This is a genomic window from Gemmatimonadota bacterium (assembly GCA_026702745.1).
Classification (GTDB): Bacteria; JAAXHH01; JAAXHH01; order JAAXHH01; family JAAXHH01; genus JAAXHH01.
On the sequence record JAPPBT010000083.1, the window covers coordinates 114,797 to 172,467 of the forward strand.

Sequence of the window (57,671 nt, forward strand, 5' to 3'; positions counted from 1 at the left end):
GGTATAGTCCGAACCGTTCGATATGCTAATACCGAACCGGTTCTGGTGAGTTCTGGAGACGTGACCGTCCGTGAAGAAACGGTTTTCTATGCCGACCCAGGGTTTTTTGATTTATTTACCTTTCAGGCCGTTTCCGGCTTTCTCGAGGGTGCCCTTGAAAGCAGATCCCGTGTAATACTAAACGAACAAATTGCAGAGAAGTACTTTGGAGACGCCGACCCCGTCGGAGAATGGTTGACTATGGACGACCGGAAACACCAGGTGGCCGGCGTAGTCCGGGTACCCGCCAATACCATCTTTCAGTTCGACTTTCTGATTTCAATGAAGATCCTGACAGAGGCTGGCAACAGCAGGAATAAGAGCTGGGCGTGGGATGTTGCTGCGACCTTTGTGGAACTGACCGGTCCTGAAGTCGCCGGAACCCTGGAGTCCCAGTTTCCAGAATTCGTTGAAAAGCACTTCATTAGGTTTCGGGGGACAGATGCCAGCGTAATGCGACTTCAGCCGCTAGCCGACATCTATCTGGATTCTTCGATATTGTTCGACCTTTTCCCAAAGAGCGACATTGTCGTTTCATATGTGCTGGGAACACTCGGCTTCCTCCTTCTATTCATCGCGTGTATCAACTTCATCAACGTGACACTAGGCAGATCGGTTCTACGCGGAAAGGAAGTCGGCGTACGCAAAACGCTGGGCGGAACCCGTCCTCAGATAATGAAACAGTTCTGGGGGGAGGCGTTGCTGGTGGGCGTTGCAGCGCTTATACTGGGTTTGTCGTTAGCACATCTGCTGCTTCCCGGATTCAACAGCCTGTTCGCCAAAGACCTCCGGATCGATTACTTCGAAAGTGGATCGACACTCCTCGCGCTGATCGGCCTTACGGGTCTAGTCGTCCTTATATCCGGAAGCTATCCCGCGCTCTACATGTCCCGCCTCGATCCCACCTCCATCCTTACGCATCATGTAAAGGCCGGAGCATTGACGATCTTAAGCAAAGTGCTAATCACCATGCAGTTCACGCTTTCGATCTTCCTGATGATCTGCCTGTTTACCATACTTCGTCAGCTTCAGTATTTTGCCTCCCAGGATCTTGGCTTCGATACGTCGAATGTGCTTGTTGTAAGCATGCCCGAATCCGGAATGCTCGAGCCCTTAAAAGAGGCGTTAGACGATTACCCTCAGATCACCTATATCTCCGCGGCGTCGAGCTCATTCGGTCCGATGAGGGGTTTGGGGCAGATAGGTCACACCGACGAGTCGGGCAAGCAGTTTTCAGCCTACGAATACCACGTGGATTATGACTATCTGCCCGCGCTGGGCATCGCGTTGGTGGAAGGACGCGACTTTTCGAGAACATACGCCACGGATGAGACCGAAGGTTTGATCGTAAATGAAGCGCTGGTTAGGGAAATGGGATGGGAAAATCCGATCGGAGAGGCTATACCTGGTGGCAATGCCCGTGTGATCGGCGTGACGGAAGATTACCATTACCGATCATTACAATACGACCTGGAACCGGTGGTACTGCGTCTTGCTCCTGACAGGATCCGGTTTCTTCTGATCAGAACGCGGCCGGAAGGAATTCCGCAGACCCTATCAACTGTCAAATCGGTCTGGGAGCGTATCTCAGCAGGTTTGCCGTTTGAATACTACTACCTTGAGGATGATATCGGCCGGTTCTATCAAAGAGAACGGTTGCTGGGAGATATAGCGCTATACATCGCTATAATCACGCTTTTGATTGCCCTGCTGGGCGTATACAGCCTGAGCTTGTTAAACATCAACAGGAGAACGAAGGAAATCGGTATCCGAAGAGTGCTAGGCGCATCAACGTTTAACACGACGGCTTTGATCGGAAGGCAGTTTGCGCTGCCACTGGCCATCGCAATCATGCTGGCTTGCCCGCCTGGCTATCTATTGCTGAACTTCTGGCTTAGTATGTACGAGTTCAACGCCGCATTGGGTATCGGCGAGTTCGTATTGGCTGGTATGGCGGCTCTGGTACTCGTGCTGGCCACGGTGGCCTTTCAGGTTTGGAGAAAAAACGCGAATCCCCTGGTCGAGTCGTTGGTGTACGAATGACGTCAAGATTTGTTGCATCAGCCTTTGTATCCGGGTTCGGGAGAAAACTTGTCACACACCAGTGATCGCTGCAACTAAGTAGCCGACTTTCTCTTGACACCCTAACTCTCCTTACTCAAGCATGGCCTGCCCTGGCCTGATTCTCATTCTCAAGTCGCTGGTAACTCTGACCTTCAAGACAGTTGCTTGAATTGTACAATCTGTGGCCCAAACTATAGGACAAGTTTACGGCGTCATGAGATGCCTGCTAAATTAGAAAATGCATACGTTAAAACCTGAAGACAATGCGCTCCTACTTCTGGCTAGACCCAGTTTAGACGATGATCACGTTGATCTTATCGAAAGGTACATTGGAAGTACTTTTAACTGGGGTAACTTTTTGAAACAGGCAATGCACCAGAAAACGATTCCATTTTGTCGTTATCATCTGTTGAATCCGAATTTTCCATTTAAGCAGGCAGTACCATTATCAATTAAACAGCAGTTGGTGATTGGGCATGAGTCCATAATACAAATTAACACGCTGATGTTAAAAGAGTTACGGCGTATCTTGGAAGTAATGGATAAGAATAAAATCAATATACTCTCATTAAAAGGACCCGTACTTGGCCATCAGTTATACCAGGACATTAGTTTAAAAACAGCGAGTGATATAGATTTACTGGCCCACCCGGAACAGGTGAATGAGACTATTGCTGCCCTGTATGATGCAGACTACTCTCAGTCTCTTTACGACTTAGTAAGAAAAGATCAGTTCCAACCTCCCCAAACCTACACATTTCACTGGCATTACAGAGACCCTAACAATCATCTCTTCCCCTTTACACGGACACCCGAAAGGTTCGGACCTGTACATGAGGTAGTCCCTCAATTGTTGTCAGAGTACGAATCTTACTTAATGTCCAATCCTCTCGCCAAAGAGTATGAACTAACTCATTCTCAAAGATCTCTTATATGGAATATGTGTCTGAGAAGACTCTATAAAACCCCTTACCTGACTGTTTTGGATCTACATTATCATATCTGTTATCCCTCAGAACCTTTAGTCGTAGACTTGAAAGATTGGTTCGATACAGCGACTACATGCCAGGTTTCTGGGGACTGCGCGATTCCAGTTTTCAATATCGTGAATCAGCTTATATACCTTTCAAGGCATCTGTTTTTTGAAGCAACGTTCTACAGACGTATACTCAAGAACGAGGAAGTTAAGTTAGACAAGTTTCAAGATGTGTTCCAGATAATCAAACTGCACGATTCTCCTGCCTTTCGTCGTGCATTAGTTAAAAGGGCTAATGAACTTAGAGCTATAGAACCTGTTTACTATACCCTGTTTTATCTGGACAGATTATATGATTCTTCGTCGATTAACGATATATTGGGCAGGTTTGAGCGACCGCGTCGTAGTTTACCAGATGAGTTCTACGGAGAGCACAATGGTACAACAACTTTCTTCTGGGATACACCTTTCCTAGATAGGCTTTTTAACAAAAATTCTGCAAAGGCAGCCACCGAAGTTGTTAAAAAGGCAACCTCCTCGGAACCAGGCATCCGTTGTTACAAAATACAATCGTCAATGCTCGATGATTTGGGTTTTCTTGACCCTGATGTTTCCGATCCGCAGATACGAATACCAGAAAGTTTCAACAAATCGGGGCATAGATCGGAAACCCACCTTCAGGTTGGAGAAATTCCAAAATCAAATTCTGATCTTAGTGCAAAGTGCTGGATAGGATGGAACGAGTCTTACTTTTACTTGGCGGTGCATGTAATTGATGACTTTGTGATTCCTGGCCAGTCTTGCATGCGTGGGTTTCTGTACGATCAAGATGCAGTACGTATCTACTTCCAAGGACAAAGTGGTATCCAATCTCTGTTCATAGTACTAAAGCCTGACCATCAGGACGGTGCAGTATGTTTAACCCAAGAGATAATACACGAAGTACTGTTTGCCTCCAAAGTCACAGAGAGTTCTAGAGTGTTAGCTAGCAAGTCGAGTAACGGATATCAATTTAGTGCTCGTATTCCCTGGGCAGCTGTTGATTTAGATCCGAGAGTTGGAGATACCATCTATTTCGACATCGAATTGTATGACTGTGATAACCGACTTGATGGAGTTAAAACTGTCCTGGCTTGGTCTGGTCGTGAGCGGCGAAATGAATATGACACTTCGGTACTTGGCTCGATCATTCTTTCTGAATAGTATTATATGGTATTGGCTTTATGTATTGGGTATCTCCGGCGAGATCGCTATGTGTCGTGCGATACGGCTCGGATGGTAGAACAGCTAGTGCCTTGAGGTCCTCAAGGATCTAAGGTAGGGCAAGACGGGTCATCGTGCCGATGTAAAACAACTTCGGTGATAGGGAAGGGCTGGTGTTGCTGTAGAAGGCACGAACTTTACTATGATCAATGCCGGGACGCGGCAAAGAATTTGGAAATACATCGAGCCCGTCCGGTGAATCAGCATAAGACGGGAGCCCAACATGATTCAGACGCAAAACTTAAAAAAACTCTACACAACCGAAGAGGTGGAGACCACCGCGCTCAACGACGTGACCATGACCGTGGACGAAGGCGAGTTCGTGGCGGTCATGGGACCCTCTGGCTGCGGCAAGTCCACCCTCCTCAACATCCTCGGCCTCCTCGACAACCCCACGGGTGGAGAATACCACTTCGTCGGCGAGGAAGTGTCCTCTCACTCCGAGCGACAGCGCGCCAACCTGCGCAAGGCCAACATCGGTTTCGTCTTCCAGAGCTTCAACCTGATCGACGAACTCACAGTCTACGAGAACATCGAGCTGCCGCTGATCTACCTGGGCACGTCCAAGGCGGAGCGCAAGCAGCGGGTGGAAGCGGCCATGGAGCACATGCAGATCCCGCACCGGCGGAACCACTTCCCGCAGCAGCTCTCGGGAGGCCAGCAACAGCGTGTGGCCGTGGCGCGGGCGGTCATCGGCAACCCCAAGCTGATCCTAGCGGACGAGCCGACCGGAAACCTGGACTCGGCCAACGGCGCCGAGGTGATGGAACTGCTGACCGGCCTGAACGAAGCGGGGACGACCATCATCATGGTGACCCACGACCAAGCGCTGGCCGACCACGCCCACCGGACCATCCGGCTCTTCGACGGACGCATCCTGCAGGAAGCCGCGGCGTAGACTGCGAATAGAATCAGCCTTGATTGGCCTCTAAAACCAATTTGTTAAACAGCGCACTAAATGGACTGGGAACCTTATACTTGAGAAATATCTGCCATCAGAATGTGGCAAACGGAGGGAGTGAGATACGTACATAAGAACAAATGTCCTGCCTTGCCACTTCTGGGTTTGATTCAGGGGTTCCCGACCTGAGCAACCCGTATGCCGCTAACGATCTTTACGCCCGCCTAGCCTGCCAACTGTTTATCGACTCTGTGTAATCTATCCGCCTTGCTTTTCAGCGCAATCAGTCAATCCGTACGGAGTAGATTTGAGTGATCAACATAGCAAGAAGAGGTCGATGAACAATGAGAAGATAGACAGGGAGCAACTTACAATTTGGCAATTTTTCGAGATGTTTCCAGAGGATGCACCGGCAGAGAAAAGGTTCATCAAAACGCGATGGCCGGTTGGAATACGTTGTCCACACTGTGAAAGCGACGGTATACTCGGTATTCGAAAAAAAGTGTGACGGACCACACATCAGCATGAAGGCGCTATCGAGACATGTGAAATTTAGAAGGGCGTGTCATACACGCTGACACTGTCGAACGCATCCCGGTCAAGGTTGCGGTACGGCGGTACCCTAATGCATCTCAATGGAAAGCACGTAGCTCAGAATCGTCACAAAGAGCCACGCGGAGACCAGCACGACCCCCAGGGGACGTTTCAAAAATCCGACAGACAGGTGGATACCGAATCGGAAAACGATGAGTACGAACAGCATCGCGGGGAACAGAAACTGGAAGAACTGTCCATCTGCCTGCAGACCGCCTGGCGTTACGGAAGCGGAGACCCCCGCAACGAAAAGCACGTTCAGGATATCCGCACCGATGACATTTCCGACGACCAGCTCACCGTGATTGCGTCGCACCGCCGCGATGGCCGTCACCAGTTCCGGGACCGACGTGCCGAAGGCGACAAGGGTCGCCGAGATGATGTGTTTCGGTACGCCGATGCGTTCTGCCATGATACTCACGGCCGGGATCAGGATCTGCGCGGAGATTACGATGATCGCGATCGCTCCGATGAGTTTGAGGAGCGTTCCGAATGTGCCTGTTCCCGCTTTAAATGTTTCTACGGTGTTTTCTGCATCTGGCGGTGTCGAGCCCGCCCATCGGATGGACTGCCAGATATACAACGCGAGTAGCACAACGAAGACGACACCGGCCAGTTGAGGCAGGACGCCGCCAGCGCTGAAAGCGCTCGCCGGAGAGGACCACGGCAGACAAACAGCTACCAGGAGAATCCCGGCCCCCAGCTGCACGTTGCATAACCGCGAAGCCAGCATACGGTCGAATGGGAGCGGGGCAATCAGGGCCGCCAATCCGAGTATCAGGCCGGTATCGCAGATAATCGATCCGACCGCGTTGCCGAGCGCAAGTCCCGGCTCCCCCTGTTGCGCCGAGAGTACAGAGACCGCGGCCTCGGGGGTCGTCGTGCCGATGCTGACGATCGTTGCACCGATAACCGCTTTGCTCAAGCCCCATTGGCTCGATAGAATGACCGCTTCATGAACCAGCCAGTCCGCGCCTTTGCCGAGTGTACCGAGCATTACGGCAATGACCAGCAGAAGCCCTAAACTCGGCAATCCGACCAGAAGATGTTCAATCCATTGTTCCATGAAGACTCAGGAAACCAGGTAGTGTACCTAAAGTCGTATCCCAACAAAAAACCCACATGAATCATGCGGGTCCACCGACCAGAATGCCGAAGGAGAGATTCGAACTCTCACGGGCGAAAGCCCACTGCGCCCTGAACACAGCGTGTCTACCAGTTCCACCACTTCGGCATCACATACCATTTGTCATAAAACCGCACACATAATATATTCCGGTAGCCGCCGATTGTCAAGCAGGGCGGGCAGTGAAAGCCGGATAATCTATGCCGATTCGAGGCAGATATGGCCAGCGCATCAGATCGTCACATCGCCGAGTCCAACGGGGCCGATGACATCAAGATCATCGTAACCAATCGGAAGGCGCGTCACGACTACCATTTCCTGGAGACCTGGGAGGCGGGGATCGTCCTGACCGGCACGGAAGTGAAGTCGCTGCGGGCGGGAAAGATCAACCTGACCGACAGCTACGCCGCGGTCGATAACGGCGAGATCTACCTGTACAACGTACACGTCTCGCGTTATGAGCAGGGTAGCACCTACAACCACGAACCGAACCGCCGGCGCAAGCTGCTCCTGCATCGTTCGGAAATCCGCAAGCTGATCGGCCGGGTCGTGGAGAAAGGGCTCACCCTGATCCCCACTAGAGTCTATTTCAAACGGGGACGCGCCAAGGTGGAGATCGCCCTGGCCAAAGGGAAGAGAGACTACGATCGGAGACGGACCATCATGGAACGGGACGCCCAGCGGGACATGGAACGTACGTTGAAGGGGCGTCCATGAAGGAGCGAACGCGGAAGACACCAGGCAGACTGCTCTCCATCATCGGTCTGGCCTGGGGCTTTTCCTTCATCTGTGCGGTCCTGCTTTACGCCATCGTCCGGCTGTTCTCAGTCTCGGTCGACGCGTACAGCAATTTCCCGTTCTACTGGTACCACTGGGTGGCGTTGGCCGCCGTGGTGGTGTTCATGGCCCATTCGGAGGGGTACCAGGGTTTTCAACGAAACTTTTCTCCGCGTGTCGTCGCCCGGGCCTGGTACCTCTATCATCATCCGCGTCCCGTGCTGATTGGGCTGGCGCCGCTGTTCCTCGCCGGCTACATACATATCAACCCGGGCCGCCGGAAAAATATCCTGGCGCTGACCATCGGGATCGTGATCCTGATCTTCCTGATCCGGTACCTGCCCCAGCCCTGGCGCGGCATCGTCGACGCGGGCGTGGTCGTCGGACTCACCTGGGGGCTGGTCTCCATGGCTGTCTACGGCATCCGGATGCTGGGATCGCGCCCCTTCGCCTACTCTCCCGAAATCCCAGGGGAAAGCGAGGTGATACAATGAAACGGAACCTGTTGAGACTGCTGGTTGGCGTGATGGCCGCGCTGTGCGTATACATCGGGCTGACCGGTGGATGCGGACTTGTCGGGGACGGCACGGACGCCGACCGGGACGCGCCCGTCACGTTCGGCGACTACTGGTACCAGGGCAAGGCGGAGATTACGAGCTATACGCTCAAGCAGGCCCGGTACGGCGAACTCCACGACGGCGACGCGGTGCTCATATTCGTAACGGAGGATTTCTCGGCGCAGAAGCAGGTCAAGCTGGACCGGCCCGAGGAGGCCGGGGACGACGCCGTCAAGGTCCTCAAGCTGAACGCCCTGCGCGAGTTCAATACGGGGGTGTATCCCTACACGGTCATGACGTCGGCTTTCACCCCGGTGTACCGGGACCTCCATCCGAAGACGCTGAAGATCACGACGTCCGTGCAGGAATGGTGCGGCCACGCCTTCGTCCAGCTGAACCTGCAGGACGACCGGTACCGCGTGCGCCAGTACTCCTATTTCGAAAGCGAAGGCGACCGGGTCGCCGAACTCGAAAACGCCATCCCCGAGGACGAGATCTGGACGACCATCCGCCTGAATCCGGACGCCCTTCCTTCCGGAGAGGTGTCCATGATCCCGGGTACCCTGTACCAGCGATTCGACCATACGGCCTGGCGGACCGTCAACGCCACCGCCATCCTGATGCCCGACGCCCGGGAGCCCGAGATCATGGTCTACAACCTGGTCTATTACCCGGAACTCAACCGGACCCTGACCATACGGTTCAAGCGGGACTTCCCCCACGAGATCGAATCCTGGGAGGAGGTCGAGATCGCGGCGGACGGAACGACGAAGGAACTCGTCACGACGGCGGTGCGCAATAAGCGGATCATGCTGGACTACTGGACGAAGAACAGCGTAATGGACGTGGGACTGCGCGCGGAGCTTGGACTGGATGAATGACGATTCGAAATGGCGTGATGACGGGGTGATGGTCATCCCCGGCGACCGCCTTGATTCGAACACGCCACAGACACCGGGCATGTCACGGGCGGCGGCGATAAACCACGCCCGGACCGGGGCGAGCAAGATCTGGGCGGGCACGGTGACGATCCACCCGAACGCGAAAACCGGCGCGCACCATCACGGCGAACTGGAAAGCGTGATCTACGTGGTGAAGGGAAGGGCAAGGATGCGCTGGGGCGAGCGCCTGGAATTCGTGGCGGAAGCGGGACCGGGCGACTTCATCTACGTGCCGCCCTTCGTGCCCCACCAGGAGATCAACGCCCGGACCGACGAACCCCTGGAATGCGTGCTGTGCAGAAGCGGCATGGACCCGGTCGTGGTCAACCTGGACATCGAACCGGTGGAGAAGCCGGAGAACGTGTACTGGGTCGATTCGATCCACCCGGAGCCTGACCCCGAAAGCTGACGGACTCCGCTTTCATGCTGGCCGGCCACCGCAAAAACGTTCCTGGCTGCCGCCGCTAACTATTAAGGCGCTACCCTCCCTCCCGGTAGACCGCCTCTCTCAACCCCCTGATATAACCGACTGCGTAGAGCCGGCAAAGGGCCGAGTACCCCGGGTGGTCGTTGTCTTCGCCGGAGAGGGTCGGCACGTGGTCCGGGCGCAGCACGCCTTCAAACCCGATATCGCGGTACGCGCGCAGGCATTCCATCATGTCCGTCGGACCGTCGTCGTGAAAGGTCTCCACGTAGTTCTCCACGTCCCCCCGCACATCCCGGAAATGGACGAAGAAGATCTTGCGCTGCGCGCCGAAGTGGCGGATGGCCGCGGGCTGGTCGTTGGTCATGAGGGCGAAGTTTCCCTGGCAGAAGGTGACCCCGTTCATGGGACTCGGCACCAGGTCCAGGAGCTTCTGGTAATTGTCCAGAGACCTCATGATGCGTCCGATTCCCCGTAGCGGCGAGAGGGGGGGATCATCGGGGTGCATGGCCATCTCCACGCCGTACTGTTCCGCGACGGGCGTCACCCGCTCGAGGAAGTCGTGCAGCGTCTCCCAGAGCTGGTTTTCGGAGACCTCGCCCGCCTCGGTCAACGGCGCGTTTTTCATCATGGCGTGGTCGTAGCCGGTGACGACGGCGCCGCCCCGGGACGGGACCGTGGAAGACGTGCGAGTCCAGTTCAGGATGGCCATCCAGTTGTAGCACCAGGTCTTGATGCCGACGCGGCCCATGCTCTCGATGAAGGTGCAGACGTTGTCCAGCTCCTCCTCCCGGCCTTCCACCCCCAGCTTGATGCGGTGCATGGGCGGTGCGCTTTCGATGACGGCCACGTCGAAGCCGGCGTCGTTGAAGTTGTTCTTCATCCGCAGCAAGGGCATGTACTCCCAGCCCTTCTCATTGCCCACCGCCGGCGGCATGCTGGTGACCACGTGATCCACACCGATCTGTTTTACCTGGTCCCAGAGCGTGTTGCGGCCCGTGCTGAGAATCTCCGCGATCTTGATCATGAATTGCCGTCTCCTGTAGTTACACCCCGGCTGCGCACCGGATGTTCGATATCAGATCTCGCCCCGGCTGCGCACCGGATGTTCGGTATCAGATCTCGCCCCGACTGCGCACCGGATGTTCGAGAACCCTTTCGTAGAGATCCTGCCATTCCTTCGAACCGTCGTCCCGCAGGATCTCGAGACATACCCCGTCCGCGTGGGCCGGACCGTTGCCCTGGATGTAATAGCCGTATCCCCGGCCCATAGGCGCGATATGAATGCGGGTACCGTCGGGATAGACCACCGAATTGACGATCCGAGGTTCGGGCTTGGCGTACCGTTCGCCCTTTTCTTTCAACGCTTGCACGGTATCTTCCGGAACTTTCCACCTCTCCACGGCTTCCTCGTCCACGGTCACGCCCAGACCCGGATCCTCGGGAACCCGGTGAAAGCCGCCCACGACCTCTATGGGTTGCGTCAGCAGGTGGTGGCTGTAGAGGTTGATGCACGTGATAGCCGGCCAGGTGGCGTGGGTCAGCACCGCACCGAGATGGGCGGCCCAGGTCGTGGTGAGCCCGTTGCCTACGAGCTGCAGCCAGAAGGGCATGTTGGCCTCGGCGCTCAGCTGGCCCTGCCGCATCACCTCGGACTTCCCGGCGCAGATGACGAAACCGTCGCAGACTTCCTCTCGGACGGCCGTCATGTACGGCGGCGAACCGAAGTGCATGGCGATGGGCCGGGGGATGACCTGCCGGAGCTGGCGGTTGCCCAGGATGTCGGTCTGCGGGATGGGGGATTCAAACATGGCCACGTTGTCGTGCTGGGCCAGTTTCTGCATGACGGGCATGGCCGCGGCCGCGTTCTGCATGGTGGCATTGGCGTCGAGGTCCAGCTTGAAGGAACCGGGGATGCCCGTGGCGACGGCGTCCACCTGGGCGAAGATGTCCCACCAGGGCCTTTGCTTGATCTTGAAGCTGGTATACCCCAGGGCCACCGCGTCGCGGGCCTCGGCCAGCCAGTCTGCGGGCGAGGCGTCGATGGACCACCAGGAGATGGGCGACCAGTCCCGCACCTTGTTCCCGAGCAGCTTGTAGCAGGGCACCCCCAGCGCCTTGCCCACCACGTCGAAGAGGGCCATCTGCAATCCGGCACCGAGCGAGTCGTCGTTCATCACGTCGGCCGGACTCTTCCCGATGACCCGGTTCACGGCCTCGTCGGTGACCCGCGCCCAGGTGTAGTGAATGACCGTTTCCCCCCAGCCTGCCAGCCCTGTATCCGTCGTCACCCGGCAAAGTTCCAGGATCGACCAGTTATAGACCTCGCGCTCGGTAATGCGGGCCTGGCGTTCGGTGAACGGCACATCCACCACGATGCGTTCTACGTCGACGACCTTCATGCGTAGTTGTCCTCCCGTTGCGGCAAGTTCGAACCCATCGGTGGCGCCCCGCCTCGATCCCGGTGGCCGACGTGGATCAGATCAGCAAACAGGCGATCACGAGCAGGACCATCAGGGGCAGCAGCCCCATGCCGACGCTGGCGCCCGCCGGCATGAGCAGGCTTTCCGGCGCAGTGATTTCCAGGCCGAACAGCAGGGGGATCGTCCGGGACGCTTCCTCATTCAAGCCCAGCGAGATAGAGACCCCGACGTACAGGCTGCCGAAAAGGGCCAGGACCATGACCACGTGGGCCAAATGGGGCAGCCGGCCCCTGGAGAGATCGGCGGCGTCCATGACGTCGTGATAGAGCAGGCCCCACTGTTTCACCCGCTTGTAGAGCACCGGCAGCAGCAGCGGACCAAGAATGGCCGCGGTGACGAAGTTGTTGAGGGAAATCAGGGGCGCCAGCACGTGGAAGGGCACGAGCCCCAGGGTGTCCAGCCCCCAGCCGACCATTACGCCGCAGGCGATGCTGGCCAGCAACGTTACGTAGAGGTACCGGACCAGCATGGCCGGGGACCAGGCACCGGGCTCTTTGCTGGTAAGCATGCGCCATAACCGGTAAGGGATGTAACCGAGCAGGAAGTTGCCGATCATTCCGAAGTAGCTGCCCAGCCCGTAGGTGCCGCCCATCAGGTCGCCGATCAGGTTGCCGAAGGCGGCGCCCCACGCACCGGCGGGACCGAACATGAGGGAACAGATGACCGGGAATACGTTGGCCGGCCTGAGTTCGGTAATGCCGGGTATAATGGGAAGGAGTTTGAAGGGAATGAGGACGGCGGCATACATGGCTGCCGTCAGGGCTACCAGGACGACCATCCTGGTATACTTCCACATCGTGATGGCTTCTCGCACGCTACCCCTTCAGGCGCTCTCTTCCAGGCGGTTGATCTCGTCGCGCAGACGGGCGGCATCCTCGTACCGTTCCTCATCGATGGCTGCCTGTAGTTTCTGCCGCGCCGTTTCCAGGGGGGTGCGTGGCTGACGCTTGAACTCCACGGATTCCATCAACTCCTCGGCGGCCACCTGCGCCGCGGGCACCTTGCCTTCCTCGCCCGCTTCGGCTTCCAGTTCCTCGATGGACGCGGCGAGCGCGTCCTCGCCGTTCTCGTCCTTGCTCTTGGGCATGCGCTTGCCGGCCGCCTGCATGACTTCCTCTTCCACGTAGATCGGGGCGTCGGCACGAAGGGCGAGGGCAATGGCGTCCGTGGGTCTCGAGTCGATGGTCATGGATTGTCCGTTGGCCTTCACGTGTATTTCCGCGATGTAAAACTGCTGCTCGCGCAGTTCGGAAATGAGCACGAACTCGATCTCGGCGTCGAAATGTTCGAAGACTGAATTCAGCAGATCGTGGGTCATGGGCCGCGGCGGTGCTTCTTCGCCGGAGTCGATCTGGCTCTTGATGGCGAAGGCTTCCGCGATGCCGATCAGCAGAATCAGCACCTGCTCTTCCTGCTCGTCGGCCAGCCAGAGTACGGGCGTGGCGTGCAGGGGATAGGGAGGCCCCACATCATATACCTTGAGACGAATCATGTGTGCAGTCTTTCTACCGGACCGGGATAAGCCTGGTTCTTTGTCGCGGGCGACCACATGCGAGATGACGGGATTACGCGGACTGAAAGGGGTCAGTCCGCCTGTAGATACAATCGTCATCGTAGTGGAAGTTTGGTATACGGGTATAATAAACCGGGCGCTCAAAACAGGTCAAGACAAAATGAGCCGGCGGTCGTGATTTTCGGCTGCCGGGTGTTTCCGGTCATCCGGATGGACGCTTCCGGTCATCCGGTGCTCGAACTTCCCCGCTGGGCGAGAAAGGCGCGGCGCACGCGGGTGAAGAAGGCGAGTGCCGCTTCCGTGCGGTAGTCCCGGTAGGTCCAGGGCAGCGGAGTAAACTCGCCCCGGGTGTACAGCAGCGTCACCTCGCCAAATATCCCCTTCCCGATGTATATACGATGGCTGTAGTTCTTGGTGGTCGCCAGGACGAGCTGGCCGCCGTTGACGTAGCCCGGATCGATGTTCAGTCCCCGTCCGGGCAGGCCGTCGGGTCGGGCCAGGCCGGCTTCCAGGTCGTTGCACGCGCGCTTTATCTCCACGAGGTCCTCCGGGTTCACGAGCGGCCCGAATCCGAGGAACTGCTTGACCAGTCCGGCCCCCATTTCCCGCTCGTAGTAGGATGAGAAGGAAAAGTCGAATACCGGACCGGTCAGTTCCAATGCGCCGAACCGACCGGCCAGGAGCTCTCGGCCCTCCGCCAGCTTCGTTTCGTCCTGTCCCATGATCGCGCATACCAGCTTCACGGATTCGGGTTCTGCGGGCGTACCCAAGGTCTAGTCGCTCTCCATGTTACGCGTTTGTCTCATTGCCACGGGGAGTGCCGGCCTGTATATTTACTCGCCATTCGGCCCATCGCCCGACAGGAAACAGATACCGGTTCGGGGTGGTCGCTGTCAACGCTAAACAGGCACGGACCGGCAGTACGACAGGAGCACAAATGAATCTCGAACGGTTTTCACTCAAGGACAGGGTCGCCATTGTAACCGGCGCGGGAACGGGCATCGGCCAGGGGATCGCGACGGCCATGGCCGAATCGGGTGGCCGGGTCGTCCTGGCGGGCCGGACCCGCTCCAGGCTCGAGGAGACCGCTGAGAACATCAGGACGATCGGCGGCGAAGCGCTGGTCGTGGATACGGACGTATCGGACCGGGACGGCCGTGCATACCTGGTGGCAACGACGCTGGAAACCTGGAACCAGATCGATATCCTGGTCAACAACGCGGGGGTGAACGTGCGCACCCCGCCGGAGGACTACCGCGAGGAGGACTGGGACCGGATCGTGGACACCAACCTGAAGGGCACCTTCTTCCTCACCCAACTCGCGGCCCGTCACATGATCAAGCGGAAGTACGGCAAGATCATCCAGATCGCATCATTGGCCGCCATTACGGGCATTCCCCATATCCCCGCCTACACCGCCGCCAAGGGCGGTATCGCTTCCATGACCTACCAACTGGCCATCGACTGGGCCCCGTACAACATCAACATCAATTCCATCTGTCCGGGATACATCCGGACGCCACTGACCCGGCCCGTCGAAGAAAGCGAGCGGGGTGCCTACATCCTGAACCGCGTGCCGGCCGGGCGCTGGGGCGAACCGGAGGACATCGCCGGCACCGCCGTGTTCCTGGCCGCTCCGGCCTCGGATTTCCTCACGGGACAACTGATCGTGGTAGACGGCGGATGGATGGCCGGCGGCTAGCCGGCGGCCAGCAGGCAGATCGTCGCGGAGGCACTCGCCTGGATCGGTCGCCCGCCTCGATCGGGGCGCCGGCCCGTCCGCGGACCGCTGCCGTCACCCGGCGGCCTCCGCCTGGCTCACCCGGCCCGTACCCGGGCGGGGCACCGTGATGAAACCGGTGGCCACCAGGGTCAGGACGGCGACGACCGCCGCACCGATAAAGACGTACTGGTAGCCGTAGATGACCCAGACCAGACCGCCCAGGGTGGGAATGGACATGGACACCGCGTGGTCGATGGTGACGCCCAGGGACAGGGTCGCGGTGAGATCGTCCCTCTTGACGACGATTTTGCTGGCATAGGTGGTCCGCGCGATACTGACGTTGAACAGGACCAGGTCGAGCACGAAGCTGGCATAGATGAGATCCACCGCCCACGCCCCCAGCCCCATTTCAGCGGCGAAACCGTAGCCCACGCAGACGCCGATGAGCAGCACCGCGTCGATCATCAGCACCAGGCGCTCCCCGAACCGGTCGATCAGCTTGCCCAGCTGCGGCGCGAAGAACACGCCGATGACGGATGCGACCAGGTGGAGCGAGGCGATGGTGGATACCGGTTTGTCGAAAATACTGATCAGTACCCACGGACCAAAGGTGATGAAGATCTGCTTCCGCGCGCCGAAGAGGATGTTCAGCAGGTAGAACAGGGTGTACCGCTTCCGCATGATGAAGGTGGGGCGGTTGCCCGTGTGTCCCTCGATAGGACGCATCGCCAGGTAGCAGTAGACGCCTCCCAGGGCTACCAGCGCGGCAAGGGCGAAAACGGGCAGGTAGCCGAATGAGGTGCCGCCCAGTCCCATCCAGAGCAGGATGCTGCCCAGGATGGCGGCGCCGGTCTGGATGCCGCTCAGGCGCCCGAGCATGGTGGCACCCCGTCCTTCACGGGCCAGCCGAAGGGCGATCGTCCGGGTCACGGGCATCTGCAGGTGCATACCGATGCTCCAGATGATCATGGAAACGAGCATCAACCCGTACAGATCGCCGTAGATGCCGAGTCCCAGGAACCCCACGGCCATCAGCGCCATGGAGAGGGCGGCCATCTTCAGTTCCGACCAGAAGAAGAGGATGCCGGCGAAGGCGGCGACGAGGAAACCGGGCAGTTCGCGGGGAAACTCGAGCTCGCCGCGGCTCATCGCGTCCATCTTGTAGGTGTCGCTGAGGAAGTTGTTGAAGCTTATTTCACCCAGCCCCATCGAAAGACCCATGCTGACCGCGCCAAGTACGAAGAGGATGAGTTGACGGTCGGCGGATCTGATCCAGGAAAGCAAGTGGGGCTCCCGTCTAGGGCAGATCGAACTTCTTCAGTTCGTCCCGTATTTCGGCGGCTCGTTCGAACTCTTCGTTCTCGACGGCCTCCGTCAATTCCGCCCTCAACTGGTCTTCCTCGGATCGGGGCTGTTGTTTTCGGATCTCCTCGGCCATGTCCCTCAGCACCTTCAGTTCCTGGCTTTCCTTGACCAGGTCGTCCCGGTCGTAGGAACGAAAGAAAGTCTCTATTTCCTCAATGCCTTCTTCGATATGGCAAAGGGCCTTGTCGATATCGCCCGTATCCGTTGCAATGAGGCTTCGCGCCCGGGTGCGGTGCATGATGACGAAGGGCCTGTACTGCTCGAGGGACAGGCGGTCGTCGTCGTTTTCGGCATGGGTCCGCACGATTTCCATGATTTGCAGGTTGTGCTCGGCGTCCCGGCAGGCTTCGTGGTAGGATTCCAGTTCGAACATGCAGATGCGCCGGTAGTAATACTGAAGCGATTCCGTCTGCAGGCTCACGCAGTCCTCGTGGGAGAGATTGAGTTGCGCGTCCGGTCCCTTGTCCGCCTTCTGCTGCTCCAGTTTATCCATAAAGTGGTCCAGCAGGGAGTTCTTCCCGTGGGGCCTTTGGCCGTCCGGCCGGTTCGACCACTCCATCTGCAGGATGCCCAGGTCAACGCGCATCTGGATCCTCGTCCGGCCGTCTTCTCCCTTGATCTTGCGCACGATGAGCTTGTCGGGCCCCGTATAGACCCATTCATCGAGTAATTTGCTGATGTCTGGATTCATGTGCCTGGCTCCCGTGTGTAGAATGTGAGGTGCCGAGGGAGGTGGATGCAGACCGAATCAGAATGTGCCGGACAACCTGGTCAGCCCGGACAACGCGCCGACCAGGGTCAGCAGTCCGATTCCCCAGCAATAATACGAAAACCTGGACAGATTGCCAGCAACAACGATGCGAAGGAGCAGCTTGAGCGCGATGTAACCGCTCACGGCCGCTGTGAGCGTTCCCACCGCTACCGGGGTCCATTGATCCGAAGGAATGGCGCCCGAATCTCCTGCCTGGACTGCAACCGCTCCCAGAATGGCGGGAACCGCTAATAGAAAAGAGTAACGCGCCGCCAGCCGCCGGTCAAGTCCCAACAGCAAGGCGATGGAAATGGTCGTTCCGGACCGCGAGATCCCGGGAATCAGCGCCAGCGCCTGGCCCAGACCGATCAGCAGCGCATCGATCCAGGTCGTCCTTCGAAGGTCCCGGTCAGCTTGCCCGGTCCAACCCGGCCGGCCCGCGTGATCCGTGTGGCCGACTCGAGTAGACCCGCCGGGCCGGTCCAGCGGATTCGCCCGGCCCGACGGACCAGGTCGTCCCCGCTGGCTGGAGAACCGTGACAGCCACAGTATGGTCCCGGTGACCAGGAACGCGCAGCCGACATATGCCGGCGCGGAAAACAGGTGCTCGAGCTCGTCCTTCCATCCCAGGCCGAAGACCGCGGCCGGAATCGTACCCACGGCGAGCAGGAGCAGGAGGCGAAGCGCTCCCCGGTCTTCATCGGCATGGCCGGTTACCGCGCGCCAGGCTCCCGATACCAGCAGGGCGATATCGGTTCGGAACACGACCAGCACGGCGATCAGCGTCCCGAGGTGAACCATGACTTCGAAGAGCAACTGGGGCTCACCCGGTCCGCCCGGTCCGCCCGGTCCGCCCGGTCCGAACAGCCATTGGTACACCACGAGATGGCCGGAACTGCTGATCGGCAGGAATTCCGTGACGCCCTGCAGGAATCCAAGAATCAACGCGTGGTGAATTGGAATGGGTCACGCTCCCGGGGCTGGCCTGCTCAGGAAGACCGACACGGGGCCATTCCCGCTCAGGAAGGCTGGCGCCTGGGTCTTCTCGAATACCGCCTGCGCGGCTTGCGGCCCTGTGAGCGTCCGCTTCCCGTTTCGGGCTGGACCTTGGCCTCGGTCGTGGCCGGCGGAGGCTTCGGACTGGCGGTGAAACAGGATCTTGCGGCCTGCCAGAACAGCATCAGGGGCAGTGACGGCAGCGCCGCGTAGGCCAGGGCCGGGGCGCGCATGAACCACAGTCTGAGAACCACGAAGATCGCAAGTCCGGCGATCAGCGCGATCCAGCCCAGGGCGATGGTCGAAGCGACGCCGTGCAGGTACGCGGCGAGACCAAAGAACAGCAGCGCCGTGAACAACGTCGAGTTAAACGAGGGCATGAAGAGATTGAAACCGCCGATCACCTGTGCCGCGCTGCGCCATTTCAGTCCATCCATGATCAGGGGGAGTCCGTCGGTCCGGGCAAGCCGCCACCTCGATCTCAGGCGGTCGAACGTGGAGCGAACGGGTTTTATGGCCCGGGTACGGTCGTATACCCATGCCTGGTCACTATACTGGATGACCACGTCGTGGCGTAGCAACCTGGTCATGAATCCCAGTACATTGTCCAGCCGGGGACTTTGCGCGCCGTGTTTTTCCACCAGCCGCCTGGAGACGCACAGACCGGTTCGATGGATTCCACCGGCCAGACGGAGATTCAGCGGCCAGCTTGTAAGCCAGCAGGGTTTCAAGGTGCTCAGCAGGGCCCTGCTCGCCGTGTTCCAGGTCCACTTTCTGCCCGTTACGCTGTATCCGGACTGGACGGCCAGGGCGCCCCGGGAGAGCTTGTCACTCATCACGGCCAGGTAGTTGGCGGAAATCCTGGACCGGACGTCCAGGATGACGTAGGCATCGTAGCGGTCTTTCGTGGTAAGCCGTTCCAGCACGCCGTGGACCGCCTCGTCCGCATCGGACCAGCGCTGCTTCCCGGCTCCGTAGACGACCGCTCCCTTGCGCCGCGCGGTGGTCGGCGTCTGGTCCGTGCAGTTCACCGGAGCGATGATCACGTCGAACATGCTCCGCGGATACTTGTTCCGGCGCAGATGATCCACGGTCCTGCCGATCGTTCCTTCGTCGTTCCCCACGGGCACCACCAGGGCGAAGACGTGCCGGGGAAAGATCAGCGGTACCTTGCCGCTTCCGCGGATCCGGCCGATGAAGCTCAACAGGAATCCATAGGCCACGAGAACGATCAATCCGGCCAGGACAACCGACTCGAGCAGCGACAGGTACGTCAAATCTTACACTCCATATGCGTGCGTGACCTTTTCAGGTTTGATAACGTTTTCAAGTTTGATATCGTTCATCGTACTGCTGTTTGTAATACGACCTGAAACCGCTTTCGTTCCGGATCTCCTGCCACCACTGCGGGTGGTCCACGTACCACCGGACCGTCCGGTCCAGCAGCGTGTCGAAGTCGAGGGACGGGCGCCATCCCAGGGCCTGGATGCGGCCGCAGTCCATGGCGTACCGCAGATCATGCCCGCTCCGGTCCGGGACGAACTCGCGCAGTCCCGCCGGCCGGTCGAGGATTTCCAGGACGCGGGCGGCCAGGTCCCGGCCATTGACTTCGCGGTTCGTGCCCACGTTGTACGCGTTCCCCGGCTTGCCGGACTCAAGCACCCGGTCGATGGCGGAACAGTGGTCTTCCACGTACAGGTAGTTGCGCACCGCGCTTCCGTCGCCGTACACCGGCAGCGGCTTGTACTCCAGTGCGTTCGTGATGAACAGGGGCAGGACCTTCTCCGGGTACTGATAGGGGCCGACGGTGTTCCCGCCCCGCGTGATCAGCACGGGCATGCCGTAGGTGGTGAAATAGGACTGGACCAGCAGCTCCGCCGCGGCCTTGCTGGCGGCGTAGGGATTGCGAGGCGCCAGGGCATCGCTTTCCACCGAGCAGCCTTCCGGTACGTGGCCGTACACTTCGTCGGTGGACACCTGCAGGAACCGCTTCACTTCCTGGTGCCGCGCCGCTTCGAGGAGGACGTACACCCCGTTGAAATTGGTTTCGATGAAGGAGGACGGGTCGAGGATGGACCGGTCCACATGGGATTCGGCCGCGAAATTGACGACCGTGTCGACCCCGCTCATCGCGTCGTCGACCGTGGCCCTGTCCCGGATATCCCCGTGAACGAACCGGAACCGGTCCGAACCCACGCTATCGTCGATATTGGCCAGACTGCCGGCGTAGGTCAGCGCATCAAGCACCACGACCCGCGTTTCGGGACGGTGTTTCAGTGCGTATCGAACGAAGTTACTGCCGATGAACCCGGCTCCACCGGTAACCAGCATGGCATCCATAGAAAGCCTGGCTCCTCAGGATTTGATCCGTCCATCGTCCGAATAACCGCGTTGCTCCCAGTATCCCTTGTGGTTCTTGCGGGTGACTTCGATCCGGGTAATCCACTTGACCTGCTTGTATCCATACATGCCGGGCATGACCAGGCGCACGGGCGATCCATGTTTAGCCCACAGCGGCTCGTCGTTCATCTCGAGGGCCAGCATGCTGCTCTTCTTCAATGCCTCGCCCACGGGTACACTGCTTTCATACTCGTCCGCCCCGTAGAAAATGACGTCACGGGCTTCCGGGTCCATGCCCGCTTTTTCAAGCAGGTCGCGCAGCCGAACACCGACCCACCGCGCCCTGCCCTGGGCGCCGCCGACGCAACGGAGGATACTCTCCTGCGTGACCTGCGGCCACTCGTGCAATTCATCGTACCTCAGTGCGTATGGAGTCGAAACGGCGCCTTCAATCTCGAGCCGTTCCTTTTCGACGTCGATTTTCGGTGGAAAGGAGACAATAGCTACGGCGAAAAACCTGCGCAGGGGAGTCAGGCCCTCGTCGTCCTTTTCAACGGGTACAAACAGGGGGCCGGCCAGGGACTGAAGCGTGGGAAGCGTAGCCCCGCCGGCAACGAGTCCGGCCGCGAGGGTCTCCAGGAAATGTCGCCGGTCCATGCAAAGATCCTGTCGGGATCGGGATGGGTCTGATCCGAATGGGTCTGATCCGGATGGGTTTTGCGTAGTCTGACCGTTGATTCGGATACCAGACTCGCCGCGGGTCCTATCTCCACGCCTGCCATAAGGTTACACACGTGTAGTACGCCTGTCAAGGCATTTGGGGGCATACCCGGGGGAATGAAACGGTGTGGAAGGGGCGGGTCGCATCGGAGGAATGAAACGGTCTGGGAGGCGCCAGGGCGCATCGGGGTTTGATAATTGGACGGCCAGGGATTAGAATACCAGAGCGCATTGGAACGGAATTGGCATGAATCGGTGAATGCGGGCGAATTCAGCCAAACCATATCCCGCGAAACCATATCCCACGAAACCAAACGAGGAAGGACAGCTACATGTCGCTCGAGAACAAGACGGTCGTTATTACCGGCGCGGCGATGGGCATTGGACGGGCCGCGGCCCTGTGCTGCGCGGAAGCCGGGGGGCGGACCGTCCTGGCCGATATCGAAGAAACCCGGCTGAAAGAGACCTTCGGCGATATACACGCTGCGGGCGGCGAGGCTTCATACCAGGTGGTGGACGTTTCGGACGCCCGGCAGGTCGAGGCGCTGATGGCGGGCGCGGTCGAAGACTTCGGACGGATCGACGCGCTCATCAACAGCGCGGGCATCCTTGAGGGCGCCTTCGTGCCCGTGGACGAGCTGGACGAGGAAGTGTGGCAACGCGTGATGGACGTTAACCTGAAAGGGTCCTTTCTTACCTGCAAGTACGCCGCGGCCGTGATGAAGGAACAGCAAAAGGGCGTCATCGTCCTGCTGTCCTCCGGAGCCGGCGTCCGGGGAGGCAGTTCATCGGTGGCCTACGGGACCAGCAAGGGGGCCGTGCACGGGCAGGCGGTCGTCCTCGAGAGCCAGCTTTCGCCCTTCGGAATACGCGTGCACGCGGTCTGTCCGGGGGGGATCGCAACGCCCATGAAGCTCCGGAATATCGCCCAGGGGGCCGAATCCCAGGGGGGATCGGTGGAAGAAGCGCTCAAGCAGGCGGAAACATATCTGGGCGACCCCGATGGCGTGGGCAGGATCCTGGCCTTCCTCGTATCCGATCAGGCCGACCATCTCCGCCAGACCGTCTTTACGCGGTGATCGTGGACGCGAAGGCGTAGCACACCTCGTGACGGTATTCGTCATCCGGTTGCAGGATGACCGTAGGCCATCCCGGCGTCCCCTGTCGGTTGACCGCGTCCGGAAAAGCCTGCGTCTCCAGGCAGAAACCGTGGTGACTGCCGTACACGGCGCCTCGCTTGCCGGTGAGTGCATCGGTCAAGTTATTCCCCGTGTAGAACTGTACGCCCGGTTGATCGGTCCGGACCGCCATGGCCAGACCCGAGCGGCGTGAAGCGACCTGAGCAGCCGGCCTCACCCGCCCACCCGCTTCGCGCAGGACGAAGTTGTGGTCGTATCCACCTGGACCTCCCGTACCGTCGGGCTTCCGCGTACCAGCGGGCTCCCGCGGACCCGCGGACTCCGGCGGACCAGATTGGGAAACCGCGTCCATCTCCGCGGCGATGGTTTTCGGTTCCGTGAAGTCGAAGGGCGTCCCGGCGACCGGCCTGATTTCGCCCGTGGGAATGAGATAGCCGTCGACGGGCGTGTAGGCGTCGGCGAACAACGTAACCTCGTGGTCCAGCACCGGGCCGGCCTGGTGCCCGTTCAGGTTCCAGTAGGAATGATTGGTCAGGTTCACCACCGTGGACCGGTCGGTCCGCGCCGTCATCGAAATTCGTAGTTCGTCGTCTCCGGTAAGCGTGTAGATAACCGTCGTTTCCACCGTGCCGGGATATCCTTCCTCCCCGTCCACGCTCGTATAGGTCATCTCGACGTAGGGTCCGTCTTCGCGCTGGCCGAAGTCCTGCGGTTCCCAGAACTGCTTGTCGAATCCGCCCGGTCCCCCGTGGATGTGATTTGGGCCGGCCCCGTCGTTGATCGCCAGCTGGTAATCCCGCCCTTCCAGCTTGAACCTGCCGCCGGCGATTCGGTTGGCGCAGCGGCCGACCGTGGTCCCGAAGAACGGATGCCCCCCCAGGTATTCATCAAGCGTATCGAAACCAAGTACTACGTCCACGAGATGCCCTGCCGTGTCCGGGATCTCCAGGGACTGTAGAATCCCGCCGTAATTCGTCACGCGCGCGGCCGCGCCGCTCGCTCCGTTCAACGTGTAGAGATAAACGGGCCGGGACCTGAAAGTCCCCCAGATGGTCTCTTCTACGGCACCCATCGCTCTTACCTCCTCAAACCGAAAATAATCGACAGGTCAGGCTCGATCAATGAAATGTCGGGACGGTTCCGGTCCATGGATTCGAGAGCTGGTTCGCCGAATCGACTGATTGGAGATAGGATCGCGGGTCGCCTGCGAAACGGATACTGACGATGCACTTTCGGTAGGAGAAGCCTATCCCATGGTCGAAACACATTCGGCGGACGCCGTGCAATCGGCAGTCGCCATGCAGTCGAAAGAACGACTTTCCGCGGCTTGTCCGGTCCCGTTCTCACCAGACGAGGTATCCCAATGGGAACGAAAGGGCCGTGGACTGGCCGTTTTCCGGTGTCCCGACACGTTTTCACTGCCTGAGGTCGAGTCCCGTCCCGGTACGGCCATCCTGGTCGATCCGGATGAAGGGCGGGAGATCCCGGGCGAACCCGACCGTCTTGTGCTGAAGTTGACGTCTCGGTGCACGCCACATCTGAACAGCGTGGTGAATCGCATCGTGCTACCGGCGTACAGGCGGTACATCCCCCTGTATCTGTTTGCCTCATGGAAAGAGGAGGACCTGGACACCGGGGCGGTTCGAATGCCGGACAAAGAAGAGATTGAAGCGGCGATTTTGCCGCTCTTGAAAGAACAGCTTCGGTATCTGCTGGCTTTCACTTGCGTCGTGTTTCCCAATACCGAAGCGCTGTATGCGTCGAGGAAGCCCTGGCTGACCCCCTTGGAAGTCATGATGCGCGAAGGACTTACCCGGGCAGGCCTGCCTCACCGGCTTCACGTTCGGCTGGGACCGGCCTGCGTCGACGCACTGGTCGGCGACCCGCACGATGTCGACCCGCCCGATGGCGACCCGCACGATGTCGACCCGCATGATGGCGACCCGCATGATGGCGACCTGCACGACGGCGACCCGTACAGTGGCGCCGTTGCTGTGGAGATCGACGGCAGGGCGTTTGACCGTGACGACCGGCTCCGGACGGACACGGTGCTGATCGAAAAACTCGGTATTCGTGAAGTCATCCGGTTCAGCGGGAGTGAAGTCGTGCACGATCTCGATGCGTGTGTCGAGAAAGTACGTTCGACGCTGACGGCACGGGGAAGTGGAACCGGCCAGGGTCATGGAACCGGCCCTGCAAACGAGCCGCCGATCCGGATACCCGATCCGAAACCTGGCCTGGCCGGGGAGCAGGCCAGGTGCCTGGACCCCCGGGCCGGTGTGGTGCTCACCCTCGCCCCGGCGGGTTCCGGCAAGACGCGGGTGTTGACGCGTAGGGTGGTGGAAGCCGTTCGAGGCGGCATTAAACCCGATCGAATTCTTTGCGTGGTCTTCAACAAGGCGGCGAGTGAGGTGATGTCCGAGCGTATACACGGCGACGCCGGACTGCATGGCGTCCATATCCGCACGTTGCACAGTCTGGGATTTGAGATCTGCAGGCAGGCGCCGGGCAGCCCCTACACGGGTTACGGCGTCGTTACCGAGCAGACGCTGCCGGGCGGACTGACCGATCTGTTCAGGAAGGTACTGAAAGCAGATTTCGAGCAGCACGCCGCCGCCTTGCCCTATCCATTCCCCGAACATCTCGTCGTCGCGTACGAGGAAGCGGCATCTCGGTACAGGAGAACGTTGATGCCCATCGGTGGAGACGACTCCGGCGTCGAGATCGAAGGGTTCGATGGCGACCAGGCGCGCAGAATCAGCGAGGATGTGGATAGCCGGATGAAAGAAAAAGCCCTGATGACCTTCGACGAACAGTTGTTTCGGGCCGTGGAAATCCTCCTGGAGCATCCCGCAACGCGTTCGGTCTACCTGCACCGCTTCGATTCGGTCCTCGTGGACGAGGTTCAGGACCTCACCCCCGTACAGTTCCTGATGCTCCGGCTGCTCTCCCTGCCCCTGAACAATCTGTTCGCGGTGGGCGATGACGACCAGATGATCAACACCTTCACAGGGGCGGACCCCGAGAACATCCGCTCGTTTCAACGGTGGTATCCGGGCGCGGCGATCCACACCCTGGGCGCGAATTACCGGTGCAGGCCGGACATCGTAACCCGTTCCGCCAGCGTCATTTCCCACAACGTCAACCGCTTCGACAAGCCCATCCGCCCCGTACAGACCAAGGCCGGACCGGCCAGAGACACCATCCGGGTCATCGCATGTCCTTCGCTGGAATCGGAAACAGATGCCGTGGTACGCACGATCCGCCGGTGGAGAAAAGGGGGTTACGGATACGGGGACATGGCCGTTCTGGTCCGGGTCCAGTCGATCGCAGCGCCCCTGCAGTCCGCGTTCAAGGAGGCGGACCTGCCCTTTGACCCGATGGACGCCGGCGCGTTGTTCCAATCCCATGCGGGAAGGACTCTGGGTGCGTATCTCGACGTCATCGCCTGCAATCAGCGGGCCGATCCCCGGTCCTATGCCCTCAGTCTTTCATTTCCTTCCAGGCGACTCTCCAATGAGCAGTTGCGCGAAGCGGCGGCACTCGGCCACCGTTTCTTCGAGCGAACGGACCGTCTGCACCGTGATGTGTCCGCCAGTCTGGAGGAATACCGAGGAGCCATCGAAATCCTGCGCGGCGTCTACACGTCTCCAGACGGGTCTCCTGTTGCATTTCTCGAAGACTTGCTGGATCGAACGGGCCTTGGCGCATACTACAAGAGGCAGGAGGAGAACAGCCGGCAGCGCATGGGCGCATCTGACGTGGAATCCATCGATTCGATTCGTCAGATAGCGGCCCGGTATGCATGCAAGACAGCCTTCGTGGAATCGTACCTGGGGACCATGGCCGCCGAAACCACCGAGAACCAGATGGACCGCCTTTATGCCGGTGCGTCCCTGGCGGAATCGGGAAATGATGCGAAATCGGCGGAAATGCCTGTAGACACATCGTCAGGCAGCGATCGCGTTACCATAACCACGATTCACCGGAGCAAGGGGGACGAATACAAGGGTGTCATCCTCTTCAACGTGGTGGAGGACATCCTGCCCCACAGACGGATGACCGGATCAGAAGCGGATATCGAGGAGGAACGGCGCGTATTCTACGTTGCCCTGACGCGGGCCGAGGAGAGGCTGTGCATCACGACGCAGCGGAAGCATCCTTCCCGGTTCCTGGCCGAGATGAAGTCTGCCGCTGGAGGTAGCCTGCTGTCGCATATTCGTGGCCGGCTGCCGGGCCTCTGCTGCCGACTGATGCGCCTCCGCACCCGGCTAGCGCGCCTTCGCGGCTGGCTGTCGCCGCGGTCAATCAGACGTATTTTGCGCCGTCTGCTACCTTGATCCGCCTGCCGCGTCCACTGGCCAGGTCTCGAGCCCGTCCGGGGTCAGGACGGCGTACGAACGGGCCAGGTTCGCCACAGGACAGCTGTGTACCGGCACTATGCGGATCTTCGACCCGATGGCCAGGTCGAACCCGTTGCGCGCGACCATACCGTGCTCCTCCGAGACTTTTTCGACGATCATTTCGCAATCGGACTCGAGGTATCCAGAAGCCGGATAGGCCGTGCCAAAGCCCTGGTTACCCGTCATGCCGTGGACACCCGTATCCGAAGTCAGCGTCTTCGACCCGGCGTCCGTCACGAAGTAGTGTTCGTTCCTGCTGATCACCGTAGACAGCACTGTCAGGGAGACGTCGACAACCCGGGCTACGCCCACGCGTATGGGGAGCAGATCGAGAAAAACATAGTTCCCGGGCCTGATTTCCGTGATTCCGTCGAAACGCTCCGCGGCCAGGACGGCCGGCGTAGCGCCCACGGAAACCTCCCGGACTGGAACGCCGTCCGCCTGCAAGGCATCGCGCACGGCGACCATGGTTTGCCGCTCCGATTCGGCGACCCCGGCGGCCTCTTCCCTGGATTTCGAACCGTACACGTGGCCTGCGTGGGAGAGGATGCCGCGGAATTCCAGGTTGTCATGGTCGTGGATCAGCCCGGCCAGCTCCCCGATACGTGGGTCGTCGGGCAGTAGGCCGCACCGATGCAGTCCCACGTCGATTTTAAGAAACAGTCCGACGGTCCGCCCATGGGCCGCCGCGCACTCGCCCGCCACCTGGATGCCTTCCTTCGAGTCGGTCACCACGCGCAAGTCGGTGCCATGAGCCTTTACGGCGGACAGCAGCCGGTCCCACTTCGGCGGCGATACCACCGGCCGGGCGACGGTGATGAACTCGAACCCGCCCTCGATGAAGACCTGCGCCTCGACCACCGTTGCGACAGTGACGCCCGATGCACCCAGACCGATCTGCCTTCGTCCGATTTCCAGGGACTTGTGGGTCTTGATGTGGGGACGCAGCGCGACGCCGTGCCGGTCCGCCAGGTCCTGCATGGCGCGCAGATTGCCCATCATTCGGGTCTCATCGAGCAATACGACGGGCGTTTCCACCTTGTTGAGCATCTCGTCTGTGTGCATGGCTGGATCCATAACCGTGTCACCGATGGGTAATGCGCCGCGTTGGATGTTCCTAGATTATACGAAGCGCGTCAACCCCGCGGTGCGTGTCCGCCCGGCCATCCTACCACCCAGGCCATCCACCCAGGCTATCCTACTACCCAGGCCATCCTACCTCCCCGGCCATCAACCCCGGTCGTCCTTCCCGTCCGCCTTTCGTGCAGTTTTCCAACTTGACACGGCATACAAATGAAAGGCACATTTTGCCGTGGAATAACTGGAAAAAGTCCACAAATCACCTTGGGGAGCCTAGCATGGATCGACCGAAAGCGGCGGACCTGGCAAGGCTGTACGTTGAGCGATCGAATCGTCACGTGCTGGACGATGTGTTTCCCCTGTTCGACCCTGAAGCCACCTACCGGTCGTCGCAGTTCGGTCTGTTCGAGGGTCTGGACCAGATCCGGGACATGATGACCGGTTTCTTTGCCACCTTTCCCGACGTGCACTGGACAGTGGAAGACTATCGCGCGGAATCTGACGACACGGCTTCCTTCGAGTTCACGATGCGGGCTAGCCATGCCGAAACAGGGCAGGCCGTGGAGCGCCGGGGGCTCGAAACGATCACCTTCACGGAGGAAGGACTGATCCGCCACGTCGAGGTCGAAGTCCTGCAGTCAGGTTGATTGGTGGCCGGCCGGACTGACACGCAACCAGATTGACGGGCCGGCCGAAATCTTCCAAACGCGCTGTTTGCAGATCGTCTCCAGATAATGCATCCCCTACTCCCCGAAATACTTGGCGCGGAAGAACGCATCAAATCCCGTGTCCTGCAAACGCCCCTGATCCACTCCATGCCGCTTTCAACCCAAACCGGGGCGGATGTCTACTTGAAGATGGAAAGCGAGCAGCACACCAATTCCTTCAAGGCACGCGGGGCCATGAACAAGGTGCTGTCGTTGACCGGGGAGGAGATGTCACGGGGCGTGGTGACGTCCTCGACGGGCAACCACGCGCAGGGCGTCGCCCGGGCCTGCATGATCACCGATTGTCCGGGGACGATCTTTTTGCCCAAAGGCGTCGATCCTTCCAAGATAGAAGCGATCAAACAGTATCCTGTTGACCTGGTCTTCCACAACGGCAACCCGCTCGAAACGGAATTGCATGCCAAGCAGCAGGCTGCCGTCCTGGGCAGGACCTGGATTTCGCCCTATAACGATCCGCAGATCATCGGCGGCCAGGGAACGATCGGCATCGAGCTGTCGCAGCAACTGCCCGCCATCGACGATGTGTTCGTTACCGTCGGCGGCGGCGGGCTGATCGGCGGGATCGCCGTTTATCTGAAGTCGCATAGACCCGGCACGCGGATCATCGGCTGCCAGCCCGAACGGTCGGCGGCCATGTATCACTGCGTTCGCGCGGGACGCATCGTCAGCACCGAGCACGGCGAAACGCTTTCCGACGGTTCGGCAGGCGATGTGGAGCCGGGATCGATCACCTTCCCGGTCTGCCGCGACCTGGTCGACGATTACATCCTGGTCCCGGAGCAGGAAATCGGCGACGCCATCCGGTTCATGGTCCACGAGCACCACAAAATCGTCGAAGGCGCCGCCGGCGTTGCCGTGGCCAGCCTGCTTCAACAGAAAGATCAATTCCGTGGGCATACCGTGGTCCTTGTCATCTGCGGCGCAAACATTGCCGCCTCCACGCTCAGGACCGTACTGGCATCTTGAGTTTTAAGGTTCAGCCTACGACTTCATATCATTTCCCTATCGTCTCCTTGACACCTCTCAATATACGGAAAAGTCCTATGCCCCAGTCACTTCCGAACATCCTTTTCATCATGTCCGACGACCACGCGTCGCACGCCATCAGCGCCTATGGCAGCCGGATCAACACAACGCCCCATATCGACCGCATCGCCGCGGAAGGCATGCGTTTCGACAACTGCTTCTGCACCAATTCCATCTGCACCCCCAGCCGGGCGGCCATTCTGACGGGCACGTACAACCACGTAAACGGCGTCACCACCCTGTCTACCCACCTGGACGGCCGGCTGCTGAACTATCCCAAGGTGCTGCAGGAACACGGGTACCAGACGGCGGTGGTGGGCAAGTGGCACCTGGGGCACGGCGGCATCCACGATCCTACGGGTTTCGACTACTGGAACGTCCTGCCCGGCCAGGGCCTGTACCACGATCCCGAGATGATCGAGATGGGCGAGCGGTCGACGCGAAGCGGGTACACCACCGACCTGATCACCGATTATTCGCTGGAATGGCTTCGCGGACGCGACCGGGATCGCCCCTTTTGCCTCATGGTGCATCACAAAGCACCGCACCGGCCCTGGGAGCCCGATGACAAACACGCCGCGATGTACGAAGACGAGGATATCCCGGAGCCGGAGACCTTCGACGACGACTATGCCAACCGGGCCCAGGCTGCCGCGGCCGCCCGGATGCGCGTCGAACGCGATCTCAACGCCGAGGACCTGAAGGTGCCCGTGCCGGAGGGCCTGTCTCCAGCCGAAGAGAAAAGCTGGAAGTACCAGCGGTATATCAAGGACTACCTGCGGTGCGTGGCCTCGATCGACGACAACGTAGGCAGGCTGCTGGACTTCATCGACGAAGAGGACATCGGCGAGGAAACCATCGTGATCTACACGTCGGACCAGGGATTTTTCCTCGGCGACCACGGCTGGTACGACAAGCGCTTCATGTACGAGGAATCCCTGCGCATGCCCTTCCTGATCCGCTACCCGCGGGAGGTGGCGCCGGGCAGCGTGAACGGCGACATGATCCTGAATGTCGACTTCCCGGTGACCTTCCTGGACTGTGCCGGCGTGGATATACCGTCCTCATTCCAGGGACGCACGTTCCGGCCCCTGCTGAGCGCCGAGACCCCGGCCGATTGGCAGACGTCCATGTACTACCGGTACTGGATGCACGGCGCCCACCACAACGTCTGCGCCCACTACGGCGTCCGGACCCTGCGGTACAAGCTGATCTACTACTACGGCGATCCGCTCGGTCAGGAAGGCGCGATCGGCCCGAAGACGCAGCCGGAATGGGAACTCTTCGACCTGGAAAAAGACCCCTGCGAGATGAACAGCGTGTACGCGGATCCCGAATACGCGGAGGTGGTCGCGGAGTTGAAGGCGGAGCTGGCGCGGCTGCAGGAGAAAGTAGGGGATGAGGCGTACGAAGCTCAGTTAGTTGACTGATTCAGTGGACACCTTTTTCGTTTTCCCAGCTTAGAATGGGCAGACATTACACATGGCAAAGTATATCAAATGAACAAACCCATCACACCAGGCGAGATTCTGCTTGAGGAATATCTCAAGCCAATGGGCATTTCGCAGAACGCCATGGCGCGTGCTGTCGGGGTTGCGCCTCGTGCAATCAACGAGATTGTACATGGACGCCGGTCGATTACGCCATCCATGTCGATTCGCTTTGGGGCCTTTTTCAATCAGTCAGACCAGTTCTGGCATGGGATACAGGTGGAATGTGACTTTAGAAAGCTTGCCAGGGACAGACTTCGTATCATCGACGGGATCCAACCTGCTGCGACACTGAATCGGAATCCCTGACTCGTGCGCGAAGGGTGGATCAACTCCTTAGCAATGGAAATGAGATGCGTACCGATGATCAAATCGACCTTAAACGAGAAATGGCAGACTACCATCCCGGCCGATGTACGTAAAGCACTTCGACTCAAGCCACGGCAACGGCTTATCTATGAGTTGATTCCAGGCGGGGTCGTGGTGAAAGTCGAGTCTGAAACGCTTAAGGATCTGTATGGCTTACTCGCAGATGGCAAACCATCCACATCGAAGACCGAGGAACGAAGCGCTGTGCGAGCAGCCAGAGCGGCAAGATATAAATAACAAGTTCCTGCTGGACACCAATGCGCTTCTGCGAATCCTTCGAGGCGACCACGTAGCGACATTCGACAGGGACTTTGACCGGTTCCACGACGTTATACGCTGGCAGTTCAGCAGTTAGGCCACTTCTTTCGGCAAGCCAATCCACCAACAAACAAAAAGGCATCCGGGACCAAATGTCCTGGATGCCTTTTTAATAGCAACAGCTTTATCAGTGTTTTACGTCTGATCGATCAGCCGCCGCCGGCCAGCAATCAGCCAACGGCCCGGTCGTAGATCAGGTGCCACTGGCCGCCGATCAGGCGTCGCCCGCTGCCACCTTGCCCTGGGTGGGCTGGAAGTGTACCGCGGCGATGGCCTCGCGTACCTTGTCCACGTTCTCGGTGAACAGAATACCGAGCTGGGTCAGCGTCCGGTCCATCCGCGTGTTCTTGTCGTGCACGGGGAAGATGTGCAGGTTCTGGACCCGTGCTCTCACATCGTCCACCATCTCGCCGGCCATGACGACCAGGTCGGAGTCCTTTAGCGCGGAGATCCTCTCCTCGCTGAACTCTTCCACGCGGATGTTCATCTCGGCCAGGAACGTGCGGAGCACCCGGCTCACGTCCACGTTGGATACGGCCAGGAGTACGCGCTTGTAGCGGTCCGGCGACAGCGACACGTTCTCGGCGCGGAGATCGGACAGGTACTCTTTGTGCTCCTTGAACCACCGCTGAAGGATAGAGTAGCCGTTCAGGCGCAGCAGGCCATTGCGCAGTTGCCGCGCGGCTTCCCGCTTGTTGAGCCTGATCGCGTTGAATGCGGCGCTGGCGAGCTTGTAAGCGATGCGGTGCGGCGCGTACATGCCCTTCATGCCTTCCATCACCGTGTTGACCAGTTCGTAGCGGGTCATGTTCGGGATGGGGTGGTTGGCATGATGCCCGTCGTAATGGCTCCAGTCGCTGCTCAGGTACTCCCCGCCCTGCAGATCGTAGCGGATCGTGTCTTCGGAACCGGGCAGGTAGGTCAGGATCATGCACTGCGATGTCGCCAGGTCTTTCTTCCTGGCGAACTCGAACTGGGTCTTGATGGTCTCCGGATGATCCGAATCGGCGCCGGCGATGAACATGGCGTGGAGATCGATCCCGTGACCGTGAATCGCGTCTATCGCGACTTCCACGTCGTGCGCGGTCTCTTTCTTGCCGTATAGCTCCAGGGCGGTCTCGTCGATGGACTCGAATCCGACCATCACGCGGTCGCATCCCGCCTCGCGCATCTTCTTCATCAGCTCCGGCTGCTTCGAGATCTCGTGGCGCATCTGCGCCGCCCACGGAATGATCAGCTTCCGGTCGATCATCCCCTGCATGATGGCCATAGTGCGGTCCACCGGCACGTTGAAGATGTCGTCGGCGAAGAAGAGATAGCTGAAATTCGGCATCTTCGTGTAGGCTTCCAGCATATCGAGCACGCGCTCGACGGAATGGCCGCGCAACTTATGCCCGTTCAGCTTGGTCACCGTGCAGAAACTGCAATCCCAGGGACAGCCCCGCTGCGTCTGGATCGACATGATGTCCAGCCGGTTGGAAGGCACCAGGCTGAAGTCCGGGATGGGCAGCACGTCGAGATCCTCCGCCTTGGGTCGTTCCGGGTTGTGGACCGGCCGACCGTCCTCGATCCAGGACAGGTTTGCGATGCCGCGGTGGTCGGCGCCGGACTCCAGGCTCCGGACCAGTTCGACCAGGGCCTCCTCACCCTCTCCGCGCACGACGAAGTCACAGTGCTGCAGGGCTTCATCGGGCACGAACGTCGGATGCGTTCCACCCATCACGATCGTCTTCTCCGGAAAGACGTTCCGGATGAAATCGGCGTACTGGTAGGACCCGGGGGCCGTGGACGTCAGGGAGGAGATGCAGATCAGATCGGCTTCCCCGAACTCGTTCGTATCGATGTCCTCCACCTCTTCCAGCATCACCCGGACGCCGTAGCCCAGGTTCTGCATGATCGTCGCGAGCACCAGACTGCCGATCCGCGGGATGTAGGCGTCCGAATACACGTGGAGGTGAGAGGACTTCGGTTCGAGAAAGAGGATGTGCTTGATACTTTTACGCATTGCTTGCTCCTGTAGAAACCGTCCGGAAAAGCACCGTCGGCGGGTCTACTGCATGGATGCGATGAATCGGTCGAACAGGTAATTGGCGTCGTGCGGTCCCGGTGACGCTTCGGGGTGGTACTGTACCGAGAATACCGGAAACCGCCGGTGCCTGAGCCCTTCTAACGTCCGGTCATTCAGATTGATATGGGTCAGTTCCACCTCGGATTCGTCGAGGGAGTCGGCGTCGATGGCGAAGCCGTGGTTCTGGGCGGTGATTTCCACCCGGCCCGACTCGTTCTGCCTCACGGGCTGATTGGCGCCCCGGTGGCCGAACTTCAGCTTGAACCTTTCTCCACCAAGCGCCATGCCCAGTAACTGGTGACCGATGCAGATGCCGAATATGGGCTTCCGCTCGATCAGGACTTTCAACTCTTCAATGGCGTATTGAACGGCGCCCGGATCACCGGGACCGTTGGACAACATGATGCCGTCGGGGCTCAGCCGAAGCACCTGCTCGGCCGTGTAGTCCGCCGGCAGGACGAGCACCTGGCAGCCCCGACGCGCCAGGTTCCTCAGGATATTGTGCTTTACGCCGTAATCCATGACGACGACCCGATAGGTCCCGGGTTCGTCAAAGCCGTCCCAGATTCTCTCCATATCGTTATCGGGAGGGTCCACGTAGATACGGCGATCTCCCTCCCACCGGTACGGCCGTTCCGTGGTCACTTCACGGACCAGGTCCTGGCCCACCATTCTGGGCACGGCCCTGGCCTGTTCTACGAGTGTGTCAGGGTCTGCCGCGCCGGAACTTATCACGCCGCGCATGACCCCGTCGACGCGGAGCCTGCGGGTCAATGCCCGGGTATCTATTCCGGATATGCCTACAACGCCATGGTCGTCCAGGAAGCGGTCGAGACTGCCGGTCGAGCGCCAGTTGCTCGGGTTCCGCTGGTACTCCCGAACCACGAATCCTTCCACGTGGGGGTGGAGAGATTCCAGGTCGCCGGGATTCACGCCGTAATTCCCGATCAACGGGTAGGTCATGGTGACGATCTGACCTTTGTACGACGGGTCGGTCAATACCTCCTGGTATCCGATCATGCTGGTGTTGAAAACGACTTCTCCCACCTTTTTCCCGGTAGCGCCAAAGGATTCGCCTACGTAGACTGTGCCGTCTTCCAGGGCCAGCCATGCCTCCATAAACGCTCCTTCAGGGGGTTACCAGCGGGTTAGACCGGATATTGGAGATTACGATACCCGTAACCGGCCGCCATGTCAAGGAAAATCGCCCCGCGGCACCCCGTTCCGCACCCCGGAATGCCTGCCCGTCCAAGGGGCTGCAACGCCAGGACGATTCGCCCCGCGGCGCCCCCGTCCCGGGCCCGCGTATCCCTGGCACGAGACCGCCGATCGCCCGCTGATATCGCTTTACGGGCTGCGTCGCCAAAGGTATATTACCAGACCCCCGTGGAGGACGCAGAATGACCTTTCTGAACGCGTTGATGCTGTTTGGGCTCGTTGCGGTCGCCGTACCGATCATCCTGCACCTGTTTCACCGCCAGCGAGTCTCCACCGTCGATTTCAGCTCCGTCATTTTTATCAGGGATCACCATATGCAACGGTCCCGGGCCCTGAGGCTCCGGGAACTCCTGTTGCTTCTGTTGCGGACGCTCATCATCCTGCTCCTGGTGCTGGCTTTCGCAAGGCCGGTCATCGAAGGCCTGGCGGGTGCCTTGCTGGGCAGCAGCGTCGAGCAGCGGTCGGTCTTCGCCATCGTTCTGGACAATTCGTACAGCATGGGCGCCGGACGCTACGGGGATACGCCGTTCAATGCCGCCAGGGCCGAGGCTGAACGCATCGTGGACGCGATGCAGCAGGGCGACGAAGGCCTGATCATACTGACGGCCGCGCCGCCCGAGGCCGTCCCGCCCGTTCCCACGGACCGGACCGCGGCGCTTGCGGCGCGCCTGGCGGAAGCGGAAGTATCCGAAAGTTCGGGGGACATCGCCGGCGCCGTACGTCTCGCACGCCGGAAACTGTCCGGCATCGTATCGGCGCATAAGAGCATTTACCTCCTATCGGATTTGCAGCGAAGCGACTGGGGGCAACTGGCTGAATCGGTTACAGAATCCGCATCGGAGGCGACTTCTGAATCGCGAGCGCCGATCTACCTCTACCCCTTCGAGACGGGGGCCGTGGACAACGCCAGCATCGACGAGGTCTCCGTCAGCGAGGGCCTGCTGATCCGCAATCAACCGGAACGGTTTGTCGCGACCATCACCTACCGAAACGGTCTTTCGGAGGGCATAAATCGGACCCGGGAAGTCCGGCTCGTCATGAACGGCCTGAACCGGGACAGCCGCCAGGTAACGGCCGAAGCGGGCGCAGCAGGTTCCGTGCAGTTCAACGTCGTCATCGACACGCCGGGCAGGTATTCCGGTTACGTGGAACTGGACGAGGATGATGTCACGGCCGACAACCGGCGATATTTCACCCTCGTGGTGCCGGACGCTTTTGGCGTTACCGCTGTCGGACAGAGTGAATCCAGTTATTTCATCGAGCAGGTACTGAAGCCGTCTGGCGGATTGGTCACGCCCGTGGACGTGCAGACTGCATCCGGCGATGTGTTGAACAGCGATCTTCACGATAGGGGTGTGCTGATCGTGGACGGCGGCGTGGAACTGACGGCGGCGCGGCTTTCCAGCCTGGAGCGTTACGTGTCCTCCGGGGGCGGCGTACTGGTCTTTCTCGGTAAGGGACTGGATCCGTCCGCTTATGTGAACGATTTCTTCACCGGCGTCTTCGACTGCTCGATCACGGAACGAAGGGGAACACCCGGCAGCAAATCCTCCTTTCAGCGGATGGACCAGGTCGATTTCGAGCACCCCGTGTTTCGGTTCGACGGCCGATACGCCGAATCCCTGTCGACCGGCGAGGCCAGGTTCTACGCGTCCTATGCCGTCGATGCGGGCCTCGGAGCACGGGTCATCGCGCGGTTCATGGACGGAACGCCGGCGGTCCTCGAGGGACGGTCCGGCAACGGCCGCGCACTGTTGGTCACTTCCGACTTGAACACTGGTTGGAGCGACCTAGCGTTGCGCAGCGCGTTTGTACCGTTCATGCATCGAAGCGTACGATACCTGCATCCGTCGGTGACGGTTGCCGAAGGGGGTCACCTGGCAGGAGAACCCATCGTACGGCCCGTGACTGATTTACCGGCAGACACCGGCCTCTACCTCGAGTACCCCTCGGGACATACCGAGTCGGTCAATGCCCGGGCAGGACGCCACGGGATAACGGTGGAAGTACCGGACACGAAACAGCCTGGCGTGTATGCGTTGTGGGACGGTGACACCGTCGTACAGGCCTTCGCGGTAAACCCGGACACTCGGGAATCGGACCTGGCCCGGTTTACGCCGGAAGAGGCGGCCGGGTTGTTCGGCGACGAAGAGGATGTCGTGATCATGAATCCGGCGGACACCCCGGACGTCCCCCGCGACGGGACTTTCGGCGCCGCGGGCGGATATGAGATCTGGAAGTCATTGATTGTCTTCGCTATGGCGCTCATATTGGCGGAATACTGGCTGTCGGCATCGCGATCCGGGCGGACCGGGCGGACCGGGCGGACCGGGCGATCCGGGCGTACCGGGCGGACCGAGCAAACCGGGCGGACTGGGCGGACTGAGCGGACTGGGTGGACTGGGCGGAGCATGGACCGGAGAAAAGTGTAGCCACCTATGCGCGAAATGCACGAAATACCCCGAAACAACCGTGAACGCGCCTTGTTGGTCGGCATGGTGCCCTCAAAAGAAAGGGTCGGCGAGATGGAGGAGTCGCTCGACGAACTCGCCCTGCTGGCCGATACCGCGGGCGCGGAGATCGTCGATCGGATGATCCAGGTCCGCAGCGCCATGCATCCGGCGTACTATATCGGAACCGGAAAGGCCCGTTCGATCGCCGAAATGTGCGAGGCGGAAGAAATCGATCTCGTTATTTTTGACGACGACCTCACCCCAGCGCAGGTCAGGAACCTGGACCGCGTGATCGAACGGCGCATTCTGGACCGCAGCGGACTGATACTCGATATTTTCGCCTCGCGGGCGAAGTCGAAGCAGGCCAAGCTGCAGGTTGAACTCGCCCAGTTGCAGTACATGATGCCGCGGCTGACGCGGCAATGGGACCACCTGTCGCGGCAGGAAGGCGGCGTGGCGGCCGGATCGGGTGGCGCCATCGGTGTCCGGGGGCCCGGCGAGACGCAACTGGAGATCGACCGCCGGTTGATACGCGGACGCATTACCCACCTGCGCAGGAACCTAGAGCACGTGGCCGCTTCCTATCACCGGCAGCGACAACGGCGCAGCGACATGTTCTGTATCGCGCTGATCGGGTATACCAATGCCGGCAAGTCAACGATTTTCAATGGCTTCACCGAGGCGGGCACGCTGATCGAGGACAGGCTGTTCGCCACCCTCGACGCGACCACGCGCGTGATCAACGTGACCCCGGGCCAACCTGTTCTGCTTTCGGATACGGTGGGATTCATTCGGAAACTGCCCCACCACCTGATCGCATCCTTCAAAAGCACGCTGACCGAGGTCTACGACGCGGACCTGCTGGTACACGTGGTAGACGGCAGCCATCCCAACCACGCGGAACACATTGTGACGGTGAACCAGGTACTGGCGGAGCTGGGCGTTTCCGATCTCCCGCTGCTGCTGGTCTTCAACAAGACGGATCAGCTGGAGAGCCCGGACGCCCTGGAATTCCTGGAGCTTTCCTATCCCGACGCCATCACGATGTCCGCTCTGGATCCCGGTGACGTGGAGCGTCTGCGCCAGGCGATTTCAGTCAGGGTCGACCGTCATCGCGTGGATGTGGAACTACTGATTCCCTACGAAAACGGACACGCCGTTTCAATGGTATATGAGTCGGGGGAAGTCCTGCACCGGGAGGACGAACCGGAGGGCGTCCGCCTCACGGTACGCATGATGCCGTCCGTTGCCGGCCGTCTCGGCAAGACGCTGGATGCATTTGTCTGCAGATAAGTGGGAATGAGCGCCGCGTTCAGGGATTGCCCTGGGCGCTCCGGGGTTGCCCGGGCATTCAGGGCTTGCCCGGGGCTCAGGGTTTGCCCGGGTCGGTTTCGGGAGCACTGAGAGGTACGGGCAGGTTCGGTTGGCCGAAACCTCCGTGATCCATAATCTGGCTCATGTCGATGAGGAGCAGGTCTTGCCGCCAGTTCGGGTTGAATAGCTCTCCCCGCGCCGAGGAATGCATCATTTCGTACCTGCCGATGTTCCGACGATCACCGAAAACGAAGAAATGACGTCCTCCTTCCGAAGTCCGCGAAGGATCACCCTGGACGCCTTCCGTGTAGTACCATATCTGGTAGGATTTCATGATGTTGTCGGAATCGTGGCGCTCGATTTCCTCCGGCTGTCCGTACCTGATGAAAACCGAGCCCCGGTCGCTTTCCGCCCCGCCCAGTTGATAGTCGGCATAGGAGAACCGTTCGTTGAACACCATCATGGATTCGTTCTCCGGAGTCTCGGGTGTCGGGTCCCGCATGCGCCAGAAAGCGATCAGGAATTCGGTCTTGCCTTCGAGGTCGAGATTGTCGTAAAGGTCGCGTTCCCGCTTGGAGGCGATGATGGCCAGCTGCCTGCGTCCCCGTTTTGCCTGTTCCTCGGTCAGGACCGTGGCGGGCGGCGGTGGCGGCGGTGGCTGGACAATCTCGAAGACGGAGGAACGGGTCGCTTCAGTCCCGGCCCGTGTGTCCCAGACCTTGATATCCAGGGTGTAGATACCTTCCGGGAAGGTCATGTAGTCCAGGACGATCACGTCCAGGCCATCGGATCCCGATACCATCCGGTTCTTCCTGGGAGGAAGTGGAAACGTCATCTCGTTGGCATGACTGGTTACCGAAGGGTAGATGTCGTAGGTCGCCTCGTCGGTCGCCGAATCCGGGGTCAGGTTGTACATCTCGAAATACAGGAACAGGTTTCGCGGCTTGTAGTTGCCGTCTTCAGGCATTTCGATCCATTTTTCAAATATCCGCAAGGGATTGGGCAGCACCAGCAGGCCGTTTTTCGTGAACCGGTTCTGCTCCTGCGCTTGCTGTATGAGCGTGGAGAACTGCAGGTCGCTTACCGAAAGTTCCGGTGCGTCAAGCGGCAGGGCGACAAAAGGTTTCTCGGCTTCGCCAGAGCGCCTGGAATTGAGGTCGGTCACGATGGCCTTCGCCCGGTACGTGCCCGGGGCGACGCCCGCGGCGATCTGTTCCAGTACCACTCTTTCCTCGCCTCTTCGAGTGATGACGACGGGCCGGTCCGTCTGGTATTCCCTTTTATAAACCGACTGGAAGACGGCGTTGTCCTGCTCGTCGATGATGGACAGATCGATCTCAAAGGGGGCGACGTAGACACCGTTATCTTTTTCTTCAAGCGTAAAACCGCTCGGACGGCACAGGAAATAGAACTCCAGGTAGGTCTGTCCTTCCTGTCCCCTGAAACCGCTCACGTCCACGGAAAAATCGATTTCGCCTGTGCTGTTCGCCGGCACGAGGAGGGGGTCGCCTCCGGCGCCGGTGGAGTCCGCTTCCGCCGCTGCGTCGGGATCTGCCTCCGGCACGGCGGGATCCTGTTCCTGTGCGTGAGCGGACCAGGCGATGAGCAGGCAGATCAGGCAGGCTATACGGCTGTAGTGTCGAATCACTTCGGGGTTCTCCGGTTCGGTGTCGTACCGGGTTCCCGATCATCGCGAGAACCCGGCCGCCGGATTTCATGCCGTTTTAAGGATACCGATTGACTTGGGGATCCCGGGATAACAATCTATGATATCCCACGGCCATGAGCGGCTGTGTGCTGAACTGTATACGTAATGTAAGGATTTATGTGGTGACGGGCAACCTGTTTGTCGGTTCAGAGTGGTTCGCTCGGCCCATGTTGCGCGGGAGGGTCCCATGCTGAGGCTCTGGTCGGATCGAACCGTTCCTCCCGGTATCCGTACGGAGTTCGACGACCGGCTGCTCGTCCACGGTTCGGCGGAAGCTTCGCCCGATGATCCGCTGCGGGACCTGCCCGGTGCCCACGCGATCGTCGCCGGCGCCCGACGAAACTACGATGGCGGCTTTCTGGACCGGTATCCGGACGTGAAGGTCATCTGCAGGACGGGAATCGGCATCGACAACATTGTCGTTCCGGATGCCACGGAACGGGGTGTCGCCATCTGCCATACACCGGAAGGCCCCACCGTATCCACCGCGGAAACGGCGATTGCACTGATCCTGTCCACGGTCAAGCAGATCAAGCGAGTTTCCGGCGAATTCGCGGAACGTCCCGGGAAGGACTACCTGTCAGGCTACCAGGGCATGGAGGTCTTCGGACGGACGCTGGGCCTGATCGGGCTGGGACGCATCGGCGGCCGGGTCGCGGAACTGGCCGCCGCCCTGGGCATGCGGGTCGTGGCCTACGATCCCTATATCGAGACGGAGCGGGCGTCGGAGATGGGTATCGAACGGGCGGATCGGATCGAGGACGTGCTGGCCCGGTCGGACGTCGTCTCCCTCCACGCGCCGCTCACGGAGGAAACCCGCCGGCTGATGGACGGAAAACGCTTCGCGCAAATGAAGCCGGGCGCGTTCTTCGTCAACGTTTCGCGGGGCGGACTCGTGGACGAAGAGGCCCTTTGCGCCGCCCTCGACCGGGGTCATCTCGCCGGGGCCGCCCTGGATGTCTTCGATCCCGAACCGCCGTCCCCTGGGAACCCGCTGTTCCACCGCGCCGACGTCGTCGTCACCCCGCATATCGCCGGCGTAACGGTCGCGAGCCGGGAACGCATGTGGCACATGGCGCTGACCATGGCCCTCCAGGTATGGAACGGCCAGCGGCCGGACCACATCGTCAATCCGGAAGTCCTGCCCGGCTGAGCCCGGTCAGCCACGCACGTTGCGGGCAGTACCGGATCTGGCCGCACGACGGAACCGATCCTGAAACACCTACCTGAAGACCTGGACGTCGGCCGCCCGGGGCGCGTCCACGCCGTGCTTCATGCGCATGATCTCCTTCTGGCGGTCCGTAAGCAGGCCGTACCATTCAGCGGGAAACCCTTCGTGGGGATCGTACTGGAACATGAGCATGCGTTTCCGATAGTGGGCGAAGAGGGCGTGCCGGTTCGCGGTGCCGCGGTTGGCCCCGCCCGCGTGCCAGCACTGGCCGTTGAAGACCAGCACGCTGCCCGCGGGAGCGGCCGGCTGCACGTAGTACTTCACGTCGGTATTGCTGGCGGGATGGGGAAGCCCGCATCGGTGGGTGCCGGGCACGACCCGGGTCCCGCCGTTTTCCGGCGAGAAACCGTCCAGCATCCACACCGTGTTCATCATGACCGGAGAGGCCATGTTGAGCATTTCGGCCGGGATGTCGCTGTGAAAGCCCTGGTCGCCGTCCCCCGGACGCACGATGCGGCTGTTCAGGCTACCGAGGATCAGCGACGGCTCGAGGTAGTGCTCGAGGATGGGCAGAATGCGGGGATGGTCGATGACCGGAAAGAAGATCGGGTCCAGGGTAGGCAGGTTGGCGACATGCCGGCAGGAACCCTCGCCTTCCCGTTCTTCACCGACCTCATCGCTAAGGCGTATCAGTACCCGGCGCATCGATTCGACCTGCTCGGCGGATAATACGCGCTCCACGACCGTGAATCCGTACAGGTCCAGCTCGTAAACGGCGTTTTCGAACTCGGTCATGGCTACTCCAGGAAAGCGCCGGGTATGCGCGTGTTGTCGTACTCCGCGTCCGCGTCCCGGGCCAGGATCGGTCCGGGGACTTCATCCGTCCAGTAGTCCGGTACGGTGGCCGGGCGCATGTGCCAGCCCAGGAGCAATGTTCGACGGCTTGCGCTGTTGTTTCCCCGGGCCGAGTGTAACAGCCGCGCTTCGCCGATCACGAGATCGCCGGCATGGACGGGTACGTCGATGGCGCCGGGGTGATCGCCAAACATATGGGAGTCTTTCTCATCCGCGAACCAGGCAGTCTGTTGATGCGGCGCTTCCACCTGTCCGTGCAGCGGTATGCGCTTCATGTGCGTACCCGGGATCACACGGAAACAGCCGTTTACACGGTCCGTGTCCACCAGGTAATAGGATAGGAATAGCTGCTGCGGCCAGGGCGCAAGGCTTAAGGGGTCGTTCCAGGTATCCCAGTCCTGGTGCCAGTACAGAGGCGGTCCGCCGGGCGGCTTGCTCAATACGTGGATAGTCCCGTTGGGCGTGAAATCATCCAGCCTCATGGCCCGCATCCAGGCCCTCGTCGCGGGCCAGTCCAGCAGCCTGCGCATCACGGCGTTCGCACAGGTATCCACGTGGATGTCAGATCCCTGGTAGTGCCATTCGGGCTGGTATTCCGCGGAATCCAGCAACCGGTCCGATTCCCGGCGGAGTTCGCCCAGGAACTCAGTCGACAACACGCCTTCGATGTGGCAGTACCCGTCCCGGGTCAACTGCTCACGTTTTATGTCACCCTGCTCCCTGGTCATATCCTGGATTCCATCCTCGTCCGTACGTGATCGGCTTCGTCACACGGCCTGCCCGGTCACTCGGCTGGCTCAATCTCACGTTCGGCCGGAATTCTACCTGTTGCCCCGGGAAAGGCCGTTGTCTACGAGATATCTGTAGCTCTTCTCCACTGCTTCGACCATGTCCGTCGCGCAACTGTCCAGCTCGACGATATGCCACTCGGTGTCGTCGCCACCGGCCGCGATCACGCCGGGGAGGTCCACCTTCCCTTCGCCCAGGGCGGTCATGTCCGTATTCCGCAGGCAGGGCCCGTCCTTGAGATGCAGCAGCGGCGCGCGGGGACCGAACCGCTCGAGCACGCCGGCCGGGTCCGGACCGCCGACCTGCACCCAGTACACGTCCACCTGGAAGAAGACCTCGGGCGCGAGATGCTCCAGCAGGATATCCGTCGCGATCCTTCCCTCCACCTCCTGATATTCCCACCAGTGATTGTGGATCCCGAAGGTCATGCCGTGGGGCGCCACGGTCTCCGCGGCCTCGTTGAAGCGGTCCGCCGACCACCTGATGTTGTCCACGGTACTGTGATCGTCGCGGCCCAGTCCGGATACGACGCGTTTCGTCCCGATCGCGTCCGCGGTCTCGACGACATAGGACCTGTTCTCTCCCACGGGCAGGGGAAGATGGGCGCTGGGTACCTCGAGACTCAACGATTCGAAGAGCCGTCCGGCCGCCTCCGGCGTCGTGCCGGGAAAACCGGCGGGTTCGACGCCCGCGTACCCGATCTCCGCGGTCAGGTTCACCACCTGTTCGTAGTTTTTGTCGGCCATTTCTCTGAGTGTGTACAACTGCAGGGCTACGGGTGGGGGCATGATGCGGCACCTCTTTCGGTTCTGAAGCCGTCCCGGGCGTCTCGGGACGATCATATCGGGACGATCATATCGGAACGATCATATCGGAACGATCATATCAGGACGGGGCGAATTGTACAGGAATGGTCGTTTGCAAGCGCGGGGAGAATATACCTCCACGGAAGGGGGCGTGCAAGCGAATCGTCAGGAGAGTCCGTAAACGAAATCTCCGCCGCCTCGCTTGAGGACGGCGTCGCCTTTGTGGAGCATGCGAAGCACGCTTTCTTCGTGGACGACCTCGAGCAGTTCTTCCTTTGAAAACCACTTCAGATCGTGGGATTCGCCGCTGATTTCGAGCGGTTGCTCCGTGGAAGCGGCCAGGAGGTAACGCAGGTCGTAGTGCTCGTGGGCAGGGACACCGTGCCGGGCGGCGATTACGTGGATATCCACGTCCAGGGGGACGAAGCCGTCAGAGTCCCGGTATAGTCCGAATCCCGCGAGCCCCGATTCCTCTTCGGCTTCTCTCAGGGCGACGAGGTGGGGCCGGGGACAACCGTCCGCATGGCCGCCCAGCTGCAGCCAGCGATCGAAGATCCGGTGCCGGGTCAAAAGAAGTTTCGATTGGTCGGGCGAAAGGACCCAGGCCGAACCGGTGATGTGGCCCGGCATGCACGTCCTTTCGAAGCAGTCGGGGCGTTCAGCGACCAGGTCCCGTATCCGGGCGACCGTGTCTTCTTCCGCGGGAAAACGCGCCCTGTAACGATCCAGCAAATGCAGGAGGACTTCCCGATCCGGCTGCCCGGCCATTACACTGCCTGGTGCGCTCGACGTTCCTGTCCTTGGTGGCTTCGGCCTCGACGGCCCGTTTTCCGATGGCCTCATCCGTCCGATTCCCAATAGCATGGCACGCCCAGATCATCGCTCAGTTCCCGAAGCGACTGGATATGGGCGTCGTCCAGTGGAATGCCGTGCTCGCCGAAATCGGCCTCCCGTTCGGCTTCGATTTCCCCCGGTAGAAGTGCACGATCAAGCCTCGGAAGCGGTTGCATGGCGTGCACTTTTCGACGCAGGTCCGCGACCGTCCTCGTGTAGTCGGACGGGTCACCGATGAAGGCGGGGTCCAGGACGACGGCGGTCAGGCTGCTGGTTGCGCCCGGAAAACGCTGCTCAACGGGAGATTGCGCGTCCACGGGCCAGGTCATCATGGCGGAGACGACCTGGTAGGCCAGCCCCTTGATCAGGGGGAGCACGCTGATCTCCGCGATTTCTTGTAGAACGTCGGGCAGTTCCAGGTGTACACCCATATCGATCAGCACGGGCGGCTCACCCTCCGCCGAAGGAAACCCGAAGCTCACGGGCGGGTTGTTCAACGCCTGGATAACGGGCTCGGGCCGGTCGAAGGGAAGTCGACTCATGGGCGTGCTGTAGTACAGGCAGATCATGCCCGCCCCGGTCGCGATGCGCGTCCAGTTGCCGACCGAACCCGTGTGCCCGCAGTGGGTCGCCGTGACCAGGCAGATCCCTGTTGTCTTCGCCCGCGACACCGCCGAACGTATCGCCCGGGCGGATACCAGGTGTCCGATGCCTCCATCACCGTCCCACTGCACCACGGCGCCGGCTTCCCGGTAGATCCTGACATTCGGCTTCGGGTTGTATCTCCCCGACTGGAAGGATCTCACGTAGCCCGGTAGTTGGCGGGTGCCGTGGCTGAGGACGCCGCGCAGGTCCGTCGCGGTCAGGTAATCGGCCAGTTCCGTCACGTGGGCTTCCGACTGGCCCGCCTTGCGAAGCGCTTCAACGGCAAAGCGGTACAGGGCCTTCGCGTCGTAGCGTGGATTGGAGTAGTCGACGGGAGTTATGGCCATACAAATCTCCTGAATCAAGGTCGTCCCCTGTATACCTGAATCTGAAACCATACCATAATGGGACCCGGACAGCAAAACAACCGCTATCCGATCACACCGTCGATCACTTTGACATGGGCCGCCTCAGTTTGACATGGACCGCTGCGGTATGTACCTTTTGAACTTCTTCAACGTATGCTTTTGTCAACGCTTACTCTTCTTTCAGTACAGACAACGTCCAGTGCCGATATACGGCCATATCATCTGCTGGGAAACGAAATGACAACGAAACCACTACAGGATCGCGTGGCGGTCGTTGCGGGCGCGACGCGCGGAACCGGACGGGGGATCGCCCGCATGCTCGGTGCGGCGGGGGCCACGGTCTACTGTTCCGGCCGAAGCGTGAAAGGCCATCCCGCCACGCCGGGCCGTCCCGAGACGATCGAAGAAACCGCCGAATTGGTCACGGCCGAAGGCGGCCGGGGCATTGCGGCAAGGACCGACCATACCGTGGAAGCCGAAGTGGAACGGTTGTTCGCGCGTGTCAGGGATGAACAGGGCCGGCTCGACCTCCTCGTCAACGACATCTGGGGCGGCGATGAGATGATCGAATGGGGTTCGCCATTCTGGGAACTCGAACCGGCCAAAGGCTTGAAGATGCTCGAAGGAGCGGTGCACACCCATATCATCACGAGCCGGTACGGCGTACCCATGATGGTCGAGCGGAACGCCGGACTGATCGTGGAAGTCACCGACGGCGACACGATGGGCTACCGGGGCAACCTATTCTACGATTTCGCGAAAAACGCCACGATCCGGCTGGGTTACGCCATGTCGCGCGACCTCCACGCGCACAACATCACCGCGCTGACCGTTACACCCGGCTTCCTGCGGTCCGAAGCGATGTTGGACGGCATGGGGGTCACGGAAGAAAACTGGCGGGATGGGATCAAGCAGGATTCGTTTTTCGAGGAATCGGAGACGCCGTGTTACATGGGCAAGGGGGTTGCGGCCCTGGCGGCCGATCCGGACGTCGCGTCGAAGCATGGCGGACTGTACGGTAGCTGGACGCTGGCTAAGGAGTATGGTTTTACGGACCTGGACGGACGCCAGCCGGACTGGGGCAGCTACTTTTCGGCCAGGATACGGGAAATTACAGATCACCAGGAATCGCCGGACGAGATGGACCTGTACAATGTTCGCGCACGCATGAACCAGATCGAGCTGGATCCTGCGGCAGAAGCGGAATACAGGCGCACGAGGGAATACCTGGACAGGCATGCGTAAATAACGCGATGGCGTGAAAAATTCGATGAGGTCGTTGTATGTTCGGCCCACCCTTTGCATGTATACCCACGGGCCGGTGACGTCGAGTCCCATCAACCGTAAACGCTTGTAAACTTCACCGTGTCTGATTATACTGGCATACTACTCTTCCCCACACCGTTAAAATTGGGAATGTTGCTGTCCCTGACGGAGGTTTTCCATGTCTGACAACGAAGGCACGATCAAGATCGATTCCCGTATCCAGGATTTCGAGAAGATCCAGAACCTGTCCCGCCGCGGATTCATGGGCAGCGTGATGGCCGGCGCGGCCGGAGTGGCAGGAGCATCGACCCTGTTGTCCACGGTCACTGAAGCCGAAGCGGAGCCACTGCCCGACATCGCCGACATCCCCCCAGGCGGAGCGGCCCCGGACGACGAGGCGTACTGGGAAGGCGTGGCGGACCAGTTTCTGCTGCGCAACAACGTCATATACATGAATTCGGGCACACGGGGCATATCGCCCGTGAGCGTGCATAGGGCGCAGGTCGAGGCCGTGGAAGCCGTGAATTCGGATCCCAACATGTGCTGGTCGACTTACTTCTTCGCGGGGATGGACGAGATCCGGGAGAAGATGGCCGCGTTCATCGGTTCCGAGGTCGACGAAATCGCCTTCACCAACAGCACCACCGACGGGATGGGCCTTGGATTCATGGGCTTGCGTCTGGATCCCGGCGATGAGATCCTGACCACGAACTACGACTACGGCTGGGTGAAAAACATGATGGCCTACCGGGCGAAGCGGGACGGACTGGAGTTCAGGATGGTGGACATCTCGGACCCCAGTTTCCGCACGCCGGACAGTCCGCAGAAGGTCATCGACGCCGTGGCGGCGGGCATCACGCCGAAGACCAAATTCCTTACCATCTGCCACGTCAATTATACCGACGGGTTCGTCATGCCGGTCAAGGAGATCTGCGATATTGCCCGCGACCGGGGCATCATCACGCTGATCGACGGCGCCCAGCCGCCGGGCATGATGAAGATGGACATGAACGAACTCGGTTGCGACATGTACGCGGGGCCGGGCCACAAGTACATGCTGGCAGCCCAGCATACCGGGTTTCTCTACGTCCGGAACGACATCGAGGACAGAGTGCATCCGCTGGTCTACACGGGTTCGTCGAATCCCGAGTTTGCCGTCACGGGCGCCAGGAAATTGGAGCAGCGGGGATCCACGAGCTACTCCGACCGCGTCTCGATCGGCGCGGCCCTCGATTTCCACAACAGGCTGACCGTCGAGGCCACGGAAGCCCGGCTCCGTTACCTGTCGCGGCGCCTGAGCCAGGGCCTGAAGGCCATCGACGGCGTCACCGTGTACGCATCCGATGACCCAAATATGTCCTGCGCCCTCATATCCTTCTCCGTCAAGGACCTCGACCCATCGTTTATCGTCGGGCGCCTCTGGTACCGCAGCCCGAACATCTATATCCGTACCGTCGGAGCCGCCGGTGGTTTCAGCGGAGTACGCGCCACGCTGCACGTCATGGACACGGCCGACCAGGTGGATACGCTCATCGACCGTATCGCTGGTCTCGCTGAGAGTTAAGATCCCAAGGCAGGCTTAGGGCTGAGTCGAAAACGAATTCCTGGAGCCGGTATGAGCATTGTACGTTTTGCGATTGCCATAATCGTTGGCACGCTGGTCCTGCTCGTCCTGGGATTCATCCTCTACGCGCTGATATTCACCGGATACTTCGCCGCGAATGCCGAACCGGGCGCGGCAGCTGTGACCAAAGACCCGCCCGAAATGCTGTTCATTTACCTGAGCGAGTTGATTCTGGCCGTTCTGTTATGTCTGGTGATCGGCTGCTGGGCGGGCGCATCCGGTGCGGTTGCAGGACTCAGGACCGGTGCGGTTTTCGGATTCCTGATGAGTCTCGCCATCAGCATGATGTTCTATGGCACGGTGAACTACATGAATCTGCAGGCGACGTTATTCGACGTCGTCCTGACGACATTGCGTGTTGCCATAGCGGGTGCCATGATCGGGATGGTGCTGCGAAGGAAGCAGCCCGCCGAACCCGCGGCCGGAGCGACTGCCGCGGTCAACAGTTGAGTCGGGCTTAATCAAGCACTTGAAGACGGAACGAGTCTTCACGGCAAGAGGAGTCTATGTCCGCGCAACGATTCACAGTGGCGACCGTGACCGGCGCCGTCATGGTGCTGTTACTGGGTCTGGTCACCGGTGCCTTGTTCGGCGGTCTGTTCGAAGGTTTCGCGGTGACGGCCCCCGAACTGGTCATGAAGTCCAGCCCGAACGCGTGGACGATCGTGCTGGGCGCCGTGGCCATGGGGGCGCTGCTGACCGTCCTGCTCGGTTGCTGGACGGGCCACACCGGCGCGATGAAAGCGCTCGGGACCAGTGCGGCCTTCGGGTTGCTCCTCCACCTGTTCCTCGGATTGAGCCTGTTCGGCATGACCACCATGCTGAACATCACTGGTACCCTGGTCAAGGTCGTCATCGATACGGTGCAGGTGGCGTTGGCCGGGATGGCCGTTGGCTACGTGTTGGGCCGCTCCGGGCAGACCGAGTCCTGACCCTGGATCGTAATCAGCCCATAACCTAGGTCCGGCCCGAACACAAGCCCTCAATCAAGACCGTACCCTGGGCCGCATTCAAGCCTGCACCCCAGGCCCGTACGCTGGTCCTTACCCTTGCCGTTCGGCCCTCTCTCACCCTATGTACACACCGATCGCTGACAAGACCCTCCGCACGGGCGAGACGCTCGCAATCGGCGTCGTCCTTGCGCCGGACGACCCTGCGCCGGACGAACGCACACCGATGGACAACCACGCTCCGGCCGACGATCATGGACCGGACGCCGACCACGCGTCGCTTGTCCGTCCGATCCTGGCGCACAAGTCGCGCAATGATCAGTGGCACCTCGACGAGGTGTTCGCCGGGCGGGTCAGTGCCCTCGAAACCCGGTTCTACCTTGGCCGCCTGAACGACCGATCAGTCTGCAACATCATGGTCAGCGAGCACGACGGCATCGGCATCCTGAGCCACGTGTACACCGCGCCGGAACACCGCCGCAAGGGCATAGCCCGGTTCGTCATGACCGAACAGATGGCCGATTTCAATGCCCGGAGCGGCCGGTACCTGACGCTGTCCACCGGTTACGACACTCATCCCTACCACCTCTACCACGGCTTTGGCTTCCGAAGCGTCGTGCCGGAGTCGGGCCACATGAAGTACATGTCCGACGCCGGTCTGGAGTTGGAGTCTTTCGAGGCCGAGCATTCCCGCGACGACAGGGCCGGCCAAGCCCGCGGCGACAGGAGCGGCGAAGCCCGAGTGATACCGGGGGACTGGCAGCACTGGCCTTCACTGAACGTGCTCTGTGCCCAGGCCGGTCCGCCATACCTTCGCAACGTGGGACTGGGGCATATTGGGCCGCGCATGTTCGAAGGGGCCTACATGTGGTTGATGAAGGAAACGCGGGAAGAGGACGATGTCCAGGTCCGGCTGGTGGTTACGGAGCACGGCGCGGTAGCGGGTTACGCGACCCTGGTGCCCGATATCCGCTGGCGCGGTGAGACCATGCTTCTCGACCTGACCGTTCATTCCGACTTCGAGGCACTACTGAAGCCATTACTCGAGTCGTTTGCCCTGCCGCCCGGACGCAAGGTGCTCTGCCACGTTGAACCGGACGACGACTCGAAGACCGCCGCACTGCGGGACGCGGAATTCGTCCACGAGGCTACGCTCCGGCAGCAGTACAAAGCCGCCGGCAACGTGCTGGACGTCGAGGTGTACGTGCGGTACGGCTGACCCCGGTCGCCGCCTGACCGGTGCCGCCGCCTGACCTCGACTGCTGCCCGACTCCATCCGTCGTCGGACCGCGACCATCACCAGAAATCGCCCGCCGCTTGACTAGCCAGACTCCGCCGCTCCCCCGCGCTGCAGCCTGTGCAGTGCCTTTTCGTGGATGCCGCCGAAACCCCCATTGCTCATGAATACGATCCGGTCGCCCGGCGCCGCCTGTCCGGCCAATAGCGACACGATCTGTTCCACGCTGCCCGGAGCTTCGGCATCCACGCCACGTTCACGCAGCCCCGCCACGAGTTCTTCCACCGAAAACCGGTTACCGACGGGTGCCTTCTCGGGCAGGTAGACCGGTGCGACCAGCACGCGGTCTGCCTGATCGAACGCGGTGGCATAGGCGTCCTGGAAGTTTTGACGGATGGTGGTCGCCGATCGGGGTTCGAACACCGCCCAGGTCCGCCGCCCGGGCGCGGCTTTCCTGAGGGCATCCAGCGTGACCTCGACGGCCGTGGGGTGGTGGGCGAAATCGTCGTAGACCGTGATGCCATTCACTTCGCCCCGCATTTCGAGACGTCGTTTCACGCCGGGGAAGGACGCGAGACCCCGCGCCAGGTCCGGCCATGATACCCCGTAATGGCGTGCCGCGGCGACCACGGCCAGGGCGTTCCGGACATTGTGGTCGCCGAGTTGGCCCGTCGACAGCCGGGTGCGGTGCTCGTCTCGCTCATACAGGTCGAAGGACGTGCCCTCGGGATCGAAGGAAAGGTTGCGCGCCGACCACCGGGCGCCCGACGACGCGCTCTCGCCTGACGACGCGCGCCCGCCCGGTGAAATGCCCATGGTGTGAACGGCACAGTATGCGTGGGAAACGATTGCCTGGACGTGCTCATCGTCCTCCGGACCGATCAACAGCCCGGTTTCAGGGATGATGTTGACCAGCCTTCGGAAGGAAAGCGCGATTTCGTCGATCGAATCGTAGATGTCCGCGTGATCGAACTCGACATTGTTGATGATTACCGTGTCGGGCAGGTAGTGAAGGAACTTCGCCCGCTTGTCGAAGAAGGCGCTGTCGTATTCGTCGCCTTCCAGGATGAACAGGTCGCCCGATCCCAGCCGCGCCCCGGTCTGCCAGCCGATGGGCACGCCGCCGACGATGTAGCTGGGATCCAGGCCCGCCTCGGTGAGCACCCAGGCGAGCATCGCCGTCGTCGTCGTCTTGCCGTGTGTACCGGTGACCACGATCGATTTGCGGTCCCACAGGAAGAAGGACTTGAGCGTCTCCGGCATGGAAGCGTACCGGATCTTCCGGTCCAGGACGGCTTCGGCCTCGGGATTGCCCCGGGAAACGGCGTTTCCGATGACCACGAGGTCCGGCTGAGGATCCAGGTTGGCGGCAGAGAAACCCTCGAACACGGGTATCTGCTGCTCCGAAAGTACCGTGCTCATCGGGGGATATACGTTCTCGTCGCTACCTGTGACCCGGTGTCCCAGGGACTTGAGCATCACCGCGAGCGCGCCCATGCCCGTGCCGCAGACGGCCACCAGGTGAATGTGAAGCGGTCGGGACATGGTCACGGCATGGGGGGATGGTCTTCGGTCAGTTCCCGGATCTTGCGGCGGGCGGCGTCGTTCCGGAAGTGGTCGGGGTGAGACAGGAGCAGGGTCTCGTACTCGGTGAGTGCCCGGGGGATGTCGCCGATCTTCGTCTCGTAGATTTCCGCGATCCGCCAGCGGGCGGTGGCGACACGTCGGCTCTCCGGATATCGCTCGATCAGGTCCTGCAGGGCCGCGACGGCCTGGAACGGCTTGTCCATCCGGTCGAGCAACATCCCGATGTCCAGGATGACGGTGTCGGCGATCGGGCTTTGCGCGTTTTCTTCGACAATCGACTTGCAGGCTTCCAAAGCCTCCTGGTCCTTGTACTGGCGTCGCAGCAGCACCGAGCGGATATAATCGGAAAGCGGGCCGTCTCCGCCCTGGCGGCCTTCCGCAATCAGGATGGTCCACGCCAGTGCATCGTTGGCATAGGGGCTGCCCGTAAAGCGGTCCGCCGTATCCTGGAAATGGCCCAGGGCATCGTCCAGGCGGTTCTGGAACAACGCCAGTTCACCCAGGTGGTATTGCGTCCGTGCCCGGGCCTCGGCTTCGATGGGTTCGCCGCCCGGCTCTAGGATGGCGTTGTACTGGACGATCGCGTCCTCCAGGCTGCCCAGGGCGACGTAACATTCCGCCATGCCGAACCGGGCTTTCTCCCTGTACTCCTGCGCGGAAGCGTCCGCCAGCAGTGAACGGTACATGGCGAGCGCCCGTGGTGCGTCCCGATAGTGGACCAGAAGCAGGTTCGCCAGGTTGGACATGGCTTCGTCTCGGTACCCCGTATTCGGATACCGCGCGATGGTCTGCCGGTAGGTATCGGCGGCATCGTCCATGCCGCCGAGCTTCCGGAACGCCAGGGCAAGGCCGGTATACGCCTCGGCGCGCAGGGTTTCCGACCCATTCGCCCCGATCAACTCCCGGTACGTATCGATGGCGTCCTGGTGGTGCCCCTCCCGCAACGCCCAATCGGCATACCGGACCAGGTATTTCCCGCTGTCCCCGTCCAGCCGGTCCGCTTCACGGTACGCCGCGAGCGCTTTCTCCGGCTTTCCGGACCGTAGATAGAAGCTGCCGAGTAGGTCCTGGGCGTCCTTGCTGTCACGGTGTTCAGCCACTGCCGACCGCAATGCCTGTTCCACGAGTTCCCGGCTTCCGATCGACGCGAGCAGGTCGATCCGGTCGTTGACGATACGCCACTGGGCGGGTTGCTGTATCAACCAACGCGTGAATTCCCGGACGGCGCCCGGCACCTCGAACGCACTGGTATAGACACTGGCGAGGGCCAGTGCGAAAGCCTCCGGTTTGCCCAGTCGCTTCCGGCCGTCCAGATAAGTCTGAATGGCCCGGTCGTACGCCTGCCTGTCGAGGTGCATATTCGCGATCTGGCTTACGGCCGATTCGCTCTGCGGAAAGTGTACCAGCATGATTCGGATCTGTTCCTCCGCTTCGTCGTCCCGTCCGGCGCCGAAAAGCGCTTCGGCGAGCCTGCCGCGCATTCTTGAATCGTCGGGAGACTTTGTGATGTTCGTTTCGAGCAGAGGGATCAGCTTGTCGTACGCTTCCAGCCGGAAGTACAGCCTGAGGGCGCCGTTCAGGGCGGACCGGTTATCCGGGTCGTCCTGCAGCACCCGTTCGAACAGGACGGCGGCGCGGTCATACTGCCGGAGGCGTTCCAGGCTCCTGGCCTGTTCGATCCGCCGGTTCAGGTCGGCGGCCCGGTTGACTTGTCCCTCGACGCTCGAGGGCAGGAGGACCTGAACCACCAGCAACACGGCGAGCAGACCGCCTGCGAGATGCGTACGTCGCGGAAATGCAAGACCGCCTGCGCGATGCGTATGTCGCGGTAAGGCAATGCCGCGAAGCGCTTTGGGGCTGCGAATCACATTTACCGCCTAGTTCACGACCGGAACGGTTGATAGCGCACGGAAATAGGCGCGGATGAGGGCTTCGTATTCCTGGGGATAAGCGCCTTCCTCGAAACGGCCCATAACATCGTCACGCAGTGTGCGTTCGAACCGGATCAGGTCTTCGGACAGATCGCCGGGAGACGGGCGGGTCGCCAGGTCCTCGCCCGGGGCGGCCCGACGCCTTTCCTCGCGTCGCTGGCCGCGTATTGACCTTGAAGCATCCAGCAGCCTGGACAGGATCCGTTGCTGGCGCTCCACCAGGGCGGGGTCGATCTGGTACTGTTGCAGTTCCCGTACCGTGTCTTCCATCTCCTTCTCGATTTCCTGAAGCCGTCCGAGGACCTGGCCCTGGTTGGCCTGCTGTTCCCGCCGCAGTTGTTCGAGGCTTTTCCGCAATGCTTCCTGCCGCGCCGCCAGCCTGGAAACCTGCGCCTGGGTCTGCAGATCCATTTCCCCATCCGACCCGTCCATCATCTGGTTCATCTGATCGTTGATTCCGGTCTGCTGCCTCGCCATGCCCTGCAGCCGTTCGATGAGGTCCATCATGCCGGAGGACGAACCGGAATTCGCCATGTTGCGCATGGCCCGCTGCAGGGCGAGCACGGTTTCGTTCAGCGCCTCCATGGCAGCCAGTTGCTCCTCTGACGCGGAATCGCGCTCCTGTTCGGCCAGGTGGCCCTCCGCGCGATCCATGCTGTTCAGCGTTTCTCCCAGCGCTCGTCCGATAGCCGGCGAGATGAACATCGTCTTCCGGGCGATGGATACGAGGTCGTTGGTTACGAGCGATGCGCCATCCGATAGACCCTGCTGGTCTTCCGAAAGGATATCAATGCGTGTGACGGACCCGCCCGGCTGACGCGTGCGTTCGTTAAGGTCCTCCTGGCCGACGGAGAGATCGACCAGTTGGTGCATCGCGCGGCGCATGCCCTCCGCGATTTCCTGCATCCGGTCTTCCTGTAGCTGGTCCTGGATCTCCTGCAGTTGCTGACCCAGGCTGGTGAGCGCCTGGGACATTTCAGTCTGGCCTTCCATCGCCTTCTGCATCCTGCCCAGTCTGAGCTGCGAAGTGATCTGTTCCATGGAACCCTTCATTTCCTGGCGTTCCATTTCCATTGATGCGTCCCGAACGCTTTCAGAGGGCATGTCCCTGAACGCTTCCATTTCGTCGGCCAGACGCTCTAGTCCGCGTTGCAGGGAACCCGTATCCGTGCCCAACTGCTCCTGCTTTTCCGCCAGGTCCATCCCTTCTCTGCCGTCTGACGTATTCTCCGTGGCGTAGCGCAGTTCGTCCTGCCGGACGGCGAGTTCCTTTGTCTGACGCGCGGCGGCCATCAACTGCTGCTCCGTCCGGATTCGCTTCAGTATGGAAAGGCTCCGCTCCAGCCGTTTCAGGAACTCCTCCTGCTCGAATTCGAAGGCTTCCATCGACGCTTTCAGCTGTTCGTCGTCGATGGACTGAAGGGCTTGTTTCAGGTCACGCATGGCCTCCAGCAGTTCGGGCGTGGCAATCTCCTGAAACAGCTTTCTCAATTGGTCCATCTTGTCGATGAGTTCCTGGCTCATCGAATCGTGGTCTTCGAGGGTTTCCATGGCCGCCTTCACCGCTTCGGCCGCCTTGAGGAGTTCGTCGGTCGCCTCTTCCTGGCCGGCCAGGACGGACTCGATTTCCTTCTTCTGCTCCCAGGTCAATTCTTCCGTCTGAACCCCTTCTGCCTCCTGCCTTGCCTTCTGCTCGAGCGTCTGGTTCAGCGCTTCGATCTTCTTCTTCGATTCCTCCTGCTCTTGCAGCAGGTCTTCCATGTCGGTGACCTGCTGCTCCTGCGTATGGTCGATCTGTTCGTAGATCTCTTCTATCGATGGAAACCGGACCGTGTAGGTTCGGCTTACCGCCCGTTTGGGACCCGAAACCGTGTCGTTGTCATAGAGTTCGATTCGATAGGAGACCACGTCCCCGGGAAACAGGTTTTCATTGGAGAGGTCCCAGACGAAGGGCTGCGTCATCATCGTGGACGCCGTGTCCACGGGGATGGGCTTGACCCGCTCTTCGCCTTCGGGTTCCTTGCGATGGATCAGGTTCATGGCGGAGAAACCGAAGTCGTCCGTGGCCGATACCAGGAAGGGAACGACCATGTTCTCGGTAAGGTCGATGTCCCGGCCCGGAGACAGGATCCGCAAGGACGGCATGCGGTCCGGCAATGCGATGATCCGGTACCAGGCGGGATTCACGTTTTCGTGTCCGTCCGCGTTGCGCAGCGAGATACGGTACCGCCCATCGGTCAGCACGGTCAGCGGCGCCGCGGCCGTGTCGTTCACCACCTCCATGGTTATCGGCCTGTCCGCATGCTCGAGGTAAAGCGCCGCTTCCGACAGGTCCCGGCCCGCGTTCACGGCGGCCAGGTCTACCTTCGTTCCTTTCAATGCGACGATATCTCCGCCTTCCGTGGTGGTTCTGGGCGCCAGCCTGGTGTAGGCCGGATAGTGATAGGTCAGGTGCAGCGCGCCGAGGAACGGGCGATCAATGGCGTTGATTCGGAAGGGAGGGGTGACGGCGTCGCCCGCTTCGACGACATAGGTCAGGCTTTCCCGGATCTCACGCACGGTGTGGGCGTAGGTTGCCGGCGCCGTGACCTTCATCTCCACGGCATTCCGCAGTCCGTCGTCGGAGACCAGTTGCAGCACGGTCCGGTCGGGTCGCTCCCCGGAAGCTTCGGCCATGATCGTGACCTGTCCGCCCGATGTGACTTCCACATCGCCCGGCGCTACGCTCAGAAACGTGCGTT

At 60.5% G+C, this 57,671-nt stretch carries 47 protein-coding genes and 1 tRNA gene (2 of these 48 running past the window's edge); 22 read left to right on the forward strand and 26 right to left on the reverse strand.

Going from position 1 to position 57,671, the window contains the following annotated elements:
* The 3 genes from OXH56_14360 to OXH56_14370 all read left to right on the forward strand — a co-directional run.
* Positions 1-2,082: the 3' portion of an ABC transporter permease gene (locus OXH56_14360; GenBank protein MCY3556493.1), read on the forward strand. 264 nt of this gene lie to the left of the window's left edge; only the last 2,082 of its 2,346 coding nucleotides appear in the window; its start codon lies off the left edge, out of view; its stop codon occupies positions 2,080-2,082.
* A 259-nt stretch (positions 2,083-2,341) separates the two neighbouring features.
* Positions 2,342-4,282, forward strand: coding sequence for a nucleotidyltransferase family protein (locus tag OXH56_14365; protein ID MCY3556494.1), 1,941 nt, complete (start codon positions 2,342-2,344; stop codon positions 4,280-4,282).
* A 283-nt stretch (positions 4,283-4,565) separates the two neighbouring features.
* Entirely contained in the window at positions 4,566-5,240 is a 675-nt protein-coding gene (locus tag OXH56_14370; GenBank protein ID MCY3556495.1) for an ABC transporter ATP-binding protein, read from the forward strand.
* Between the two features lie 625 nt (positions 5,241-5,865).
* Here the strand turns inward: OXH56_14370 and OXH56_14375 are convergent.
* The gene (locus OXH56_14375; GenBank protein MCY3556496.1) at positions 5,866-6,903 is read right to left on the reverse strand and encodes a sodium:calcium antiporter; all 1,038 of its coding nucleotides are present in this window, start codon (positions 6,901-6,903) and stop codon (positions 5,866-5,868) included.
* A gap of 84 nt (positions 6,904-6,987) precedes the next feature.
* Positions 6,988-7,071 (reverse strand) — tRNA-Leu (locus OXH56_14380).
* Positions 7,072-7,182: 111 nt separating this feature from the next.
* On the opposite strand from OXH56_14380, the gene smpB reads away from it, so the two are divergent.
* The 4 genes from smpB to OXH56_14400 are packed head-to-tail and all read left to right on the forward strand — an operon-like array spanning position 7,183 to position 9,647.
* Positions 7,183-7,680, forward strand: a complete 498-nt coding sequence (gene smpB / locus OXH56_14385) for an SsrA-binding protein SmpB (protein ID MCY3556497.1) — start codon at positions 7,183-7,185, stop codon at positions 7,678-7,680.
* Complete coding sequence (locus OXH56_14390) at positions 7,677-8,234, forward strand: hypothetical protein (GenBank protein ID MCY3556498.1); 558 nt, start codon at positions 7,677-7,679, stop codon at positions 8,232-8,234. Before smpB ends, OXH56_14390 begins: the two co-directional genes overlap by 4 nt.
* Positions 8,231-9,178, forward strand: a complete 948-nt coding sequence (locus OXH56_14395) for a hypothetical protein (protein ID MCY3556499.1) — start codon at positions 8,231-8,233, stop codon at positions 9,176-9,178. Before OXH56_14390 ends, OXH56_14395 begins: the two co-directional genes overlap by 4 nt.
* Entirely contained in the window at positions 9,171-9,647 is a 477-nt protein-coding gene (locus tag OXH56_14400; protein MCY3556500.1) for a cupin domain-containing protein, read from the forward strand. The genes OXH56_14395 and OXH56_14400 overlap by 8 nt, the downstream gene beginning before the upstream one ends.
* A gap of 70 nt (positions 9,648-9,717) precedes the next feature.
* Here the strand turns inward: OXH56_14400 and OXH56_14405 are convergent, their stop codons facing one another.
* From OXH56_14405 to OXH56_14425, 5 genes are all read right to left on the reverse strand, one after another.
* Entirely contained in the window at positions 9,718-10,689 is a 972-nt protein-coding gene (locus OXH56_14405; GenBank protein MCY3556501.1) for a mannonate dehydratase, read from the reverse strand.
* Positions 10,690-10,777: 88 nt separating this feature from the next.
* A complete protein-coding gene (locus OXH56_14410) occupies positions 10,778-12,064 on the reverse strand; it encodes an enolase (protein ID MCY3556502.1) in 1,287 nt (428 codons plus the stop codon).
* A gap of 76 nt (positions 12,065-12,140) precedes the next feature.
* A complete protein-coding gene (locus OXH56_14415) occupies positions 12,141-12,959 on the reverse strand; it encodes a QueT transporter family protein (GenBank protein ID MCY3556503.1) in 819 nt (272 codons plus the stop codon).
* A gap of 9 nt (positions 12,960-12,968) precedes the next feature.
* Complete coding sequence (locus tag OXH56_14420; GenBank protein ID MCY3556504.1) at positions 12,969-13,637, reverse strand: bifunctional nuclease family protein; 669 nt, start codon at positions 13,635-13,637, stop codon at positions 12,969-12,971.
* A 245-nt stretch (positions 13,638-13,882) separates the two neighbouring features.
* A complete protein-coding gene (locus OXH56_14425; protein MCY3556505.1) occupies positions 13,883-14,428 on the reverse strand; it encodes a DUF4416 family protein in 546 nt (181 codons plus the stop codon).
* 167 nt (positions 14,429-14,595) lie between these two features.
* Between OXH56_14425 and OXH56_14430 the strand changes: the two genes are divergently transcribed.
* Positions 14,596-15,360: a glucose 1-dehydrogenase gene (locus tag OXH56_14430; GenBank protein MCY3556506.1), complete on the forward strand. Its 765-nt coding sequence runs from the start codon at positions 14,596-14,598 to the stop codon at positions 15,358-15,360.
* 93 nt (positions 15,361-15,453) lie between these two features.
* Here the strand turns inward: OXH56_14430 and OXH56_14435 are convergent, their stop codons facing one another.
* From OXH56_14435 to OXH56_14460, 6 genes are all read right to left on the reverse strand, one after another.
* On the reverse strand, positions 15,454-16,665 hold the full coding sequence (locus OXH56_14435; GenBank protein ID MCY3556507.1) for an MFS transporter: 1,212 nt from the start codon (positions 16,663-16,665) through the stop codon (positions 15,454-15,456).
* A gap of 13 nt (positions 16,666-16,678) precedes the next feature.
* A complete protein-coding gene (locus OXH56_14440; protein ID MCY3556508.1) occupies positions 16,679-17,437 on the reverse strand; it encodes a UvrB/UvrC motif-containing protein in 759 nt (252 codons plus the stop codon).
* A 57-nt stretch (positions 17,438-17,494) separates the two neighbouring features.
* Positions 17,495-18,442: an undecaprenyl-diphosphate phosphatase gene (locus OXH56_14445; GenBank protein ID MCY3556509.1), complete on the reverse strand. Its 948-nt coding sequence runs from the start codon at positions 18,440-18,442 to the stop codon at positions 17,495-17,497.
* Between the two features lie 74 nt (positions 18,443-18,516).
* Positions 18,517-19,770 (reverse strand): hypothetical protein, encoded by a 1,254-nt coding sequence (locus OXH56_14450; GenBank protein MCY3556510.1) that lies wholly within the window; start codon positions 19,768-19,770, stop codon positions 18,517-18,519.
* A 49-nt stretch (positions 19,771-19,819) separates the two neighbouring features.
* Positions 19,820-20,833, reverse strand: a complete 1,014-nt coding sequence (gene rfbB / locus OXH56_14455) for a dTDP-glucose 4,6-dehydratase (GenBank protein ID MCY3556511.1) — start codon at positions 20,831-20,833, stop codon at positions 19,820-19,822.
* 15 nt (positions 20,834-20,848) lie between these two features.
* Positions 20,849-21,490 (reverse strand): molybdopterin-dependent oxidoreductase, encoded by a 642-nt coding sequence (locus OXH56_14460; protein MCY3556512.1) that lies wholly within the window; start codon positions 21,488-21,490, stop codon positions 20,849-20,851.
* Positions 21,491-21,885: 395 nt separating this feature from the next.
* Here OXH56_14460 and OXH56_14465 point away from each other — a divergent pair, with 395 nt between their 5' ends.
* Positions 21,886-22,632, forward strand: a complete 747-nt coding sequence (locus tag OXH56_14465) for an SDR family NAD(P)-dependent oxidoreductase (GenBank protein MCY3556513.1) — start codon at positions 21,886-21,888, stop codon at positions 22,630-22,632.
* On the opposite strand, the gene OXH56_14470 is transcribed toward OXH56_14465, so the two are convergent.
* Positions 22,622-23,764, reverse strand: a complete 1,143-nt coding sequence (locus OXH56_14470) for a galactose mutarotase (GenBank protein MCY3556514.1) — start codon at positions 23,762-23,764, stop codon at positions 22,622-22,624. The two genes, OXH56_14465 and OXH56_14470, sit on opposite strands and share 11 nt — an antisense overlap.
* 181 nt (positions 23,765-23,945) lie before the next feature.
* Here OXH56_14470 and OXH56_14475 point away from each other — a divergent pair, with 181 nt between their 5' ends.
* On the forward strand, positions 23,946-27,032 hold the full coding sequence (locus tag OXH56_14475) for a UvrD-helicase domain-containing protein (GenBank protein ID MCY3556515.1): 3,087 nt from the start codon (positions 23,946-23,948) through the stop codon (positions 27,030-27,032).
* On the opposite strand, the gene OXH56_14480 is transcribed toward OXH56_14475, so the two are convergent.
* A complete protein-coding gene (locus OXH56_14480) occupies positions 27,024-28,160 on the reverse strand; it encodes an alanine racemase (GenBank protein ID MCY3556516.1) in 1,137 nt (378 codons plus the stop codon). The two genes, OXH56_14475 and OXH56_14480, sit on opposite strands and share 9 nt — an antisense overlap.
* Positions 28,161-28,453: 293 nt before the next feature.
* Between OXH56_14480 and OXH56_14485 the strand changes: the two genes are divergently transcribed.
* The 4 genes from OXH56_14485 (at position 28,454) to OXH56_14500 (ending at position 31,728) form a co-directional block, all read left to right on the forward strand.
* Positions 28,454-28,822 (forward strand): nuclear transport factor 2 family protein, encoded by a 369-nt coding sequence (locus tag OXH56_14485; GenBank protein ID MCY3556517.1) that lies wholly within the window; start codon positions 28,454-28,456, stop codon positions 28,820-28,822.
* A gap of 87 nt (positions 28,823-28,909) precedes the next feature.
* Complete coding sequence (locus OXH56_14490) at positions 28,910-29,869, forward strand: threonine/serine dehydratase (protein MCY3556518.1); 960 nt, start codon at positions 28,910-28,912, stop codon at positions 29,867-29,869.
* 77 nt (positions 29,870-29,946) lie between these two features.
* Positions 29,947-31,359: a sulfatase gene (locus OXH56_14495; protein MCY3556519.1), complete on the forward strand. Its 1,413-nt coding sequence runs from the start codon at positions 29,947-29,949 to the stop codon at positions 31,357-31,359.
* Positions 31,360-31,428: 69 nt separating this feature from the next.
* On the forward strand, positions 31,429-31,728 hold the full coding sequence (locus OXH56_14500) for a HigA family addiction module antitoxin (protein MCY3556520.1): 300 nt from the start codon (positions 31,429-31,431) through the stop codon (positions 31,726-31,728).
* A gap of 592 nt (positions 31,729-32,320) precedes the next feature.
* Here the strand turns inward: OXH56_14500 and OXH56_14505 are convergent.
* Both OXH56_14505 and carA read right to left on the reverse strand, forming a co-directional pair.
* On the reverse strand, positions 32,321-34,111 hold the full coding sequence (locus tag OXH56_14505; GenBank protein ID MCY3556521.1) for a radical SAM protein: 1,791 nt from the start codon (positions 34,109-34,111) through the stop codon (positions 32,321-32,323).
* 45 nt (positions 34,112-34,156) lie between these two features.
* Positions 34,157-35,293 (reverse strand): glutamine-hydrolyzing carbamoyl-phosphate synthase small subunit, encoded by a 1,137-nt coding sequence (gene carA / locus OXH56_14510; protein ID MCY3556522.1) that lies wholly within the window; start codon positions 35,291-35,293, stop codon positions 34,157-34,159.
* Between the two features lie 281 nt (positions 35,294-35,574).
* On the opposite strand from carA, the gene OXH56_14515 reads away from it, so the two are divergent.
* Positions 35,575-37,824 carry a BatA domain-containing protein gene (locus tag OXH56_14515; GenBank protein MCY3556523.1) on the forward strand — a complete coding sequence of 750 codons (2,250 nt, stop codon included), beginning with the start codon at positions 35,575-35,577 and terminating at the stop codon, positions 37,822-37,824.
* A gap of 6 nt (positions 37,825-37,830) precedes the next feature.
* Positions 37,831-39,138, forward strand: coding sequence for a GTPase HflX (gene hflX, locus OXH56_14520; protein ID MCY3556524.1), 1,308 nt, complete (start codon positions 37,831-37,833; stop codon positions 39,136-39,138).
* A 76-nt stretch (positions 39,139-39,214) separates the two neighbouring features.
* Here the strand turns inward: hflX and OXH56_14525 are convergent, their stop codons facing one another.
* On the reverse strand, positions 39,215-40,807 hold the full coding sequence (locus tag OXH56_14525; GenBank protein ID MCY3556525.1) for a GWxTD domain-containing protein: 1,593 nt from the start codon (positions 40,805-40,807) through the stop codon (positions 39,215-39,217).
* Positions 40,808-41,054: 247 nt separating this feature from the next.
* Between OXH56_14525 and OXH56_14530 the strand changes: the two genes are divergently transcribed.
* Entirely contained in the window at positions 41,055-42,020 is a 966-nt protein-coding gene (locus OXH56_14530) for an NAD(P)-binding domain-containing protein (GenBank protein ID MCY3556526.1), read from the forward strand.
* Positions 42,021-42,089: 69 nt separating this feature from the next.
* Here OXH56_14530 and OXH56_14535 read toward each other — a convergent pair whose 3' ends face one another.
* From OXH56_14535 to OXH56_14555, 5 genes are all read right to left on the reverse strand, one after another.
* Positions 42,090-42,833, reverse strand: a complete 744-nt coding sequence (locus OXH56_14535; protein ID MCY3556527.1) for a phytanoyl-CoA dioxygenase family protein — start codon at positions 42,831-42,833, stop codon at positions 42,090-42,092.
* Positions 42,834-42,835: 2 nt separating this feature from the next.
* Positions 42,836-43,621, reverse strand: coding sequence for a phytanoyl-CoA dioxygenase family protein (locus OXH56_14540; protein ID MCY3556528.1), 786 nt, complete (start codon positions 43,619-43,621; stop codon positions 42,836-42,838).
* A 93-nt stretch (positions 43,622-43,714) separates the two neighbouring features.
* Positions 43,715-44,470, reverse strand: a complete 756-nt coding sequence (locus OXH56_14545) for a sugar phosphate isomerase/epimerase (GenBank protein MCY3556529.1) — start codon at positions 44,468-44,470, stop codon at positions 43,715-43,717.
* A gap of 183 nt (positions 44,471-44,653) precedes the next feature.
* Complete coding sequence (locus OXH56_14550; GenBank protein ID MCY3556530.1) at positions 44,654-45,256, reverse strand: NUDIX hydrolase; 603 nt, start codon at positions 45,254-45,256, stop codon at positions 44,654-44,656.
* Between the two features lie 71 nt (positions 45,257-45,327).
* Entirely contained in the window at positions 45,328-46,314 is a 987-nt protein-coding gene (locus tag OXH56_14555; protein MCY3556531.1) for an Ldh family oxidoreductase, read from the reverse strand.
* A 258-nt stretch (positions 46,315-46,572) separates the two neighbouring features.
* Here OXH56_14555 and OXH56_14560 point away from each other — a divergent pair, with 258 nt between their 5' ends.
* From OXH56_14560 to OXH56_14580, 5 genes are all read left to right on the forward strand, one after another.
* Positions 46,573-47,580, forward strand: coding sequence for an SDR family oxidoreductase (locus OXH56_14560; GenBank protein MCY3556532.1), 1,008 nt, complete (start codon positions 46,573-46,575; stop codon positions 47,578-47,580).
* Positions 47,581-47,779: 199 nt separating this feature from the next.
* The gene (locus OXH56_14565; GenBank protein ID MCY3556533.1) at positions 47,780-49,165 is read left to right on the forward strand and encodes an aminotransferase class V-fold PLP-dependent enzyme; all 1,386 of its coding nucleotides are present in this window, start codon (positions 47,780-47,782) and stop codon (positions 49,163-49,165) included.
* A 51-nt stretch (positions 49,166-49,216) separates the two neighbouring features.
* Positions 49,217-49,675 carry a hypothetical protein gene (locus tag OXH56_14570; protein MCY3556534.1) on the forward strand — a complete coding sequence of 153 codons (459 nt, stop codon included), beginning with the start codon at positions 49,217-49,219 and terminating at the stop codon, positions 49,673-49,675.
* 56 nt (positions 49,676-49,731) lie between these two features.
* Entirely contained in the window at positions 49,732-50,157 is a 426-nt protein-coding gene (locus tag OXH56_14575) for a hypothetical protein (GenBank protein MCY3556535.1), read from the forward strand.
* A 142-nt stretch (positions 50,158-50,299) separates the two neighbouring features.
* The gene (locus OXH56_14580; protein MCY3556536.1) at positions 50,300-51,394 is read left to right on the forward strand and encodes a GNAT family N-acetyltransferase; all 1,095 of its coding nucleotides are present in this window, start codon (positions 50,300-50,302) and stop codon (positions 51,392-51,394) included.
* 102 nt (positions 51,395-51,496) lie between these two features.
* On the opposite strand, the gene mpl is transcribed toward OXH56_14580, so the two are convergent.
* From mpl to OXH56_14595, 3 genes are all read right to left on the reverse strand, one after another.
* Positions 51,497-52,957 carry a UDP-N-acetylmuramate:L-alanyl-gamma-D-glutamyl-meso-diaminopimelate ligase gene (mpl, locus tag OXH56_14585; protein ID MCY3556537.1) on the reverse strand — a complete coding sequence of 487 codons (1,461 nt, stop codon included), beginning with the start codon at positions 52,955-52,957 and terminating at the stop codon, positions 51,497-51,499.
* A gap of 2 nt (positions 52,958-52,959) precedes the next feature.
* The gene (locus OXH56_14590; protein ID MCY3556538.1) at positions 52,960-54,756 is read right to left on the reverse strand and encodes a tetratricopeptide repeat protein; all 1,797 of its coding nucleotides are present in this window, start codon (positions 54,754-54,756) and stop codon (positions 52,960-52,962) included.
* A gap of 120 nt (positions 54,757-54,876) precedes the next feature.
* Positions 54,877-57,671, reverse strand: partial view of a hypothetical protein gene (locus tag OXH56_14595; protein MCY3556539.1) — the 3' portion only. The gene runs 598 nt beyond the window's last position; only the last 2,795 of its 3,393 coding nucleotides appear in the window; its start codon lies beyond the right edge, outside the window; its stop codon occupies positions 54,877-54,879.

Excerpts from the sequence above, each read along its gene's own strand:
- OXH56_14365 (MCY3556494.1), top strand. The coding sequence starts at position 2,342 with ATGCATACGTTAAAACCTGAAGACAATGCGCTCCTACTTCTGGCTAGA.
- OXH56_14370 (MCY3556495.1), top strand. The coding sequence starts at position 4,566 with ATGATTCAGACGCAAAACTTAAAAAAACTCTACACAACCGAAGAGGTG.
- OXH56_14375 (MCY3556496.1), bottom strand. The coding sequence starts at position 6,903 with ATGGAACAATGGATTGAACATCTTCTGGTCGGATTGCCGAGTTTAGGG.
- smpB (MCY3556497.1), top strand. The coding sequence starts at position 7,183 with ATGGCCAGCGCATCAGATCGTCACATCGCCGAGTCCAACGGGGCCGAT.
- OXH56_14390 (MCY3556498.1), top strand. The coding sequence starts at position 7,677 with ATGAAGGAGCGAACGCGGAAGACACCAGGCAGACTGCTCTCCATCATC.
- OXH56_14395 (MCY3556499.1), top strand. The coding sequence starts at position 8,231 with ATGAAACGGAACCTGTTGAGACTGCTGGTTGGCGTGATGGCCGCGCTG.
- OXH56_14400 (MCY3556500.1), top strand. The coding sequence starts at position 9,171 with ATGAATGACGATTCGAAATGGCGTGATGACGGGGTGATGGTCATCCCC.
- OXH56_14405 (MCY3556501.1), bottom strand. The coding sequence starts at position 10,689 with ATGATCAAGATCGCGGAGATTCTCAGCACGGGCCGCAACACGCTCTGG.
- OXH56_14410 (MCY3556502.1), bottom strand. The coding sequence starts at position 12,064 with ATGAAGGTCGTCGACGTAGAACGCATCGTGGTGGATGTGCCGTTCACC.
- OXH56_14420 (MCY3556504.1), bottom strand. The coding sequence starts at position 13,637 with ATGATTCGTCTCAAGGTATATGATGTGGGGCCTCCCTATCCCCTGCAC.
- OXH56_14430 (MCY3556506.1), top strand. The coding sequence starts at position 14,596 with ATGAATCTCGAACGGTTTTCACTCAAGGACAGGGTCGCCATTGTAACC.
- OXH56_14440 (MCY3556508.1), bottom strand. The coding sequence starts at position 17,437 with ATGAATCCAGACATCAGCAAATTACTCGATGAATGGGTCTATACGGGG.
- rfbB (MCY3556511.1), bottom strand. The coding sequence starts at position 20,833 with ATGGATGCCATGCTGGTTACCGGTGGAGCCGGGTTCATCGGCAGTAAC.
- OXH56_14460 (MCY3556512.1), bottom strand. The coding sequence starts at position 21,490 with ATGGACCGGCGACATTTCCTGGAGACCCTCGCGGCCGGACTCGTTGCC.
- OXH56_14465 (MCY3556513.1), top strand. The coding sequence starts at position 21,886 with ATGTCGCTCGAGAACAAGACGGTCGTTATTACCGGCGCGGCGATGGGC.
- OXH56_14470 (MCY3556514.1), bottom strand. The coding sequence starts at position 23,764 with ATGGGTGCCGTAGAAGAGACCATCTGGGGGACTTTCAGGTCCCGGCCC.
- OXH56_14475 (MCY3556515.1), top strand. The coding sequence starts at position 23,946 with ATGGTCGAAACACATTCGGCGGACGCCGTGCAATCGGCAGTCGCCATG.
- OXH56_14480 (MCY3556516.1), bottom strand. The coding sequence starts at position 28,160 with ATGCACACAGACGAGATGCTCAACAAGGTGGAAACGCCCGTCGTATTG.
- OXH56_14485 (MCY3556517.1), top strand. The coding sequence starts at position 28,454 with ATGGATCGACCGAAAGCGGCGGACCTGGCAAGGCTGTACGTTGAGCGA.
- OXH56_14490 (MCY3556518.1), top strand. The coding sequence starts at position 28,910 with ATGCATCCCCTACTCCCCGAAATACTTGGCGCGGAAGAACGCATCAAA.
- OXH56_14495 (MCY3556519.1), top strand. The coding sequence starts at position 29,947 with ATGCCCCAGTCACTTCCGAACATCCTTTTCATCATGTCCGACGACCAC.
- OXH56_14500 (MCY3556520.1), top strand. The coding sequence starts at position 31,429 with ATGAACAAACCCATCACACCAGGCGAGATTCTGCTTGAGGAATATCTC.
- OXH56_14505 (MCY3556521.1), bottom strand. The coding sequence starts at position 34,111 with ATGCGTAAAAGTATCAAGCACATCCTCTTTCTCGAACCGAAGTCCTCT.
- carA (MCY3556522.1), bottom strand. The coding sequence starts at position 35,293 with ATGGAGGCATGGCTGGCCCTGGAAGACGGCACAGTCTACGTAGGCGAA.
- OXH56_14515 (MCY3556523.1), top strand. The coding sequence starts at position 35,575 with ATGACCTTTCTGAACGCGTTGATGCTGTTTGGGCTCGTTGCGGTCGCC.
- hflX (MCY3556524.1), top strand. The coding sequence starts at position 37,831 with ATGCGCGAAATGCACGAAATACCCCGAAACAACCGTGAACGCGCCTTG.
- OXH56_14530 (MCY3556526.1), top strand. The coding sequence starts at position 41,055 with ATGCTGAGGCTCTGGTCGGATCGAACCGTTCCTCCCGGTATCCGTACG.
- OXH56_14535 (MCY3556527.1), bottom strand. The coding sequence starts at position 42,833 with ATGACCGAGTTCGAAAACGCCGTTTACGAGCTGGACCTGTACGGATTC.
- OXH56_14540 (MCY3556528.1), bottom strand. The coding sequence starts at position 43,621 with ATGACCAGGGAGCAGGGTGACATAAAACGTGAGCAGTTGACCCGGGAC.
- OXH56_14545 (MCY3556529.1), bottom strand. The coding sequence starts at position 44,470 with ATGCCCCCACCCGTAGCCCTGCAGTTGTACACACTCAGAGAAATGGCC.
- OXH56_14550 (MCY3556530.1), bottom strand. The coding sequence starts at position 45,256 with ATGGCCGGGCAGCCGGATCGGGAAGTCCTCCTGCATTTGCTGGATCGT.
- OXH56_14555 (MCY3556531.1), bottom strand. The coding sequence starts at position 46,314 with ATGGCCATAACTCCCGTCGACTACTCCAATCCACGCTACGACGCGAAG.
- OXH56_14560 (MCY3556532.1), top strand. The coding sequence starts at position 46,573 with ATGACAACGAAACCACTACAGGATCGCGTGGCGGTCGTTGCGGGCGCG.
- OXH56_14565 (MCY3556533.1), top strand. The coding sequence starts at position 47,780 with ATGTCTGACAACGAAGGCACGATCAAGATCGATTCCCGTATCCAGGAT.
- OXH56_14570 (MCY3556534.1), top strand. The coding sequence starts at position 49,217 with ATGAGCATTGTACGTTTTGCGATTGCCATAATCGTTGGCACGCTGGTC.
- OXH56_14575 (MCY3556535.1), top strand. The coding sequence starts at position 49,732 with ATGTCCGCGCAACGATTCACAGTGGCGACCGTGACCGGCGCCGTCATG.
- OXH56_14580 (MCY3556536.1), top strand. The coding sequence starts at position 50,300 with ATGTACACACCGATCGCTGACAAGACCCTCCGCACGGGCGAGACGCTC.
- mpl (MCY3556537.1), bottom strand. The coding sequence starts at position 52,957 with ATGTCCCGACCGCTTCACATTCACCTGGTGGCCGTCTGCGGCACGGGC.